This window comes from Klebsiella sp. WP4-W18-ESBL-05, assembly GCF_014169075.1.
GTDB lineage: Bacteria > Pseudomonadota > Gammaproteobacteria > Enterobacterales > Enterobacteriaceae > Kluyvera > Kluyvera ascorbata_B.
Genome location: NZ_AP022057.1, coordinates 4,170,220 through 4,227,890 on the forward strand (window position 1 = coordinate 4,170,220; position 57,671 = coordinate 4,227,890).

Annotated in this window: 50 protein-coding genes and 1 riboswitch (2 of these 51 only partly in view); of the genes, 26 read left to right on the forward strand and 24 right to left on the reverse strand. The window is 57.3% G+C overall.

Annotated elements, in window-relative coordinates; all coding sequences use genetic code 11:
• From H7R58_RS20030 to leuO, 8 genes are all read right to left on the reverse strand, one after another.
• On the reverse strand, positions 1–1,098 hold the 5' portion of the coding sequence (locus H7R58_RS20030) for a peptidoglycan glycosyltransferase FtsI (protein ID WP_106925394.1). It extends 669 nt beyond the left edge of the window; the window shows 1,098 of its 1,767 coding nt (coding positions 1–1,098); it begins with the start codon at positions 1,096–1,098; its stop codon lies beyond the left edge, outside the window.
• Between the two features lie 15 nt (positions 1,099–1,113).
• Positions 1,114–1,479 carry a cell division protein FtsL gene (gene ftsL / locus H7R58_RS20035; RefSeq protein ID WP_035893020.1) on the reverse strand — a complete coding sequence of 122 codons (366 nt, stop codon included), beginning with the start codon at positions 1,477–1,479 and terminating at the stop codon, positions 1,114–1,116.
• A complete protein-coding gene (gene rsmH / locus H7R58_RS20040) occupies positions 1,476–2,417 on the reverse strand; it encodes a 16S rRNA (cytosine(1402)-N(4))-methyltransferase RsmH (protein WP_182929469.1) in 942 nt (313 codons plus the stop codon). Before rsmH ends, ftsL begins: the two co-directional genes overlap by 4 nt.
• A gap of 2 nt (positions 2,418–2,419) precedes the next feature.
• Positions 2,420–2,878 (reverse strand): division/cell wall cluster transcriptional repressor MraZ, encoded by a 459-nt coding sequence (gene mraZ / locus H7R58_RS20045; RefSeq protein ID WP_106925390.1) that lies wholly within the window; start codon positions 2,876–2,878, stop codon positions 2,420–2,422.
• A gap of 599 nt (positions 2,879–3,477) precedes the next feature.
• On the reverse strand, positions 3,478–4,482 hold the full coding sequence (gene cra / locus H7R58_RS20050; protein WP_106925388.1) for a catabolite repressor/activator: 1,005 nt from the start codon (positions 4,480–4,482) through the stop codon (positions 3,478–3,480).
• A gap of 146 nt (positions 4,483–4,628) precedes the next feature.
• Positions 4,629–5,120, reverse strand: a complete 492-nt coding sequence (ilvN, locus tag H7R58_RS20055; protein WP_035893016.1) for an acetolactate synthase small subunit — start codon at positions 5,118–5,120, stop codon at positions 4,629–4,631.
• Between the two features lie 2 nt (positions 5,121–5,122).
• Positions 5,123–6,847, reverse strand: a complete 1,725-nt coding sequence (gene ilvI, locus H7R58_RS20060) for an acetolactate synthase 3 large subunit (RefSeq protein WP_182930668.1) — start codon at positions 6,845–6,847, stop codon at positions 5,123–5,125.
• A 387-nt stretch (positions 6,848–7,234) separates the two neighbouring features.
• Positions 7,235–8,206 carry a transcriptional regulator LeuO gene (leuO, locus tag H7R58_RS20065; protein ID WP_106925385.1) on the reverse strand — a complete coding sequence of 324 codons (972 nt, stop codon included), beginning with the start codon at positions 8,204–8,206 and terminating at the stop codon, positions 7,235–7,237.
• A gap of 603 nt (positions 8,207–8,809) precedes the next feature.
• On the opposite strand from leuO, the gene leuL reads away from it, so the two are divergent.
• The 5 genes from leuL to leuD all read left to right on the forward strand — a co-directional run bounded on the left by leuL (position 8,810) and on the right by leuD (position 13,671).
• Complete coding sequence (gene leuL / locus H7R58_RS20070) at positions 8,810–8,896, forward strand: leu operon leader peptide (protein ID WP_106925637.1); 87 nt, start codon at positions 8,810–8,812, stop codon at positions 8,894–8,896.
• A gap of 91 nt (positions 8,897–8,987) precedes the next feature.
• A complete protein-coding gene (gene leuA, locus H7R58_RS20075; protein WP_106925383.1) occupies positions 8,988–10,559 on the forward strand; it encodes a 2-isopropylmalate synthase in 1,572 nt (523 codons plus the stop codon).
• Entirely contained in the window at positions 10,559–11,650 is a 1,092-nt protein-coding gene (leuB, locus tag H7R58_RS20080) for a 3-isopropylmalate dehydrogenase (RefSeq protein WP_182929471.1), read from the forward strand. The genes leuA and leuB overlap by 1 nt, the downstream gene beginning before the upstream one ends.
• Positions 11,651–11,652: 2 nt before the next feature.
• Positions 11,653–13,053, forward strand: a complete 1,401-nt coding sequence (gene leuC, locus H7R58_RS20085; protein ID WP_106925379.1) for a 3-isopropylmalate dehydratase large subunit — start codon at positions 11,653–11,655, stop codon at positions 13,051–13,053.
• A gap of 12 nt (positions 13,054–13,065) precedes the next feature.
• Positions 13,066–13,671 (forward strand): 3-isopropylmalate dehydratase small subunit, encoded by a 606-nt coding sequence (gene leuD / locus H7R58_RS20090; protein ID WP_106925377.1) that lies wholly within the window; start codon positions 13,066–13,068, stop codon positions 13,669–13,671.
• A 46-nt stretch (positions 13,672–13,717) separates the two neighbouring features.
• On the opposite strand, the gene idnR is transcribed toward leuD, so the two are convergent.
• From idnR to sgrT, 5 genes are all read right to left on the reverse strand, one after another.
• Positions 13,718–14,710 (reverse strand): DNA-binding transcriptional regulator IdnR, encoded by a 993-nt coding sequence (idnR, locus tag H7R58_RS20095; protein WP_182929472.1) that lies wholly within the window; start codon positions 14,708–14,710, stop codon positions 13,718–13,720.
• An 81-nt stretch (positions 14,711–14,791) separates the two neighbouring features.
• Complete coding sequence (locus tag H7R58_RS20100) at positions 14,792–16,075, reverse strand: MFS transporter (RefSeq protein ID WP_182929473.1); 1,284 nt, start codon at positions 16,073–16,075, stop codon at positions 14,792–14,794.
• A 58-nt stretch (positions 16,076–16,133) separates the two neighbouring features.
• On the reverse strand, positions 16,134–16,898 hold the full coding sequence (gene idnO / locus H7R58_RS20105; RefSeq protein WP_106925373.1) for a gluconate 5-dehydrogenase: 765 nt from the start codon (positions 16,896–16,898) through the stop codon (positions 16,134–16,136).
• 246 nt (positions 16,899–17,144) lie between these two features.
• On the reverse strand, positions 17,145–18,323 hold the full coding sequence (locus H7R58_RS20110) for a sugar efflux transporter (protein ID WP_106925371.1): 1,179 nt from the start codon (positions 18,321–18,323) through the stop codon (positions 17,145–17,147).
• A gap of 90 nt (positions 18,324–18,413) precedes the next feature.
• Positions 18,414–18,566, reverse strand: coding sequence for a glucose uptake inhibitor SgrT (sgrT, locus tag H7R58_RS20115; protein WP_106925369.1), 153 nt, complete (start codon positions 18,564–18,566; stop codon positions 18,414–18,416).
• A gap of 87 nt (positions 18,567–18,653) precedes the next feature.
• Here sgrT and sgrR point away from each other — a divergent pair, with 87 nt between their 5' ends.
• The 4 genes from sgrR to thiQ all read left to right on the forward strand — a co-directional run bounded on the left by sgrR (position 18,654) and on the right by thiQ (position 23,725).
• Positions 18,654–20,309 (forward strand): HTH-type transcriptional regulator SgrR, encoded by a 1,656-nt coding sequence (gene sgrR, locus H7R58_RS20120; RefSeq protein WP_182929474.1) that lies wholly within the window; start codon positions 18,654–18,656, stop codon positions 20,307–20,309.
• 35 nt (positions 20,310–20,344) lie between these two features.
• Positions 20,345–20,443: riboswitch (TPP riboswitch) on the forward strand.
• 30 nt (positions 20,444–20,473) lie between these two features.
• Positions 20,474–21,457, forward strand: a complete 984-nt coding sequence (gene thiB / locus H7R58_RS20125) for a thiamine ABC transporter substrate binding subunit (protein WP_182929475.1) — start codon at positions 20,474–20,476, stop codon at positions 21,455–21,457.
• A complete protein-coding gene (gene thiP, locus H7R58_RS20130) occupies positions 21,433–23,043 on the forward strand; it encodes a thiamine/thiamine pyrophosphate ABC transporter permease ThiP (protein ID WP_182929476.1) in 1,611 nt (536 codons plus the stop codon). The genes thiB and thiP overlap by 25 nt, the downstream gene beginning before the upstream one ends.
• Complete coding sequence (gene thiQ / locus H7R58_RS20135) at positions 23,027–23,725, forward strand: thiamine ABC transporter ATP-binding protein ThiQ (RefSeq protein ID WP_182929477.1); 699 nt, start codon at positions 23,027–23,029, stop codon at positions 23,723–23,725. The genes thiP and thiQ overlap by 17 nt, the downstream gene beginning before the upstream one ends.
• A gap of 91 nt (positions 23,726–23,816) precedes the next feature.
• Here the strand turns inward: thiQ and H7R58_RS20140 are convergent, their stop codons facing one another.
• Together H7R58_RS20140 and araC are read right to left on the reverse strand one after the other, a co-directional pair.
• Positions 23,817–24,584, reverse strand: a complete 768-nt coding sequence (locus H7R58_RS20140) for a DedA family protein (RefSeq protein WP_106925361.1) — start codon at positions 24,582–24,584, stop codon at positions 23,817–23,819.
• Positions 24,585–24,713: 129 nt separating this feature from the next.
• Positions 24,714–25,559 (reverse strand): arabinose operon transcriptional regulator AraC, encoded by an 846-nt coding sequence (gene araC, locus H7R58_RS20145; protein ID WP_106925359.1) that lies wholly within the window; start codon positions 25,557–25,559, stop codon positions 24,714–24,716.
• A gap of 327 nt (positions 25,560–25,886) precedes the next feature.
• Here araC and araB point away from each other — a divergent pair, with 327 nt between their 5' ends.
• The 6 genes from araB (at position 25,887) to rluA (ending at position 36,141) form a co-directional block, all read left to right on the forward strand.
• Entirely contained in the window at positions 25,887–27,593 is a 1,707-nt protein-coding gene (araB, locus tag H7R58_RS20150; RefSeq protein WP_182934517.1) for a ribulokinase, read from the forward strand.
• A gap of 11 nt (positions 27,594–27,604) precedes the next feature.
• On the forward strand, positions 27,605–29,107 hold the full coding sequence (gene araA, locus H7R58_RS20155; protein ID WP_182929478.1) for an L-arabinose isomerase: 1,503 nt from the start codon (positions 27,605–27,607) through the stop codon (positions 29,105–29,107).
• Positions 29,108–29,216: 109 nt separating this feature from the next.
• A complete protein-coding gene (gene araD, locus H7R58_RS20160; RefSeq protein WP_106925353.1) occupies positions 29,217–29,912 on the forward strand; it encodes an L-ribulose-5-phosphate 4-epimerase in 696 nt (231 codons plus the stop codon).
• A gap of 150 nt (positions 29,913–30,062) precedes the next feature.
• The gene (polB, locus tag H7R58_RS20165) at positions 30,063–32,432 is read left to right on the forward strand and encodes a DNA polymerase II (protein ID WP_181357974.1); all 2,370 of its coding nucleotides are present in this window, start codon (positions 30,063–30,065) and stop codon (positions 32,430–32,432) included.
• Positions 32,433–32,562: 130 nt separating this feature from the next.
• Positions 32,563–35,469 (forward strand): RNA polymerase-associated protein RapA, encoded by a 2,907-nt coding sequence (rapA, locus tag H7R58_RS20170; RefSeq protein ID WP_106925351.1) that lies wholly within the window; start codon positions 32,563–32,565, stop codon positions 35,467–35,469.
• Positions 35,470–35,481: 12 nt separating this feature from the next.
• Positions 35,482–36,141, forward strand: a complete 660-nt coding sequence (gene rluA, locus H7R58_RS20175) for a bifunctional tRNA pseudouridine(32) synthase/23S rRNA pseudouridine(746) synthase RluA (RefSeq protein WP_106925349.1) — start codon at positions 35,482–35,484, stop codon at positions 36,139–36,141.
• Positions 36,142–36,244: 103 nt separating this feature from the next.
• On the opposite strand, the gene djlA is transcribed toward rluA, so the two are convergent.
• Positions 36,245–37,069, reverse strand: a complete 825-nt coding sequence (gene djlA, locus H7R58_RS20180) for a co-chaperone DjlA (RefSeq protein WP_106925347.1) — start codon at positions 37,067–37,069, stop codon at positions 36,245–36,247.
• A gap of 183 nt (positions 37,070–37,252) precedes the next feature.
• Here djlA and lptD point away from each other — a divergent pair, with 183 nt between their 5' ends.
• Genes lptD through apaH form a run of 6 tightly spaced genes read left to right on the forward strand, consistent with a single transcriptional unit; the run spans position 37,253 to position 43,991 of the window.
• Positions 37,253–39,616, forward strand: a complete 2,364-nt coding sequence (lptD, locus tag H7R58_RS20185) for an LPS assembly protein LptD (RefSeq protein ID WP_182929479.1) — start codon at positions 37,253–37,255, stop codon at positions 39,614–39,616.
• A gap of 53 nt (positions 39,617–39,669) precedes the next feature.
• Complete coding sequence (gene surA, locus H7R58_RS20190; RefSeq protein ID WP_106925342.1) at positions 39,670–40,956, forward strand: peptidylprolyl isomerase SurA; 1,287 nt, start codon at positions 39,670–39,672, stop codon at positions 40,954–40,956.
• Positions 40,956–41,945 (forward strand): 4-hydroxythreonine-4-phosphate dehydrogenase PdxA, encoded by a 990-nt coding sequence (gene pdxA / locus H7R58_RS20195; RefSeq protein ID WP_106925340.1) that lies wholly within the window; start codon positions 40,956–40,958, stop codon positions 41,943–41,945. Before surA ends, pdxA begins: the two co-directional genes overlap by 1 nt.
• Positions 41,938–42,759 (forward strand): 16S rRNA (adenine(1518)-N(6)/adenine(1519)-N(6))-dimethyltransferase RsmA, encoded by an 822-nt coding sequence (gene rsmA / locus H7R58_RS20200; protein WP_106925338.1) that lies wholly within the window; start codon positions 41,938–41,940, stop codon positions 42,757–42,759. The genes pdxA and rsmA overlap by 8 nt, the downstream gene beginning before the upstream one ends.
• 3 nt (positions 42,760–42,762) lie before the next feature.
• Positions 42,763–43,140 (forward strand): Co2+/Mg2+ efflux protein ApaG, encoded by a 378-nt coding sequence (gene apaG, locus H7R58_RS20205; protein WP_106925336.1) that lies wholly within the window; start codon positions 42,763–42,765, stop codon positions 43,138–43,140.
• 2 nt (positions 43,141–43,142) lie between these two features.
• Positions 43,143–43,991, forward strand: a complete 849-nt coding sequence (gene apaH / locus H7R58_RS20210) for a bis(5'-nucleosyl)-tetraphosphatase (symmetrical) ApaH (RefSeq protein ID WP_182929480.1) — start codon at positions 43,143–43,145, stop codon at positions 43,989–43,991.
• 103 nt (positions 43,992–44,094) lie between these two features.
• On the opposite strand, the gene folA is transcribed toward apaH, so the two are convergent.
• The 4 genes from folA to H7R58_RS20230 all read right to left on the reverse strand — a co-directional run bounded on the left by folA (position 44,095) and on the right by H7R58_RS20230 (position 47,553).
• Complete coding sequence (folA, locus tag H7R58_RS20215) at positions 44,095–44,574, reverse strand: type 3 dihydrofolate reductase (RefSeq protein ID WP_182934518.1); 480 nt, start codon at positions 44,572–44,574, stop codon at positions 44,095–44,097.
• Positions 44,575–44,729: 155 nt separating this feature from the next.
• A complete protein-coding gene (gene kefC, locus H7R58_RS20220) occupies positions 44,730–46,598 on the reverse strand; it encodes a glutathione-regulated potassium-efflux system protein KefC (protein WP_106925330.1) in 1,869 nt (622 codons plus the stop codon).
• Positions 46,591–47,124: a glutathione-regulated potassium-efflux system oxidoreductase KefF gene (gene kefF, locus H7R58_RS20225; RefSeq protein WP_106925328.1), complete on the reverse strand. Its 534-nt coding sequence runs from the start codon at positions 47,122–47,124 to the stop codon at positions 46,591–46,593. Before kefF ends, kefC begins: the two co-directional genes overlap by 8 nt.
• Before the next feature lie 195 nt (positions 47,125–47,319).
• Positions 47,320–47,553, reverse strand: a complete 234-nt coding sequence (locus H7R58_RS20230; RefSeq protein ID WP_106925629.1) for a YgdI/YgdR family lipoprotein — start codon at positions 47,551–47,553, stop codon at positions 47,320–47,322.
• 199 nt (positions 47,554–47,752) lie between these two features.
• On the opposite strand from H7R58_RS20230, the gene H7R58_RS20235 reads away from it, so the two are divergent.
• Positions 47,753–48,616 (forward strand): MurR/RpiR family transcriptional regulator, encoded by an 864-nt coding sequence (locus tag H7R58_RS20235; protein WP_182929482.1) that lies wholly within the window; start codon positions 47,753–47,755, stop codon positions 48,614–48,616.
• 127 nt (positions 48,617–48,743) lie between these two features.
• On the opposite strand, the gene H7R58_RS20240 is transcribed toward H7R58_RS20235, so the two are convergent.
• Together H7R58_RS20240 and H7R58_RS20245 are read right to left on the reverse strand one after the other, a co-directional pair.
• Complete coding sequence (locus tag H7R58_RS20240; protein WP_035896012.1) at positions 48,744–49,139, reverse strand: RidA family protein; 396 nt, start codon at positions 49,137–49,139, stop codon at positions 48,744–48,746.
• Positions 49,139–50,596: an N-acyl-D-amino-acid deacylase family protein gene (locus tag H7R58_RS20245; protein ID WP_106925324.1), complete on the reverse strand. Its 1,458-nt coding sequence runs from the start codon at positions 50,594–50,596 to the stop codon at positions 49,139–49,141. Before H7R58_RS20245 ends, H7R58_RS20240 begins: the two co-directional genes overlap by 1 nt.
• 202 nt (positions 50,597–50,798) lie before the next feature.
• Between H7R58_RS20245 and H7R58_RS20250 the strand changes: the two genes are divergently transcribed.
• Positions 50,799–52,019, forward strand: coding sequence for an amino acid deaminase (locus H7R58_RS20250; protein WP_182929483.1), 1,221 nt, complete (start codon positions 50,799–50,801; stop codon positions 52,017–52,019).
• Between the two features lie 58 nt (positions 52,020–52,077).
• On the opposite strand, the gene H7R58_RS20255 is transcribed toward H7R58_RS20250, so the two are convergent.
• The gene (locus H7R58_RS20255) at positions 52,078–53,157 is read right to left on the reverse strand and encodes a MurR/RpiR family transcriptional regulator (RefSeq protein ID WP_182929484.1); all 1,080 of its coding nucleotides are present in this window, start codon (positions 53,155–53,157) and stop codon (positions 52,078–52,080) included.
• 271 nt (positions 53,158–53,428) lie between these two features.
• Here H7R58_RS20255 and H7R58_RS20260 point away from each other — a divergent pair, with 271 nt between their 5' ends.
• Genes H7R58_RS20260 through celB form a run of 3 tightly spaced genes read left to right on the forward strand, consistent with a single transcriptional unit; the run spans position 53,429 to position 56,454 of the window.
• Positions 53,429–53,734, forward strand: a complete 306-nt coding sequence (locus H7R58_RS20260) for a PTS sugar transporter subunit IIB (protein WP_106925318.1) — start codon at positions 53,429–53,431, stop codon at positions 53,732–53,734.
• Positions 53,735–53,750: 16 nt separating this feature from the next.
• The gene (locus H7R58_RS20265; RefSeq protein WP_182934519.1) at positions 53,751–55,055 is read left to right on the forward strand and encodes a 6-phospho-beta-glucosidase; all 1,305 of its coding nucleotides are present in this window, start codon (positions 53,751–53,753) and stop codon (positions 55,053–55,055) included.
• A gap of 49 nt (positions 55,056–55,104) precedes the next feature.
• The gene (celB, locus tag H7R58_RS20270; RefSeq protein WP_227674121.1) at positions 55,105–56,454 is read left to right on the forward strand and encodes a PTS cellobiose transporter subunit IIC; all 1,350 of its coding nucleotides are present in this window, start codon (positions 55,105–55,107) and stop codon (positions 56,452–56,454) included.
• Between the two features lie 60 nt (positions 56,455–56,514).
• Here the strand turns inward: celB and carB are convergent, their stop codons facing one another.
• Positions 56,515–57,671 carry the end of a carbamoyl-phosphate synthase large subunit gene (gene carB, locus H7R58_RS20275; protein WP_182929488.1) on the reverse strand. Its footprint extends 2,068 nt past the window's final position, so only the last 1,157 of its 3,225 coding nucleotides appear in the window; the start codon falls outside the window, past its right edge — the gene reads right to left on this strand; its stop codon occupies positions 56,515–56,517.

Genomic DNA, 57,671 nt, shown 5'->3' on the forward strand with positions numbered 1-57,671 from the left:
CTTGGAAACACCGACGTTACTCGACTTCTGTAGTACCCCGGTCAGGGTCAATTCGCTGTAGCGCGCCACGTCTTTGATTTCGTGGCCGTTAATTCGGTAGGGAATGGTATTCAGCACGGTATTTTCGCGCACCACGCCGCGTTGTAGCGCGGTCATCACCACCATCGGTTTCACCGTCGAACCCGGTTCAAACACGTCGGTGATCGCCCGGTTACGCATGGTGTCTTTGGCCGTGCCGGTAAAGTTGTTCGGGTTGTAGGACGGGCTGTTGGCCATCGCCAGCACTTCACCGGTGCTTACGTCGACCAGCACGGCGCTGCCGGATTCCGCTTTGTTAAACGCCACGGCGTTGTTCAGTTCACGGTAGACCAGCGCCTGCAGACGTTCATCAATGCTCAGCGCCAGGTTGTGCGCCGCCTGGCTGTCGGTGGAGGAGATATCTTCAATCACCCGGCCATAGCGGTCCTTACGCACGATGCGCTCGCCCGGCTGGCCGGTTAACCACTTGTCGAAGCTTTTCTCAACCCCTTCAATCCCCTGGCTGTCAACGTTAGTAAAGCCAATAAGGTGAGCAGTCACTTCCCCTGACGGGTAGTAACGACGGGACTCTTCGCGCAGATAAATCCCCGGCAGCTTAAGTTTTTTGATGTAGTCAGCCATATCAGGGTTAACCTGACGGGCCAGGTAGATAAAACGCATGCGCGGGTTGGTGTTAATGCGGTTTGCCAGCTGATCGAGCGGCATGTTCAGCGCATCGGCCAGCGCCTTCCAGCGGTTGTTGAGCACCACGCCGCCCGCATCGTGCAGCTCTTTCGGGTCGGCCCAGATGGCTTTCACCGGCACGCTCACCGCCAGCGGACGGCCAGAGCGATCGGTAATCATCCCGCGCGAAGTTGACACCTGCTGAACGCGTAAGGAACGCATGTCGCCTTCGCGTACCAGCTTATCAGGCGCAATAATTTGCAACCAGGCCGCGCGCCCGAGCAGAAACGCGAGCGCCATAAAAATACAGCCGCAGAGCAACGCAAAACGCCAACTGATAAAGTTGGCCTGTTCTTCCTGACGTTTTGGCTTAAGCGTTTTTGCCGCCGGTTTCATGCGTTGCAATAATCCTTATTTCTGAACAACAATGTTTTCTTTTGATGGATCAACATGTTGCATCTGCAACTTTTCTGTAGCGATACGTTCGACGCGGCTATGATCGCCGAGAGCATTCTCTTCGAGGATCAGGTTGCGCCATTCGATGTCCAACGCATCACGCTCCAGCACCAACTGTTCTCGTTGGGCCGTTAACAGGCGAGTATGGTGCGCCGTCGTCACCACCGTCACCGCCGTAACAATAATGCAAATGAACAGACAGAGTGGCAGTTTCCCAAACTGCAAAAGGTCGTCGCGAATAACGCCAGGCAAGGCATGACGTTCGCCATTTCCTAACGACCCGGTGACTTTGCTTAGGGCCTCTGTCACTCTGCCGATCATGCGTTCGTCCTCTCTGCAATACGCAGAACTGAACTACGAGCGCGTGGGTTCTCAGCCACTTCTTCTTCGCCCGGCATCAACTTGCCTAACGCTCGTAAATGACGGCCACCCAGTTTCTTGAGTTGCTCTTCGGTCATCGGGATCCCCGCCGGAACCTGCGGACCGCGGCTCTGTTCGCGCATAAAGCGTTTCACAATGCGGTCTTCCAGCGAGTGGAAGCTGATGATCGACAGCCGGCCACCCGGGGCCAGCACGCCAAGCGAGCTTTTTAGCGCCAGCTCTATCTCCTCCAGCTCACTGTTCACCCAAATGCGCACCGCCTGGAAGGTACGGGTTGCGGGGTGTTTGAATTTGTCTTTTACCGGCATGGCGGCGGAAATCACTTCCGCCAGCTCTTTGGTGCGGGTCATCGGCTCAACGCGGTTGCGTTCAACGATGGCTCGGGCAATACGTTTACCAAAGCGCTCTTCACCAAAGGTTTTAATCACCCAGGCGATATCCGCCTCTTCTGCCGTTTGCAGCCATTCGGCGGCAGACTGACCGCGAGTCGGGTCCATACGCATGTCCAGCGGGCCATCGCGCATAAACGAAAAGCCGCGCTCAGCGTCATCCAGCTGCGGTGAAGAAACGCCAAGATCGAGAAGGATACCGTCGATCTTGCCAACGAGATCGCGCTCGGCGACGTAGTCCGCCAGCGCAGAGAAAGGACCATGAACGATGGAAAAGCGAGGGTCATCGATGGTCTTTGCCACCGCGATCGCCTCGGGATCGCGATCGATCGCGATCAGGCGCCCCTGCTCGCCAAGCTGCGAGAGGATCAGACGCGAGTGTCCGCCGCGGCCAAAGGTGCCATCAATATAGATACCATCCGGGCGAATATTCAGGCCGTTAACCGCCTCGTCCAGCAGTACCGTAGTGTGTTTAAAATTTTCCATCATATTTATAAGGACAAATCCTGCAATCGCTCCGACAGCGCCCCTGAAGCAGATTGCTCAGCGTCGATATCTTCCTTGACCCGTTGATACCAGGCCGTCTCATCCCACAGTTCAAACTTGTTAAACTGCCCGACCAGCATCACTTCTTTGGTCAATCCGGCGTGCTGCCGTAAAACCGGCGCGATCAATAACCGCCCGGCGCTATCCATCTGACATTCACTGGCATGCCCTAACAGCAGCCGCTGCACGCGGCGCTCAACCGGGTTCATGCTCGACAAACGCGATAGCTTTTGCTCGATAATTTCCCATTCGGGCAGAGGATAAAGCAGCAGGCAGGGGTGATGGATGTCAATGGTACAAACCATTTGACCGGTAGCGCTCTCGATCAGCAGGTCCCGATATCGGACAGGGACGGCTAAACGCCCTTTGCTGTCGAGATTGACTAACGTTGCCCCTCGGAACATGCCAGCCTCACCCCTTATTACCACTTTAACCCACAAATTCCCACTCAAAGGAGTTTACGGAGCAGAGGAAAAGCTTGTCAAGCCAGCATGAATGCCAACAGAGCCCAAAATACCGCTATTTAAGGCCGACAATAGCTCTGATTAAAAATTATCCAACAGACGAGGCAAATTAACGTCATGAATACCCGCAAGAAAAATACAAAGGGATTCACATCACGTTAACGCGACTAAATATCATCAAAAGAATATATAAAGTGTCAGTTTGCGACGCGAGCGGCATTTTAGGACATTCTGCGGCCCGTTAACAGTCCCCCGTGGCGCGCCCCGGAGAGGAATTCAAGCCCGACAGCTCGCCCATTCTGGTAGGGGGCTAAAGAAGTGTTTGTTATTTCGGCAATCCGCAGTGCGAATGTAACAAAATAATTCACAAATAATATATTTTTACTTTGTGTTCACAATAATAAACGGGAAAGGGAAACGAAATGAGCGTTATTAAATAGAAAGCTAATCAAAATGAGGAATTATCTGAATATCCACACCAGAATAATGTTTTAGGCGATAAAGGCGACTTTTTTTGGCCGCCCCTATCGCGAGGAAGATTATCGACGACTCAGACTACCGCGACGGTAGAGATTACGACGAATACGGCTCAGACCCGGTTTTGGCTTACGCGGCTCGTCCAGGCTTGCCAGCACAATCTCCAGTACGCGCTCGGCAACGTCGCGGTGGCGCTGAGCCACGGCCAGCACCGGGCACTGCAGGAAATCGAGCAATTCGTTATCGCCGAAGGTGGCGATCGCCAGATCGGTCGGCAGCTTGCCTTCACGGCGCAGCGTAACGTCCATTACGCCCTGCAGCAGCGCAAACGATGTGGTAAACAGCGCCTGCGGCATCGGGTGCGTTTCCAGCCATTTCTCAAACAGCTGCGCTGCGGCTTCGCGCTCATAGCTGTTGGCGTACAGGAAGTGCACTTCGCGCGGATCGTCTTTCCAGGCCGTACGGAAGCCTTGTTCACGCAGGTAGCTAACCGACAGCTCCGGCAGTGCGCCAAGGTAAAGCACGGTTTCCGCCGGGAAGGTACGCAGTTCGGCAGCCAGCATTTCTGCATCGTCCTGGTCAGCCCCCACGACGCTGGTGAAATGTTCGCGGTCCAGCGCACGGTCCAGCGCGACAATCGGGAACGAATCGTTAGCCCAACGCTGATAGAACGGATGCTCCGGCGGTAACGAGGTAGAAACAATGATCGCGTCCACCTGGCGCTGCAGCAGATGCTCAATGCAGCGCATTTCGTTATCCGGCTGATCTTCGGAACAGGCAATCAGCAGCTGGTAACCACGCTGGCGGGCCTGACGTTCGAGGTAGTTGGCGATGCGGGTATAGCTGGTATTTTCCAGATCCGGGATAACAAGCCCGATAGAACGCGTGCGTCCTGCACGCAGCCCGGCGGCAACCGCGTTGGGATGGTAGTTATGCTCGCGCACGACGGCCATCACTTTCTCAACAGTTTTGTCGCTAACGCGGTACTGCTTCGCTTTGCCGTTAATCACATAGCTGGCGGTGGTTCGGGAAACACCGGCAAGCCGGGCGATTTCATCCAGTTTCACAATTGCCCCTTGCTTTATAAGTATAATCCGTAACATCTAAACGCAGAATGATCCGATCGGCAATAGCTTTTGTTCCCACTTATTGCTGATTTCGCAAAAAAAAGCCCGACGTCTGGCCGGGCTACGATAAAGCGATGAGATCCAGGCTAGCGCATAATCTTGTCGCCGCGCGACAGACCGACCACCCCGGAGCGGGCAACCTCAACAATTCTGGCGACATCGCGCAGCGACGCGAGGAACGCATCCAGCTTATCGCTGGTGCCCGCCAGCTGGACGGTATACAGCGACGGCGTGACGTCGATGATCTGCCCGCGGAAGATTTCCGTGTTGCGTTTCACCTCGTCGCGGCCGTAGCCGCTGGCCTGCACTTTCACCAGCATGATTTCGCGCTCAACGTGCGCCCCCTGCCCCAGCTCGTTAACCCGCAGCACGTCCACCAGCTTATGCAGCTGCTTTTCGATCTGTTCGATGGTCTTCTCATCGCCAACCGTCTGAATGGTCATTCGCGACAGCGTCGGGTCGTCGGTCGGCGCCACGGTCAGGCTCTCAATGTTGTAGCCGCGTTGAGAGAAAAGCCCAATGACGCGCGACAGCGCGCCGGACTCGTTTTCCAGCAGTACAGATAATATCCGGCGCATAATCAGGTTCTCTCCGTTTTGCTCAACCACATCTCGTCCATTGCCCCACCGCGAATATGCATGGGGTAGACGTGCTCGCTACCGTCGACGGCGACGTCAACGAACACCAGTCGTTTATTGCGCACATGTTCCAGCGCCTCGCTCAGCTTGCTTTCCAGCTCATCCGGGCGAGTAATGCGGATACCCACGTGGCCATAGGCTTCCGCCAGGCGGACAAAGTCCGGCAGCGACTGCATATAAGATTGGGAGTGGCGGCCAGAATAAATCATGTCCTGCCATTGCTTGACCATCCCCAGATAACCGTTGTTCAGGTTCAGCACCAGCACCGGCAGTTGATACTGCTGTGCGGTCGACAGCTCCTGGATGTTCATCTGAATACTGCCGTCGCCGGTAACGCAAACCACCGTTTCCTCAGGAAACGCCATTTTGACGCCCAGCGCAGCGGGCAGGCCAAAGCCCATGGTGCCCAGACCACCGGAGTTGATCCAGCGGCGTGGTTTATCAAACGGATAGTACAGCGCGGCGAACATCTGATGCTGGCCAACGTCGGAGGTCACATAAGCATCGCCGTGGGTCAGCCTCCAGATGGCCTCAATGACCGCCTGCGGCTTAATCTGTTCACTTTTTTCGTCATACTTCAGGCACTGGCGGGCGCGCCACTGTTCAATCTGCTGCCACCAGTCGCGAATATCATCCAACGGCTGCGCGGCGCTTTCTTGATCCAGCAGCTCCAGCATTTGATCGAGCACCAGCCCCGCGTCGCCCACGATCGGAATGTCCGCCGGAACGGTTTTCGAGATCGACGTTGGATCGATATCAATATGCAGCACCGTCGCATCCGGGCAGTACTTCGCCAGATTATTGGTCGTGCGATCGTCAAAGCGCACGCCGACGGCAAAGATGACGTCGGAATGGTGCATGGTCATATTGGCTTCATAAGTACCGTGCATCCCTAGCATCCCCAGCGCCTGGCGATGCGTCGCCGGGAAGCCACCTAGCCCCATCAGCGATGAGGTGACGGGAAGATTCAGCTTTTCAATCAGCGTGCGCAGCTGCGCGTGGCACTCGGCGTTCACCACGCCACCGCCGACATAAACGACCGGTTTTTTCGCGGCAATCAGGGTCTGTAACGCACGCTTAATCTGCCCCTTATGCCCCGTGGTGGTCGGGTTATAAGAACGCATGCTGACCGTATCCGGCCAGACGTACGGCAGTTTGTTCGCCGGGCTAAGAATATCTTTCGGCAGATCCACCACCACCGGTCCGGGGCGGCCGCTGGCCGCTAGCCAGAACGCTTTCTTCAGTACGCCGGGAATATCCTCAGTCTGTTTCACCAGAAAGCTGTGCTTCACGACCGGCCGGGAGATCCCCACCATGTCGCACTCCTGGAAGGCATCGTAGCCAATCAGCGAGGTCGCGACCTGACCGGAGATCACCACCAGAGGAATGGAATCCATATAAGCGGTCGCAATCCCGGTAATGGCGTTGGTCGCCCCCGGGCCCGAGGTCACCAGCACGACGCCAACCTCACCGGTCGCACGCGCCAGCCCGTCAGCCATATGTACCGCCGCCTGCTCGTGGCGGACCAGTACGTGGTCAATGCCGCCGACCGTATGCAGCGCATCATATATATCGAGGACCGCGCCCCCCGGATAGCCAAACACCTGCTTTACGCCCTGATCGATTAACGATCGGACGACCATCTCGGCTCCTGACAACATCTCCATGATTTGCCTCCCGGCTTTTTTCTTGATGACCGGGGACGTCATTGTCCCGGCGGTCATGCGTCGGCGGCGCGTCTGCCATCCATCGACGCTGAATTGGGTCATGACTTAACATAACCGCTCGCCACCAGGCAGGCAATTCACCCATCCCGCGTAGATACCATCATGAAAAGAGAAAAAATAAAGCGAAAAGGGAAAATGATGGAGGAATACTTCAACGATAAGAAAAGGAGAGCGTAGATACTCGGGTGAACGCAGCCATTACAGCAAAAGCTGCATTTTTCACTTTCTCACCGCCGACGGCGACAGCTAACAACAGAATAAAATTTTAATTTTACGTGAACATACAAAACAAACAGGATGCATATGCATCCTGTTTATGCCGCCATCTTATTGCTGCCGACAGGCGTTAACCAGCAGCTCTTCCATCCACTGATGGCCCTTATCGCGCCCCGCCGCTTCATGCCAGGAAAGGTAACAGGTACGGCTATTTAGCTTCATCGGCAGCGGTAATACCTGCAGGCCAATCTGTTCAGCAAATTCGTCTGCCAGGCGACGTGGCGCAATCGCCACCAGATGAGTTTGAGAAACCACGTTTAATACGCTAATCAGCGCCATCCCCTGATAAGCAATGCGGCTTTGTTTATCAAGGGTGTCATACCACGGCTGGCTAAAAGAGGCATAACGATCCAGTGAAACCACCGCATGTTCCTCTTGATACAGCACCTCCTCCGAAACCGGGCCATTAATACGCGGATGTTTTTTACTGGCGACCATCACCATTTCATCATTGAATAACGGCACGCAGGCGAATTCCGGACGACGAAACTCTTCATAGCCAAGAACAAACTCAATTTCCTGATAGCGCAGCTGATGTTCTGTATTTTGATTTAAGGATGACTTAAACACCATGTGAATATGTGGGGCGACTTCATTCACTTTATTCAAAATAATAGAGGTCAGATAATTATCCAGCGGACTACAGACGCAGAGATTAAATACGCGTTCACTGCTTAGCGGTTCAAAACCGGAACCCGGTAGCTCATTTTGCACCAGCTGAAGCGCCTGACGAATCGAGCCAAACAGCTGAAATGCACGGGCGGTGGGCTGAATGCCGCGACCGTAGCGAACGAACAGCTCATCATTAAACATCACCTTCAACCGCGCCACGGCGTTGCTGACCGCGGGTTGCGACATCCCCAGCATATGAGCCGCGCGGGTAATATTTTGCTCCTGCATAACCGCATCAAATACGGTCAGTAAATTTAAATCCACCAACCGTAGCTGCGGTTTGTTCCCTTCATTTGCGGTCACACGCGGCTTCTCCGGCGCGCTAATAACGCTCTCAGACTCCAGTGTCATACAAAACTCCCTTTGCAGAATCGCAGTAATATATTGAGGCTATATGATTTACCATGCATATAAAATCCAAAAAAGAGAAATAAATAAAAATAGGAATATATAAAGATGCAGAAGATTGACTTTCCCTAAGAAAAGCCAACCTTAATTTATATCACCAAGCTAATGACTGATAGTTTACTCATAGATTACATAAATAGACAACAGCCGAAAAAGTACACAATGAATTAAGTTTTATTAAATTGTTCCATTCTTACCATGAATAACATTAACAATTTCGCATCAGAAATAGTGATACTACATTTACCTGACCGACGGTTAAAATACATAAATCCAGTATTATCATATCGATAGCATTAACGCTTAATCATGACAAAGTCATGATCGATTACGATGAATCATGTTCATATGCGTCAAAATATTAAAATCATGAATTCCGACATAAGACAATCCGCTATAAAATGAGACATTCATCAGCACAATTAGCTAATTTCACCGTCTCGCTTAACGACCTTCTTTACCGCCTTTTCCGTCTTCAGGGTTGACATCAGAAAGCATATCCAGTACCACTAAAAGCATATCGAATTCATCTGGAGAATGATGACCATGTTCCGCACCACTCGCTTCAACGGCCTACTACTACTAAACGCCTTTTCTGTGCGCGGTAGGCTGGTGTGCGACGTTCAGCGTTAGTCATCATCAGTAGAACTCTAAACCCGCGCCATTGCGCGGGTTTTTTTATGCTCGTAGCAAGGCGCTCCCAAGTTAACCAAGGACCTAAACCATGAGCCAGCAAGTCATTATTTTCGATACGACCTTACGTGATGGTGAACAGGCATTACAGGCGAGCCTGAGCGTGAAAGAGAAGCTGCAGATTGCCTTTGCCCTCGAGCGTATGGGCGTTGACGTAATGGAAGTTGGGTTTCCGGTCTCTTCTCCGGGCGATTTCGAATCCGTACAGACCATCGCCCGCAACATTAAAAACAGCCGCGTCTGCGCGCTGGCACGCTGCGTAGAGCAGGATATCGACGTTGCCGCCGAGTCATTAAAAGTCGCTGAAGCGTTCCGTATTCATACTTTTATTGCGACGTCACCCATGCACATCGCCACCAAACTGCGCAGCACGCTGGACGAGGTGATCGAACGCGCGGTCTATATGGTGAAACGGGCGCGTAACTATACTGACGACGTCGAATTCTCCTGTGAAGATGCCGGGCGTACCCCAATCGATCAGCTGGCGCGCGTGGTTGAAGCGGCGATTAACGCGGGCGCTACCACCATCAATATTCCAGACACCGTTGGCTATACCCTGCCGTTCGAGTTCTCCAACATCATTACCGGCCTGTATGAACGCGTTCCAAACATTGATAAAGCGATTATCTCCGTTCACACCCACGATGATTTAGGGATGGCGGTCGGCAACTCGCTGGCAGCCGTTCACGCCGGCGCGCGTCAGGTTGAAGGCGCAATGAACGGCATCGGCGAACGTGCGGGTAACTGCTCGCTGGAAGAAGTCATCATGGCGATTAAGGTGCGCAAAGACATCATGAACGTGCACACCGCCATCAACCACAACGAAATCTGGCGTACCAGCCAGACCGTCAGCCAGATCTGCAACATGCCGATCCCGGCCAACAAAGCTATCGTCGGTACCGGCGCATTCGCCCACTCTTCCGGTATCCACCAGGATGGCGTGCTGAAGAACCGCGAAAACTACGAAATCATGACCCCGGAGTCCATCGGCCTGAACCAGGTTCAGCTGAACCTGACCTCCCGCTCCGGCCGCGCGGCGGTGAAACACCGTATGGAAGAGATGGGCTACAAAGATACCGACTACAACATGGACCACCTGTACGACGCGTTCCTGAAGCTGGCAGACAAAAAAGGCCAGGTCTTCGACTACGACCTGGAAGCGCTGGCATTCATCAACAAGCAGCAGGAAGAGCCGGAACATTTCCGCCTGGACTACTTCAGCGTGCAGTCTGGTTCCAGCGATATCGCCACCGCGTCCGTGAAGCTGGCCTGCGGTGAAGAAACTAAGGCCGAAGCGGCGAATGGTAACGGTCCGGTTGATGCCATCTACCAGGCGATTAACCGCATCACCGGCTATGACGTCGAGCTGGTCAAATACGATCTGAACGCCAAAGGCCAGGGCAAAGACGCGCTGGGTCAGGTCGATATCGTGGTCACCCACAATGGCCGCCGCTTCCACGGCGTTGGCCTGGCAACGGATATCGTCGAGTCCTCCGCCAAAGCGATGGTGCACGTGCTGAACAACATCTGGCGCGCCGCTGAAGTCGAAAAAGAATTGCAACGCAAAATTAAGAATAACGAGAACAACAAGGAAACCGTGTAATGTCGAAGAATTACCATATTGCTGTGTTACCAGGTGACGGTATTGGCCCTGAAGTCATGACACAGGCATTGAAAGTACTGGAAGCCGTGCGTCAACGTTTTGATATTCGCATTACCACCAGCCACTACGACGTGGGCGGCATCGCGATTGACCGCCACGGTGAACCGCTGCCGCAGGCAACGGTAGACGGCTGCGACCAGGCCGACGCCATTCTGTTTGGCTCCGTCGGTGGCCCGAAATGGGAAAACCTGCCGCCAAACCAGCAGCCAGAGCGCGGCGCGCTGCTGCCGCTGCGTAAACACTTCAAGCTGTTCAGCAACCTGCGTCCAGCGAAGCTGTACCAGGGGCTGGAAGAGTTCTGCCCGCTGCGCGCCGATATCGCCGCTAACGGCTTCGATATCCTGTGCGTCCGCGAACTGACCGGCGGTATCTACTTCGGTCAGCCGAAGGGCCGTGAAGGCAGCGGTCAGCACGAAAAAGCGTTTGATACCGAGGTGTATCACCGCTTTGAGATTGAACGTATTGCCCGTATTGCGTTTGAATCTGCACGCAAACGTCGTCACAAAGTGACCTCCATTGATAAATCTAACGTACTGCAGTCATCCATTCTGTGGCGCGAAATCGTCAGCGAAATCGGCAAAGAGTATGCCGACGTTGAGCTGGCACATATGTATATCGACAACGCCACCATGCAGCTGATTAAAGACCCGTCACAGTTCGACGTGGTGCTGTGCTCTAACCTGTTCGGCGACATTCTCTCCGATGAGTGCGCGATGATCACCGGCTCCATGGGCATGCTGCCCTCTGCCAGCCTGAACGAAGAAGGCTTTGGTCTGTACGAACCTGCTGGCGGCTCCGCGCCGGACATCGCCGGTAAAAATATTGCGAACCCCATCGCACAGATCCTGTCGCTGGCGCTGCTGCTGCGCTACAGCCTGGATGCCAACGATGCCGCTACCGCTATTGAAAGCGCCATCAACCGCGCGCTGGAAGAAGGCGTACGTACCGGTGACTTAGCCCGCGGCGGCGCGGCGGTCAGTACAGATGAAATGGGCGATATCATTGCCCGCTACGTTGCCGAAGGGGTGTAATCATGGCGAAGACCTTATACGAGAAGTTGTTTGATGCTCACGTGGTTTACGAAGCGCCGAACGAGACGCCGCTGCTGTACATCGACCGTCACCTGGTGCACGAGGTGACCTCGCCGCAGGCGTTTGACGGCCTGCGCGCGCACAACCGTCCGGTGCGTCAGCCGGGCAAAACCTTCGCCACCATGGATCACAACGTCTCTACGCAGACCAAAGACATCAACGCCTCCGGCGAGATGGCGCGTATCCAGATGCAGGAGCTGATTAAGAACTGCAACGAATTCGGCGTCGAGCTGTATGACCTGAACCACCCGTATCAGGGCATCGTGCACGTCATGGGGCCGGAGCAAGGCGTGACCCTGCCTGGCATGACCATCGTCTGCGGAGACTCCCACACCGCCACCCACGGCGCATTTGGCGCGCTGGCGTTCGGTATTGGTACCTCCGAAGTCGAACACGTGTTGGCAACCCAGACCCTGAAGCAGGGCCGCGCCAAAACGATGAAGATTGAAGTAAACGGCAAAGCGGCACCGGGCATCACCGCTAAAGACATCGTGCTGGCAATTATCGGTAAAACCGGCAGCGCGGGCGGTACCGGTCACGTGGTCGAATTCTGCGGCCAGGCGATTCGCGATCTGAGCATGGAAGGTCGTATGACCCTGTGCAACATGGCAATTGAGCTGGGTGCAAAAGCGGGCCTGGTCGCACCGGACGACACTACGTTTAACTATGTTGAAGGTCGCCTGCATGCGCCGAAAGGCAAAGATTTCGACGATGCGGTCGCCTACTGGAAAACCCTGAAAACCGATGATGGTGCCACGTTCGACAGCGTTGTGACCCTGCAAGCCGAAGACATCGCACCGCAGGTCACCTGGGGCACCAACCCGGGTCAGGTCATTTCCGTCAATGACAACATTCCGGATCCGGCCTCTTTCAACGATCCGGTTGAGCGCGCCAGCGCCGAGAAAGCGTTAGCCTATATGGGCCTGAAACCGGGGATCCCGCTGACCGACGTCGCGATCGATAAAGTGTTTATCGGATCGTGCACCAACTCGCGTATCGAAGATTTACGCGCGGCAGCGGAAATCGCCAAAGGCCGTAAAGTTGCCCCTGGCGTACAGGCGCTGGTCGTGCCTGGCTCCGGCCCGGTGAAAGCGCAGGCGGAAGCGGAAGGTCTGGATAAGATCTTTATCGAAGCCGGTTTTGAATGGCGTCTGCCGGGCTGCTCCATGTGCCTGGCGATGAACAACGACCGTCTGAACCCGGGCGAGCGCTGTGCCTCTACCAGCAACCGTAACTTTGAAGGCCGTCAGGGCCGCGGCGGTCGTACTCATCTGGTCAGCCCGGCTATGGCCGCAGCGGCCGCGGTTACCGGTCATTTCGCCGACATTCGTAGCTTGAAATAAGGAAACACCATCATGGCTGAAAAATTTACCCAACATACGGGACTGGTGGTGCCGCTGGATGCCGCGAACGTCGATACCGATGCCATCATTCCAAAGCAGTTTTTGCAGAAAGTGACCCGCACCGGTTTTGGCGCGCACCTGTTCAACGACTGGCGCTTCCTCGACGACAAAGGCGAGCAGCCGAACCCAGAGTTCGTGCTGAACTTCCCTGAGTTCAAAGGTGCTTCCATTCTGCTGGCGCGCGAAAACTTCGGCTGCGGTTCCTCACGCGAACACGCACCGTGGGCGCTGACCGACTACGGTTTTAAAGTGGTGATTGCCCCAAGCTTCGCCGATATTTTCTACGGCAACAGCTTCAACAACCAGCTGCTGCCGGTCACGCTGAGCGACGCGCAGGTCGACGAACTGTTTGCGCTGGTGCAGGCCAACCCGGGCATTAAATTTGAAGTGGATCTGGAAGCGCAGGTGGTGAAAGCGGGCGATAAGTCCTACAGCTTTAAAATCGACGACTTCCGCCGCCACTGCATGCTGAACGGTCTGGACAGCATCGGCCTGACCTTACAGCATGAAGACGCCATTTCGGCCTACGAGAATAAGCAGCCTGCATTTATGCAGTAATCGCCTTTGGCTGGTCATCGGACGGTGACCGGCCATTCTTTCCTGTTTACAGCGTGTCGCCGTAGTAAATCTGGTAGCCAAGATTGACGCTGCCCGGCGCATCCTTCCCGCCAAGACGTTTAATCAAAATATCCGCTGCCGTTTTACCCATCTCAAAACGCGGGGTAATCACGCTGGCCATTTTTTGCAACCGCGCGCGGCCAATCTCCAGCCCGTGGAAACCGGCAATCGCCATTTTTCCCGGCACGTCGTACTGCTGCGCCTGACACTCCAGCAGTACGCCAACCGCAAGATCATCGTTGGTGCAAAAAATCGCATCCGTGTCCGGCTTTTCAGCCATTGCCTGTTGGAACATCTTGCGCCCCAACGCCACCGAGGAGATGGTTTTTGGCGCCAGGTGATACGCCTCCAGCCCCTGCGCAGCCAGCGCATTCTCGGTACCGCGGTAACGACTCAAATCGCGAGGGTCGTCCATTGACCCAAAGAACGCAATGTGACGTTTTCCACTGTCGATAAACGCCTGGGTCATCTCGAAGGCCGCTTTTTCGTTATCGAAACCGACCTGTATATCCAGATACTGCCCGCTGATATCCATCAGTTCCGCCACCGGAATACCGCTGGCGCGCACGTACTGAACCATCCTGTCGGTATGCAATTTTCCGGTGAGGATCAGGCCGTCGATGTTGTAAGAAAGCAGGTTCAGCACCTCCCGTTCTTCGCGTTCTGCATCATATTCATAGTTCGCGATCAGCGTCTGGTACTGGCATGCTGAGGTCACCGACTCTATGCCCGCGAGCACATCAGCAAAAATCTGGTTACGAAAAGAAGGGATCAGCACGCCGATGGTTTTACTGCGCGCATTGAGCAATATTTCCGGCGCACGATTGGGGATGTAGTTGTTCTCTTCCATCACTTTCGAAATCAATTCGCGGCTACGCTGCGACACCTGATTCGGGTCGCGTAGATAACGGCTGACCGTCATCTTATTCAGCCCGGCAAGCGCAGCGATATCCTGTAATGTCATCCGATTGTTTTTCATGAGGTTCTCTACGACCAACAGCCCAATATGCTCGCAGAGAACCTTATCACAGCCAGTTAGCGACTGCACTCCTCGCTCAACTTAATGCGCGGCCATTTCACCTGACGGTGCGGTGACGGCATTCTGCGCGCGAACGCAGTACATCAGCACGACCGATGCCAGCAGGGCAATCGCCATAAACGTGTAGGAAACGCCCGGCCCACCGGTTACGCCGTTGAGGTAGCCCACCAGCCACGCGCCGAGGAAGGCACCCAACGCGCCGAAGCTATTAATCATCCCCATCGACACGCCGGACACATTGCGCGGCAGCAGCTCGGGGATCAGCGCAAAGAACGGCCCGTAAGGCGCGTACATACAGGCAGCGGCAACGACCAGCAGCGCGTAAGAGAGCCAGAAGGACTGGTTGCCCAGCATCCACGAGGCAAAGAACGCAATAGCAGCAATCAGCAGCAGCGGCCAGATAAACAGCTTACGATTCTGAAACTTATCGGATAGCCAGGAAACGGTTAGCATCAGACAGATAGCTGCCAGGTACGGTACCGCCGCCAGCCAACCCACCGCCACAATGTCCATCCGCGCGGCATTTTTCAGGATTGACGGCATCCACATCATGAAGCCATATACGCCAATGCTCCACAGCGCATGCACCGCACAGAGCATAATGACGCTACGTGAGCGCATGGCTTCACCGTAGTTACGCATCGGCTTGATATCGCGCTGTTCGCGGTCCATCGCCTGCTGTAACGCCCGTTTTTCCTCCTCGCTTAACCAACCCGCATCAGCCGGTTTATCGCGCACCAGAATCACCCAGCAGAATGCCCAAATGACCGCAGGAATACCTTCAATGATAAACATTTCGCGCCAGCCCCAGGCTTCAATCAGATAGCCGGAGACAATCGACATCCACAGGACCGTGACCGGGTTACCGAGAATCAAAAAGGTGTTGGCGCGTGAACGCTCCGTTTTAGTAAACCAGTTGCTAATATAAATCAGCATCGCGGGCATCACCGCCGCTTCGACTATCCCGAGAATAAAGCGGATCGCCATCAGCGTCGGAATATTGCTCACAAAACCGGTTGCCGCGGCGCAAAATCCCCAGAGGATCAGGCTGCAAAAAATCATTTTACGGACGCTATATTTAACGGCATACATGGCGCCAGGCACCTGGAAAAAGAAATATCCCAGGAAAAAGAGCGCGCCAATCAGCGAGGCCGTGCCTTGGGTGATCCCTAAATCGTGTTCGATACCGGCGGCAGCGGCAAAGCCGTAATTCGCGCGATCGAGGTAGGCTAAGCTGTAGGTAATAAAAATAATCGGCATTAAATACCACCAGCGGCGCGCCGGCAGTTTTGCGAGCATATTCATACTCACTCCTCGGATTATCATTAAAGGATGAGGTCGTTTCCCGCGGCCTCGTTAGCGATCAAACCGCGGCCAGCATGCCGCCATCGACAAACAGAAGGTGTCCATTCACAAAGTCAGAGGCCGGGGCAGCCAGATAAACGGCTGCACCAATCAGCTCTTCCGGCTTGCCCCAGCGGGCGGCAGGCGTGCGCTGGAATAACCAGGCAGAGAAAGCATCATCGTTTACCAATGCGGTGGTCATTTCAGTCGCAAAATAGCCGGGGGCGATGCCGTTGACCTGAATATTGTATTCCGCCAGCTCTACGCACATTCCGCGGGTTAACATTTTGACCGCGCCTTTTGAGGCGGCATACGGCGTGATCGTTTTGCGCCCAAGTTCGCTTTGCATCGAGCAGATGTTAATAATCTTGCCGCGGCGGCGTTGCACCATATAGCGAGAAACCTGCTGTGAAACCAGAAAGACCGATTTCTGGTTCACATCGATAATTTTGTCCCATTCCGCTTCCGGAAACTCGGTAAAGGGATAGCGGCGCTGAATACCCGCGTTGTTAATTAAGATATCAATGGCCCCCACCTCCTTTTCGATTTGCGCAATGGCGCGCTCCACCGCCTCTCCCTGCGTGACGTCAAAACCGTAGCCAACGGCGCGATACCCCTGCGCCACCAGCTTGTCAGCCGCCGCCTGCGCGCGTTCGCGGGTGATGTCGTTAATCACAATTTCAGCCCCGTGCGCCGCCAGGCCACTGGCCAGCAGGTTACCGATCCCCTGCGCGGAGCCGGTAATCAGCGCACGTTTGCCGCTAAGATCGAATAGATTTTTCATGAAAAAACTCCTTTTTTAATAACTGTTACGCGTAACTGTATACGCGTAACAGTAGAAAATAGAAGATCCAGGAAGGAGAAAATGATCGTTATGTGATCAGGTTTGCATTTGCGTGCAAGATGAAAAAAAGAAGGGTTGGGCTGATACGCATTGCGTCACCAGACCGTCAAAGCATTGTGCCGGATGGCGGCGTAAGCGCCTTATCCGGCCAACAAAACGCAAGCGCCGGGGCCGCCCCGGCACACGTTAAACGTCTTTCACCCGCGCGGTCATCGCCAGCGTCACCAGCGAGATCCCCGCGATCGCCCAATACACCGAAAAGTGGCCAAAGTTTTGCGCCAGCGCGCCCTGTACAATCCCGGCAAGAATAACCCCGGTAGAGATACTGTTGGTAAACAGCGTGGTGGCCGCACCGGCGCGCCCCGGCATCAGATCCTGGAACCACAGCATGCCAATCCCGGCGACAATGCCGATAAAGACGGCGTTAAACAGCTGTAATATCAGCAGCGCGGTATGGCTGTGGAAGAAGATAAGCCCGACGTAGAACAGCACACCGGCGGCTACCGCAGTGACCATCATCCGGCGCTTACCGAAGTGCTTCACGTAGTAGCCCGCAATGATCATCGCCGGAATCTCCAGACCCGCGGCCGTCCCCATCAGGATGCCCGCCAGGCTATCCGGCAAGCCAAGATCGCTGCTGATCCACAACGGCATGTCGATGATATACATGGTATTGCACGTCCACATCAGCGTGGAGGCAATAAACAGAATACGTACGTTGCTGTCCTTCCAGCCGCCTGTGGGCTTCTCCAGCACGTCGGCGGGCTGCTCCACCCGCGCCACCGAAGGCAGCGTGAGCGCAATCAGCATCAGGCTAATGGCAAAAATCACCGCCGCAATAGAAAACATGGCCGTAAAGCCGTAGTTCAGCGCCAGCATAAAGGCCAGCGGCGGGCCAATCACCCACGCCAGCGATAGCTGCGCGCGCATGACCGAGCTGAACATCACCACTTCGCGCGCCGAGCTGTCCGCATATTCGCGCGCCAGCGCAAACAGCTGCGGCATCGCGGCGTTCGCCATTGAGGCCAGCATCACGCCGCAGGTAATCAACGTCAAATAATGGCGATTGAAAGCGAACAACAGCGCGTTGCCGACGGCCATCAGGCAGCAAAACATGATCAGCTTGCGCCGATCGCCCCGGCTGTCGGATCGCCTTGCCAGCGCCAGGCTAACAACGATCCCAGCGATGGCGTTAACGGTGTAAAACAGCCCAACCCAGAACGGCGGCACCCCCACTTCACGACTGAGAAACAGGCTCAGCGTCGGCGCCTGTAGCGCCCCCGCAACGCCCATCATAAATGCCACCAGCATAAAAGCGGCGTACACACCGTTGAGACGTCGTCCCATCGTCATTAACCAGAGCATGAGAAATCCTTTAAGCACGCGAGAAAGAATAAAAAAAAGCCAGCAGATGATACCTGCTGGCAAATACTCAGTCACACATGATTAGGCGAATTAATGTTCAGAGGTCGGTTTCGTAACTTCCCACTGCATCAGCGCGTTCAGAACGTCAAGCCGCTGCGCCGTCGCCTGGCGGGCCAGCCAGGAAATACTCTGCGTCGCGGCAAAATAGCGCTGGTAGAACTGATGGATGGTAGACCCCTTCATAGACACCTCCTCGCTTCATCGAAATCCATTATTGGCCTAATATAGGGATTAATAAATTGCTGAGTTTTTATCAGGAGTTCCCCTTTTATGCCTTCAGGTCGATTACAACAGCAGTTCATCCGTTTATGGCAGTGCTGCGAAGGCAAATCGCAGGAGACAACGCTCAACGATCTCGCCGCGCTGCTGAACTGTTCGCGCCGCCATATGCGCACACTCTTAAATACCATGGAAGCGCGCGGCTGGCTGACGTGGGAGGCGGAGGCCGGACGCGGCAAGCGTTCCAGACTCACGTTCCTTTATACCGGGCTGGCATTACAGCAACAGCGCGCGGAAGATCTTCTGGAACAGGATCGGATCGATCAGCTGGTGCAGTTGGTCGGAGACAAAGCGGCGGTCCGTCAGATGCTGGTGTCTCATCTGGGCCGTAGTTTCCGCCAGGGGCGGCACATTTTACGGGTTCTTTACTATCGCCCGATGCATAATCTGCTACCCGGTACCGCGCTGCGCCGCTCGGAAACCCACATCGCCCGTCAGATTTTCAATGCGTTAACCCGCGTAAATGAGGCAAATGGGGAACTGGAAGCCGATATTGCTCACCATTGGCAGGAAATTACCCCCCTGCACTGGCGTTTTTATGTGCGCCCCGGCATTCACTTCCATCACGGGCGTGAACTGGAGATGGAGGATGTGATCGCCTCTCTGGAGCGCAGCATGACGCTACCGCTGTTTTCCAACATCACGCGCATCCACTCCCCTACCGCCTGGGTGCTGGATGTCCACCTGGCCGAAGCCGACCGCTGGCTGCCGTGGCTATTAAGCCAGGTGTCGGCGATGATCCTGCCGCGCGAATGGCAAACGCTGGCCAATTTCTCGCGGATGCCGGTCGGCACCGGGCCGTACGCGGTCGCACGTAACAATCTTAACCAGCTGAAGATCCTCGCCTTTGATGATTATTTTGGCTTCCGGGCGCTGATTGATGAAGTGAACGTCTGGGTGCTTCAGGAAATCAGCGAAGAGCCAAACGGCGGCCTGACGCTGGAAGGTTCCACCGAGAGCGAAAAAGCGGTCGAAAGCCGCCTTGAGGAAGGCTGCTATTATCTGCTGTTCGACGCCCGCAGCCCGCTCGGCAATAACCCGGCGGTGCGCCAGTGGCTCAGCCATGTCTTTCATCCCAATAATCTGCTTTATCGGGCAGGAGAGCAGCACCAGAGCCATTGGTTCCCGGCCTACGGCCTGTTACCGCGCTGGCACCATGCGCGCAGTCGCCCCTGCGAAAAACCCGCCGGGCTGGAATCGGTGACCCTCACCTATTACCGCGAACACGTTGAGCACCGCACCATCAGCCTGATTATGGCGGCGCTGCTGGCCGAACATCAGGTCAAACTTAACATTCAGGAGGTGGATTACGACGAATGGCACCGCGGCGAAGGGGTCAGCGACATCTGGCTCAACAGCGCTAACTTTACGCTGCCGCTCGATTTTTCACTGTTTGCCTATTTGTATGAAGTCCCGCTGATCCGCCACTGCATCCCGATTGACTGGGAACAGGACGCACGACGCTGGCGAGCGGGCAACCTGCCACAGGCCGACTGGTGCCAGCAGCTGTTGGCCAATCAGCGCATGGTACCGCTGATCCACCACTGGCTGATGCTCCAGGGCCAGCGCAGTATGCGCGGCGTACGCATGAATACCCTGGGCTGGTTTGACTTTAAATCCGCCTGGTTTGCGCCGCCGAATCCATAGGGCTTTTGATTTATTCACGTAATCATTACAATGTGCCGTTCTCAACGGGGTGCTGCGCCAGATGCGTGGCTGAGAGATACCCGTCGAACCTGATCCGGATAATCCCGGCGAAGGGATTTGAGGCTAACTCAAAATCCTTTGCCACCCATTTACTGAGGTGCAAAGTGCTCAAGAAATTCCTCCCCCTGTTAGTGCTGGTTGCCGTACCGGCGTTCGCAAAACCGGTCCTGACGGTCTACACCTATGACTCTTTTGCCGCCGATTGGGGCCCCGGCCCGGCGGTGAAAAAAGCCTTTGAGGCCGACTGTCACTGCGAGCTGAAGTTCGTGGCGCTGGAAGATGGCGTTTCGCTGCTTAACCGTCTGCGAATGGAAGGCAAAAACAGCAAAGCGGACGTGGTGCTGGGGCTGGATAACAACCTGCTGCAGGCGGCCACCGACACCAAACTGTTCGCCAAAAGCAACGTTCCGGCGAGCGCGGTGACGGTTCCCGGTGGCTGGAACAACGACACCTTCGTGCCGTTCGACTATGGCTACTTCGCCTTCGTCTACGACAAAAACAAGCTGAAAAACCCGCCGAAGAGCCTGAAAGAACTGGTGGAAAGCGACCAGAAGTGGCGCGTTATCTACCAGGACCCGCGCACCAGTACGCCCGGCTTAGGTCTGCTGCTGTGGATACAAAAAGTCTACGGCGACAAAGCGCCGGAAGCCTGGCACAAGCTGGCGGCGAAGACCGTCACCGTCACCAAGGGCTGGAGCGAAGCCTACGGCCTGTTCCTGAAAGGGGAAAGCGACCTGGTGCTCAGCTATACCACCTCGCCGGCCTACCATATTATCGAAGAGAAGAAAGATAATTATGCGGCGGCGCCGTTTGCCGAAGGCCACTATTTGCAGGTTGAGGTGGCAGCCAAAACCGCAGCCAGCAAACAACAAAAGCTGGCAGATGAATTCCTGAACTTTATGGTTTCGCCAGGCTTCCAGAACACCGTCGCCACCGGTAACTGGATGTACCCGGTGACTCAGGTCGCCCTGCCGGAAGGCTTTAACGGTCTGGTCAAACCGCAGACCGCGCTCGAATTCACGCCGCAGCAGGTCGCCAGCGAACGCCAGAACTGGATTAATACATGGCTCCGCGCCGCCAGCCGCTAATTCCGGGCTGGCTCTACCCGGGCCTCGCGGCCACCGCGCTGATGGTGGCCGTCGCCCTGGCGGCCTTTCTGGCGCTGTGGCTCAACGCCCCGGAAACCTCATGGTCTACGCTGCTCGGCGATAGCTACCTGTGGCACGTCGTGCGCTTCTCATTCTGGCAGGCGTTTCTCTCGGCGCTGTTGTCGGTGCTGCCCGCTATTTTTCTCGCCCGCGCCCTGTACCGACGGCGTTTTCCCGGCCGCCAGCTGCTGCTGCGGCTGTGCGCAATGACGCTCATTCTCCCGGTGCTGGTCGCGGTGTTTGGTATCCTCAGCGTTTACGGCCGCCAGGGCTGGCTGTCGCAGCTGTTCGCCTGGCTCGGCTGGCAGTGGCAATTTTCCCCTTACGGCCTACAGGGCATTCTGCTGGCGCACGTCTTTTTCAATATGCCCATGGCCACCCGCCTGCTGCTACAAGCGCTGGAGCAGATCCCCGGCGAGCAACGCCAGCTGGCCGCCCAACTGGGCATGCGCGGCTATGCCTTCTTTCGCTACGTGGAATGGCCGTGGATGCGTCGGCAAATACTGCCCATTGCCACGCTGATTTTCATGCTCTGCTTTGCCAGCTTCGCCACCGTGCTGTCGCTGGGCGGCGGCCCTTCCGCTACCACCATTGAGCTGGCCATCTACCAGGCGCTGAGTTTTGACTACGACCCGGCGCGCGCGGCCATGCTGGCATTAATTCAAATGACCTGCTGCCTGACGCTGGTGTTATTGAGTCAGAGAATGAGCCGGACAATCGCCGTTGGCGCTAGCCAGATCCAAGGCTGGCGGGACCCGGACGATCGCTGGCATAGCCGCATTACCGACGGCGTGCTCATCGCCTTCACGCTGCTGCTGATGCTGCCGCCGCTGCTGGCGGTGGTCGTCGATGGCCTTCAACCCTCGATGCTGAATGTTTTCGCCCAGCCGATCCTGTGGCATGCCATCGGCACCTCGCTGCGGATCGCGCTCGCCGCCGGGCTGCTGTGCGTGGTACTCACCATGATGCTGCTGTGGAGCAGCCGCGAGCTGCGGGCGCGTAACCAAGCGCTCGCTGGTCAGGCCATGGAGCTCAGCGGCATGCTGATCCTCGCTATGCCGGGCATCGTGCTGGCGACCGGCTTCTTCCTGTTACTCAATAATACCGTCGGCCTGCCCGACGCCGCCGACGGGATCGTGATTTTCACCAACGCGCTGATGGCGGTTCCCTACGCGCTCAAGGTGCTTGAAACACCAATGCGCGACATCACCGCCCGCTACAGCGTGCTGTGCGCTTCATTAGGTCTGTCCGGCATTCACCGCCTGCGGATCGTTGAGCTACGCGCGCTCAAACGCCCTTTAGCGCAGGCGCTGGCCTTTGCCTGCGTACTGTCGATTGGCGATTTCGGCGTGGTGGCGCTGTTTGGTAATGACAATTTCCGCACGCTGCCGTTTTATCTCTATCAGCAGATTGGCGCCTACCGCAGCCAGGACGGCGCGGCGACCGCGCTGATTCTGCTGCTGCTGTGTTTCCTGCTGTTTACCCTTATTGAAAAATTACCCGGACGCCATGCTAAAACTGAATGATGTCACCTGGCTGTACCAGCATCTGCCGATGCGCTTTAGTGCCACCATTGCGCAGGGCGAAAAAGTGGCGGTGCTGGGCCCGAGCGGCGCGGGGAAATCCACGTTGCTCAACCTGATTGCGGGTTTTCTGACGCCTGCCAGCGGCACCATCATGCTGGAAGGTCGCGACCATACCCACTCCCCGCCGTCGCAGCGGCCGGTATCGATGCTGTTTCAGGAAAACAACCTGTTCAGCCATCTGACGGTAGGCCAGAACATCAGTCTGGGAATGAGCCCACGCCTCAGGCTCAGCGCCGACCAGCAGCGCCGAATGCAGACCATTGCCGGGCAAATGGGGATTGCATCCATGCTGGACAGGCTGCCGGGCGAACTCTCTGGCGGCCAGCGCCAGCGCGCGGCGCTGGCCCGCTGTCTGGTACGCGAGCAGCCGATTCTGCTGCTGGACGAACCGTTCTCTGCGCTCGATCCGGCGCTGCGCCAGGAAATGCTGCAGCTGGTGGATGACGTCTGCCAGCGCCAGAATCTGACGCTGCTGATGGTATCGCATAGCATTGAAGACGCGGCGCGGATTGCGACGCGCGCGATAGTCGTCGCGGAGGGGCGGATTGCCTGGGACGGGGAAACGCAGGCATTGCTAAGCGGTAAAGTGGAGGCTTCTGCGTTGTTGGGCATCGGGAGTTGATGCTCTGCCGGATGGCGGCTGCGCCTTATCCGGCCTACGGCTCGGATTTGTAGGCCGGATAAGGCGCAGCCGCCATCCGGCAAAATAACGCCTACACCCCCACCACCTTGCGCAGTATATCGATATACACCGGCATCAGCGGATGACGAATCGCGCTGACCAGCGCCACCACGCCAACGCCCAGCATCAACGGAGCCAGCATCAGCAAGCGCTGGCGCGTCAGCAGCGCGCTCAGGCGATCGTGGTTCTCTTTGGCGCTGCGCCACAGCCGCCAGCTTAGCCAGGCCCCCAGCCACAGCAACAGCGCTGCCGCCAGCAGCAACCACTTAAAGCTGGCGCTGTTCTCATCGGCCGGAATATCGATTGCCGCACCGGCAAGGATCCCCGGCAGGAAATACAGCGGCGGCCACAGCAGGCAGCCAATAATATTCGGCGGGATAAACTTGGCGACCGGCAGATCGAGCATCCCGGCCACCATCGGGACCACCGGACGCGTCGGCCCAATGAAGCGCCCAATCAGAATGGTAAACATGCTGTGCTGGTGCAGCGCATGTTCGGTTTTATCGAGCAGCGCTTTATTTTTCTTCATAAAGGACCAGCGGTGCAGCGGCTTCTTAAAGCGCCAGCCCAGCCAGAAAGAGATCCAGTCGCCCAGCAGGCAGCCGATAATGCCCACCAGCCATGCCTGCCAGAAATTCACTTCGCCGCTGCCAATAAGCGCGCCAAGCCCCGCCATCATTACGGTACCCGGCAGAATAAGCCCCACTAACGCCAGTGATTCCAGAAACGCCACCAGCGCCACCGCAATCAGCGAGTAGGTCGTGGACTGCGTAATAAAATGTTCCAGAAATGCTTGCATAGAGTGCCCGGTTTGAAAACGAAGCGGGGATTTTCCAGAGCACCCAGCGCATCGTCAAGCCTTCAATTGTCTATAGAGTTTACTGGCAAAGACAAAAGCCGACACAGCGCATTTCCTTTTCTTTACTTTTTATTCACACCCGGCGCGAAATTCGCTGGGGCTGGCACCGGTACATTTTTTAAAGACCCGGGAAAAATAGAGTTGATCTTCAAAGCCCACGTTACGCCCCACGGTGGCAATGGGCATACGGGTGGTGCTCAGCAGCAGCTTGGCCTGGCTGATGCGCTGATCCTCACGCCAACTCAGTACGCTCACGCCCAACTGCTGGCGGAACAAATGCGACAGCCGGGATGGCGACAGGCAAACGTGCTGCGCGACGCTGGCAATATCAAACTGGCTATCGGCAAGGTGATCGCTGATGTACTGACAGGCATCGCGCACGCGGTTATCCATCGGGGGGTGCAGCGATTCGTTGATCGCTTCCATCCGCCGCAGCAATAGCTGCTCCAGCAGGTTAATCGCCAGCAGCTCAGAGTAACGCCCCACGCCCTGACCGGCTTCAATAATCTTGCCAAATAGCTCGGCAACCTCAGCCTGGTGCGCTTCATCCGGACGATAAAAACCGGTTTGCGCCACGATAGCAGGCCAGTTAAGCCACTCGTGCCAGTAGGCGCGAGGACGGAAGTAAACCCACTGGTGATACCACTCGCTGGCGTCGGGATGACGGCCATAGTGGTGAATTTCGCCCGGCGGAAACAGCAGCATGTCCCCCTGACGGCAGACGAACTGTTTCCCCTGATTTTCAATCACCCCTTCTCCACGTACCGTCAGATTGAGAATGAAACCTTTCATTCCCAGCGGGCGGTCGATGAAAAAGTCGAGATAGCCGCCGGCTTCAATCGGCGTAAGCCCCGCCACCAGGTGGGCGTTAAAGGAATAACCAGGCAGCAGGGGATCGTTTTGCATTTCAGCCATTTCTGCTCGCTCTCATTGATATCTGAAGAAACCAATTATCCATATTCGGCTTTTTATCGGTACGGCCGCCGCACGCCATCAATAACAGAACCAGCGCCGCTGTCAACCCCGTTATTTCAAGGCACTTACGGAATATAGCCCGGCTTACAGCCACAACAGAAGTGTCTATAAAGACGACAGAAAAGTCCACATTGATTATTTGCACGGCGTCACACTTTGAGAGGTCACAGCAAGATCATCCATAAGATTAGCGGTTCCGGCCTGACGTTTTTTTTCGCGGATATCTACTGTTTCTCTATCACGTTTTCTTTGAGATGGAGTAACACGATGGCAATCGCAATTGGCCTCGATTTTGGCAGTGACTCGGTCCGCGCCCTGGCGGTGGATTGCGCGACGGGCGAGGAGATCGCTACCCACGTCGAGTGGTATCCGCGCTGGCAGGAAGGGCGTTTCTGCGACGCGCCAAATAACCGTTTTCGCCACCACCCGCGCGACTATATCGAATCCATGGAAGCCGCACTGAAGGGCGCGCTGACCGCGCTTTCCAGCGCGCAGCGCGCGGACGTCGTCGGTATCGGCGTCGACAGCACCGGCTCGACCCCGGCACCGATTGATGCCGACGGCAACGTTCTGGCGCTGAAAGAAGAATTCGCCGACAACCCGAACGCTATGTTCGTGCTGTGGAAAGACCACACCGCGGTTGAAGAAGCCGAAGCCATCACCCGCCTGTGCCATCAGCCGGGCAAAGAAGATTACTCCCGCTACATCGGCGGCATTTATTCCAGCGAATGGTTCTGGGCCAAGATCCTTCACATCACCCGCGCAGACCGAGCGGTGGCGAAGGCTGCCGCTTCATGGGTAGAGCTGTGCGACTGGATTCCGGCGCTGCTTTCCGGCACCACCCGTCCAGAGGATATTCGCCGCGGGCGCTGCAGCGCCGGGCATAAATCTCTGTGGCACGAAAGCTGGGGTGGCCTACCGCCAGCCGCGTTCTTTGACGAACTGGACCCCATTCTCAACCAGCACCTGCCGCATCCGCTGTTTACTGAAACCTGGACTGCCGACGTGCCGGTGGGCACGCTGACCGCTGAATGGGCGCAGCGCCTGGGCCTGTCCACGCAGGTCACCATCTCCGGCGGCGCATTTGACTGCCATATGGGGGCGGTTGGCGCGGGCGCGCAGCCTAATGCGCTGGTGAAAGTCATTGGCACCTCAACCTGCGACATCCTGATTGCCGATAAAGCAAGCGTGGGCAGCCGCACGGTAAAAGGCATCTGCGGCCAGGTCGATGGCAGCGTCGTGCCGAATTTCATCGGGATGGAAGCGGGCCAGTCCGCGTTTGGCGATATCTACGCCTGGTTTGGCCGCGTGCTCGGCTGGCCGCTAGAACAGCTTGCCGCGCAGCATCCGGAACTGAAAGCACAAATCAAGGCCAGCCAGAAACAGCTGCTGCCCGCGCTGACGGAAGCCTGGGCCGCCAACCCATCGCTGGATCATCTGCCGGTGGTGCTGGACTGGTTTAACGGCCGCCGCACGCCGAATGCGAACCAGCGCCTGAAAGGCGTCATTACCGATCTCAACCTCGCGACCGACGCGCCGGCGCTGTTTGGCGGCCTGATTGCCGCCACCGCCTTCGGTGCGCGCGCCATTATGGAGTGCTTCACCGAGCAGGGAATTCCCGTTAACAACGTCATGGCCCTGGGCGGTATCGCGCGTAAAAACCGCGTCATCATGCAGGCCTGCTGCGATGTTCTGAACCGTCCACTGCAAATTGTCGCCTCCGATCAGTGCTGTGCGCTGGGGGCCGCTATTTTTGCCGCCGTCGCTGCGGGCGTTTACGGTGATATTCCTGCCGCGCAGCAGCATATGGCCAGCCGCGTCGAACACACCTTACAGCCGCGTCCGGCGCAGGCGCAGCGCTTTGAAGAGCTCTACCAGCGCTACCTGCAGTGGGCCGTGACGGCCGAACAACACTATCTCCCTGCCGCGCCATCGGAAAAAACCGCCGCTGGCCGCGCCGCTCTGACTCATTAAAGGATACGAACATGACCGTTTTTGATAATTACGAAGTATGGTTTGTCATTGGTAGCCAGCACCTGTATGGGCCAGAAACGCTGCGTCAGGTGACGCAAAACGCCGAACACGTGGTCAATGCCTTAAACGCCGAAGCGAAGCTGCCGTGTAAACTGGTGCTGAAACCGCTGGGCACGCGCCCGGACGAAATCACCGCAATCTGTCGCGACGCGAACTACGACCAGAAGTGCGCCGGGATGGTCGTCTGGCTGCATACCTTCTCTCCGGCGAAGATGTGGATCAACGGCCTCACTCAGCTCAATAAACCGCTGCTGCAGTTCCATACGCAGTTCAACGCCTCCCTGCCGTGGGACAGCATCGATATGGACTTTATGAACCTGAACCAGACCGCGCACGGCGGCCGCGAGTTCGGCTTCATCGGCGCGCGTATGCGCCAGCAGCACAGCGTGGTCACCGGCCACTGGCAGGACAAACACGCGCAGGAACGCATTGGTTCCTGGATGCGTCAGGCAGTATCCAAACAGGATACCCGCCAGTTGAAAGTGTGCCGCTTCGGCGACAATATGCGTGAAGTCGCGGTGACCGACGGCGATAAAGTCGCCGCGCAGATCAAGTTCGGTTTCTCCGTCAACACCTGGGCCGTCGGCGACCTGGTGCAGGTGGTTAACGCGGTGACCGACGGTGAAATCAGCGCACTGGTCGACGAATACGAGAGCAGCTATCGCTTTACGCCGGCCACTCAGATCCACGGCGATAAACGCCAGAACGTGCTGGACGCTGCGCGTATTGAGCTGGGCATGAAGCGCTTCCTCGAAGAGGGCGGCTTCCACGCCTTTACCACCACTTTTGAAGATTTGCACGGCCTGAAACAGCTGCCGGGTCTCGCCGTGCAGCGCCTGATGCAGCAAGGTTACGGCTTTGCTGGCGAAGGCGACTGGAAAACCGCCGCCCTGCTTCGCATTATGAAAGTGATGTCGACCGGTCTACAGGGCGGCACCTCATTTATGGAAGATTACACCTACCACTTTAACGGCGGTAACGATCTGGTCCTCGGCTCGCACATGCTGGAAGTGTGCCCGTCGATTGCCGTCGAAGAAAAACCGCTGCTCGACGTTCAGCACCTCGGCATCGGCGGCAAAGCCGATCCTGCGCGCCTGATCTTCAATACCCAGACCGGTCCGGCGGTTGTCGCCAGCCTGATCGATCTCGGCGATCGCTATCGCCTGCTGGTCAATACCATCGAAACCGTGAAAACCCCGCATGACCTGCCGAAACTGCCGGTCGCCAATGCGCTGTGGAAAGCACACCCGAATCTGGAAACCGCGTCTGAAGCGTGGATCATCGCCGGCGGCGCGCACCACACGGTGTTCAGCCATGCGCTGACGCTGGACGATATGCGCCAGTTTGCCGAGCTGCAGGATATCGAAATTGCCGTCATCGATAACGACACACGCCTGCCGGCATTCAAGGACGCGCTGCGCTGGAACGAAGTGTATTACGGGTTTAAACGCTAAGCCACTTTCCCCTCACCCTAACCTTCTCCCCCAGGAAGAGGGCCGGGGTGAGGGAAATCCAGTTTGTAGGCCGGATAAGCGAAGCGCCATCCGGCACTCAGGAGTTAACATGTTAGAAGATCTTAAACGCCAGGTACTGGAAGCCAATCTGGCACTCCCCAAACACAATCTGGTCACCCTGACCTGGGGCAACGTCAGCGCCGTCGACCGCGAGCGCGGCGTGATGGTGATTAAGCCGTCCGGCGTCGACTACAGCGCCATGACCGCTAACGATATGGTGGTGGTCAGCCTCGACACCGGCGAGGTGGTTGAAGGAACGAAAAAGCCCTCTTCCGATACTCCCACCCATCGCCTGCTGTATCAGGCATTCCCGACGCTGGGCGGCATCGTGCACACCCACTCGCGCCACGCCACCATCTGGGCACAGGCGGGGCAGTCCATCCCCGCCACCGGCACCACCCACGCCGACTACTTCTACGGCCCGGTGCCCTGCACCCGTCTGATGACCGATGCTGAAATCAACGGCGAGTATGAATGGGAAACCGGCGCGGTGATCGTCGAAACGTTCCGCGAAAAAGGGATCGATCCGGCGCAAATGCCCGGCGTGCTGGTGCACTCTCACGGCCCGTTTGCATGGGGAAAAAATGCTGAGGACGCGGTGCACAACGCCATCGTGCTGGAAGAAATTGCCTATATGGGTATTTTCTGCCGCCAGCTGGCGCCGCAGCTTCCAGACATGCAGCAGACGCTGCTCGATAAACACTACCTGCGCAAACACGGCGCCAAAGCCTATTACGGGCAGTAGGCCTGATAAGCGAAGCGCCATCAGGCGGAACGATGCACATGCCGGATGGCGGCGTAGCGCCTTATCCGGCCTGCGCTCTCGCGCAACACCTGTATAAAACACCAGCTTCTTTATCCAAACCAGGCTATAATCAAGCCTGGTTTTTTGTCGATGAGAACGCGCGTGACGCAGCCACAATCCGGTTTTCTGTTAACCCGTCACTGGCGGGACACGCCTCTGGGCACCGAGCTAACCTTCTGGTTGGCGACCGATGGCGGCCCGCTGTCGGTTACCTTGCCACCGCAGGAATCGGTAGCATTTATCCCCGAAGCCCAGCGCGCGCAGGTTGAACGGTTGCTTCAGGGCGAAAGCGGCCTGCGCCTTGCCCCACTCGCGCTCAAAGATTTTCACCGCCAGCCGGTTTTCGGCCTCTACTGCCGCGGCCATCGCCAGCTGATGAAACTGGAAAAAGTGCTGCGTGAAAACGGCATCACCGTTTACGAAGCCGATATTCGTCCACCGGAACGTTTCCTGATGGAGCGGTTTATCACCGCGCCGGTGTGGGTGGAAGGGGAACCCACCGCCGCAGGGCTTCGCAACGCGCGCATGAAGCCTAACCCCGACTATCGTCCGCCGCTAAAATGGGTGTCGCTGGATATCGAAACCAGCCGCCACGGCGAACTGTACTGCATTGGTCTGGAAGGCTGCGGCCAGCGCACCGTCTATATGCTCGGCACCCCACCCGAGCAGACGCCGCAGGTCGATTTTCACCTGGAGTACGTCGCCAGCCGACCGCTGCTGCTGGAAAAACTCAATGCCTGGTTCGCCGAGCACGACCCGGACGTGCTGATCGGCTGGAACGTGGTGCAGTTCGACCTGCGCGTGCTGCAAAAAAGCGCCGAGCGCTACCGGGTACCGCTGCGGCTTGGGCGCGGCGGCAGCGAGCTGGAGTGGCGCGAGCACGGTTTCAAGAACGGTATATTCTTCGCTCAGGCCGCCGGGCGGCTCATTATCGACGGCATTGAAGCGCTTAAGTCCGCCTTCTGGAACTTCACCTCGTTTTCGCTGGAGAACGTCGCCCGCGAGCTGCTGGGCGAAGGTAAGGCGATTGACAATCCATGGGACAGGATGGATGAAATTGACCGCCGTTTCGCCGAAGATAAGCCCGCGCTGGCCACCTATAACCTCAAAGACTGTGAGCTGGTCACCCGCATCTTCCACAAAACCGAAATCATGCCGTTCTTACTGGAACGCGCCACGGTCAACGGTCTGGCGGTTGACCGCCACGGCGGCTCGGTAGCGGCCTTCAGCCATCTCTATTTTCCGCGCATGCATCGTCTGGGCTACGTGGCACCCAACCTCGGCGAAGTCCCGCCGCAGGCCAGCCCCGGCGGCTACGTCATGGACTCCCGCCCCGGGCTGTACGACTCCGTTCTGGTACTCGACTACAAAAGCCTGTATCCATCGATCATCCGCTCTTTCCTGATCGATCCGGTCGGCCTGATTGAAGGGATGGCGCACCCGGATGCGGTGCACAGCACTGAAGGCTTCCTCGACGCCTGGTTCTCACGCGAGAAACACTGTCTGCCGGGGATCGTCAGCCAGATCTGGCACGCCCGCGACGAAGCCAAGCGCCATAAAAACAAACCGCTGTCGCAGGCGCTAAAGATTATCATGAACGCCTTTTATGGCGTGCTCGGCACCAGCGCCTGCCGCTTTTTCGATCCTCGTCTGGCGTCATCGATCACCATGCGTGGCCATGCGATCATGCGTCAGACCAAAGCGTTGATTGAATCGCAAGGCTACGACGTGATTTACGGCGATACCGACTCCACCTTCGTCTGGCTTAAACGCGCCCACGGTGAAGAAGAGGCCGCGACGATTGGCCGTGAGCTGGTGGCGTTTGTCAACCAGTGGTGGGCCGATGAACTGCAAAAAAGCGGCCTGACCAGCGCGCTGGAGCTGGAGTTTGAAACCCACTTCTGCCGCTTCCTGATGCCGACCATTCGCGGTGCCGATACCGGCAGCAAGAAGCGCTATGCCGGGATGATTCAGGACGGTGACGAGCAGCGAATGCTCTATAAAGGGCTGGAGACCGTACGCACCGACTGGACGCCGCTGGCGCAGCAGTTCCAGCAGGCGCTGTATCTGCGCATCTTCCGCAACGAACCCTATCGGGATTTCATCCTCGAAACCATTGATAAGCTGATGGCCGGCGAGCTGGACGAACAGCTGGTGTATCGTAAGCAGCTGCGCCGCCCGCTGGCGGAGTACCAGCGCAACGTGCCGCCGCACGTGCGCGCCGCGCGGCTGGCCGATGAACAGAACGTGCGGTTAGGGCGTCCGCAACAGTACCAGCAGCGCGGCAGCATCCGCTACGTCTGGACCACCAACGGCCCGGAGCCGCTGGCGTATCAGCAGTCGCCGCTGGATTACGACCACTATCTCACCAAACAACTGGCCCCCGTCGCCGAAGGAATTCTCCCCTTTGTCGACGATGATTTTGCTACAATAGTGACGGGGCAACTGGGGTTGTTTTGACAGGTGACTAACGTCCCGCCATCCAGTACCATAGCGCCCTTTCCATTCCTGGACCAAATTCACTCGCCGCCTCCTCTCAGGTGGTGGCTGAATATTGCCTGCAATTTATTAAAGATAGAGCCGAACACATATGCCTTTTACACTTGGTCAACGCTGGATCAGCGATACAGAAAGCGAACTGGGACTTGGTACTGTTGTTGCAATGGATGCACGCACCGTCACCCTGCTCTTTCCGGCAACCGGAGAGAACCGTCTGTACGCCCGAAGCGACTCCCCCGTGACCCGCGTCATGTTCAATCCCGGCGACACGATCACAAGCCATGAAGGCTGGCAGTTGCTCGTTGATGAAGTTAAAGAAGAAAATGGACTGTTGGCCTATATCGGTACGCGCCAGGACACCGAAGAAGCCAACGTCATGCTGCGCGAAGTGCTGCTCGACAGCAAGCTGGTGTTCAGCAAGCCGCAGGACCGCCTGTTTGCCGGGCAAATCGACCGTATGGACCGCTTTGCTCTGCGCTACCGCGCGCGGAAATACCAGAGCGAACAATACCGTATGCCGTGGAGCGGCCTGCGCGGCCAGCGCACCAGCCTGATTCCGCACCAGCTCAACATCGCACACGACGTTGGCCGCCGCCACGCGCCGCGCGTCCTGCTGGCGGACGAAGTCGGCTTGGGCAAAACCATTGAAGCCGGGATGATTCTACACCAGCAGTTGCTCTCCGGCGCCGCGCAGCGCGTGCTGATTATCGTTCCGGAAACCCTTCAGCATCAGTGGCTGGTTGAGATGCTGCGCCGCTTCAACCTGCGCTTCGCCCTGTTCGATGACGAGCGCTACGCCGAAGCCCAGCACGACGCCTACAACCCGTTTGAAACCGAACAGCTGGTGATCTGCTCGCTGGACTTCGTGCGCCGCAACAAGCAGCGTCTGGAGCACCTGTGCGACGCCGAATGGGATCTGATGGTGGTCGATGAAGCTCACCACCTGGTATGGAGCGAAGACGCGCCAAGCCGCGAATACCTGGCCATTGAAGAGCTGGCCGAGCGCGTGCCTGGCGTGCTGCTGCTGACCGCGACGCCTGAGCAGTTGGGAATGGAAAGCCACTTCGCGCGTTTACGCCTGCTTGACCCGAATCGCTTCCACGACTTCGAGCAGTTCGTTGAAGAACAGAAAAACTACCGCCCGGTCGCCGACGCCGTCGCGCTGCTGCTGGCGGGCAACAAGCTGAGCAATGAAGAGCTGAACATGCTCGGCGAGCTGATTGGCGAGCAGGATATCGAAGCGCTGCTGCAAACCGCCAACAGCGATCGCGAAGGCTCCGAAGCCGCGCGTCAGGAACTTATCAGCATGCTGATGGACCGCCACGGCACCAGCCGCGTGCTGTTCCGTAACACCCGTAACGGCGTGAAGGGCTTCCCGAAACGCGAGCTGCACACCATTAAGCTGCCGCTGCCGGCGCAGTATCAAACCGCCATTAAGGTATCCGGCATTATGGGTGCCCGTAAGAGCGCCGAAGAGCGCGCCCGCGATATGCTCTATCCGGAACAGATTTATCAAGAATTTGAAGGCGATACCGGTACCTGGTGGAACTTCGACCCACGCGTTGAGTGGCTGATGGGCTACCTGACCAGCCACCGCTCGCAGAAAGTGCTGGTGATCTGCGCCAAAGCCGCCACCGCGCTACAGCTGGAGCAGGTGCTGCGCGAGCGTGAAGGCATCCGCGCCGCCGTGTTCCACGAAGGCATGTCCATTATTGAACGCGACCGCGCCGCCGCCTGGTTTGGTGAAGAAGACAGCGGCGCGCAGGTGCTGCTGTGCTCGGAAATCGGCTCCGAAGGGCGTAACTTCCAGTTCGCCAGCAACCTGGTGATGTTTGACCTGCCGTTCAACCCGGACCTGCTGGAGCAGCGAATTGGCCGTCTTGACCGTATTGGCCAGGCGCACGATATTCAGATCCACGTGCCTTACTTAGAAAAAACCGCGCAGTCCGTGCTGGTGCGCTGGTACCACGAAGGCCTGGACGCGTTCGAACACACCTGCCCGACCGGCCGTACCATCTACGACAGCGTCCACGACCAGCTGATTACCTATCTGGCCGCGCCGGAAACCACCGACGGTTTTGACGATCTGATTAAAGCCAGCCGCGAGCAGCACGACACGCTGAAGGCGCAGCTGGAGCAGGGCCGCGACCGTCTGTTGGAAATCCACTCCAACGGCGGCGAAAAAGCGCAGAAGCTGGCAGAAAGCATTGAAGAGCAGGATGACGATACCAACCTGATCGCCTTCGCCATGAACCTGTTCGATATCGTCGGTATTAACCAGGACGATCGCGGCGAAAACCTGATCGTACTGACGCCGTCCGACCATATGCTGGTGCCGGACTTCCCGGGTCTGCCGGAAGACGGCTGTACCGTGACCTTTGAGCGTGACGTCGCGCTGTCCCGTGAAGATGCGCAGTTCCTGACCTGGGAACATCCGCTGATTCACAATGGTCTGGATCTGATCCTTTCCGGCGACACCGGCAGCAGCACCCTTTCGCTGCTGAAAAACAAGGCGCTGCCGGTCGGTACGCTGCTGCTGGAGCTGATTTACGTGGTTGAAGCCAACGCCCCGAAACAGCTGCAGCTCAACCGCTTCCTGCCGCCGACGCCGGTGCGTATGCTGCTGGATAAGAACGGCACCAACCTTGCCGCCCAGGTCGAGTTTGAGACCTTCAACCGCCAGCTCAGCGCGGTGAATCGCCACACCGGCAGCAAGCTGGTGAACGCGGTGCAGCAGGACGTACACGCCATTCTGCAAAAAGGTGAAACGCAGATTGAGAAAGCGGCGCAGGCGCTGATTGCCGCCGCACGCGAAGAGGCCGACGAGAAGCTCAGCGCCGAGCTGTCGCGTCTGGAAGCGCTGAAAGCGGTGAACCCGAACATCCGCGACGACGAGCTTTCCGCCATTGAAAGCAACCGTCAGCAGGTGATGGAAAGCCTGTCACAAGCGGGCTGGCGTCTGGACGCGCTGCGTCTTATCGTCGTCACTCACCAGTAACAGGAGCCCGTCATGGGAATGGAAAACTACCATCCGCCGCAGGATCCGTGGCTGGTTATCCTCTATCAGGATGAGCACATCATGGTGGTCAACAAGCCAAGCGGCCTGTTGTCCGTACCGGGTCGTCTTGAGGAGCATAAAGACAGCATCATGACCCGCGTGCAGCGCGACTATCCCCAGGCGGAGTCCGTACACCGCCTGGATATGGCGACCAGCGGCGTGATTGTAGTGGCCCTGACCAAAGCCGCGGAACGGGAGCTCAAGCGCCAGTTCCGCGAACGCGAGCCGAAAAAACAGTACGTGGCCCGCGTGTGGGGGCATCCGCAACCTGCGGAGGGGCTGGTGGATTTACCGCTGATTTGTGACTGGCCGAACCGGCCAAAGCAGAAAGTGTGTTATGAAACCGGCAAGGCCGCGCAAACGGAATATGAAGTGCTGGAATATGCGGCGGATAACACGGCGCGGGTGAAGCTTAAACCGATTACCGGACGCTCGCACCAGCTACGCGTGCATATGCTGGCGCTGGGCCACCCGATTCTCGGCGACCGCTTTTATGCGCACGATGAAGCGCTGGCGATGGCGTCGCGTTTGCAGTTGCATGCGGAGACGTTGACCATTACCCACCCGCAGTTTGGTAATAGCATGACGTTTAAGGCGCCGGTGGATTTTTAAGACCGCGCGCGATAGTGCCGGGGGCGCTGCGCTTGCCCGGCCTACCACATCCTGTAGGCCGGATAAGATGCGTAAGCATCGCCATCCGGCAAATCACAACATCTTACTTAAACCCTTTCTGCTCTTTAATCAGCTCGTACGCTTTCTGAATTTCCTGCGCTTTTTGCTTCGCCATCTCCATCATCTCCGGCGGCAGCCCTTTCGCCACCAGCTTATCCGGGTGATGTTCGCTCATTAATTTACGGTATGCGCGTTTGATGGTTGTCGCGTCATCGCCTGGCTTCACGCCCAGCACGTTGCAGGCATCTTCCAGCGTTGGCCCGCGCTGTGCCTGCTGCCAGCCGCCGCCGTGACCGCCCTGCGACTGCTGCTGATAGCCGCCGCCAAACTGCGCGCCGCCCTGCATCATGCGCAGGAACTGATCGAACTGGGCACGGGAGATACCCAGCTCTTCGGCAATCACGTACAGCACATCGCGCTCGTTCGGGTGCAGAGAACCGTCGGCAAACGCCGCCTGAATCTGAATTTCAAGAAACATCCGAATCAGATCGGAACGCCCGAAGCAGACGCTGCGGAACTGACGCATCTTCTCGCGCAGCGGGTAGCTGTCCGCCTTGCCGACGCGGAACGCCTGCTGCGCCGCCGTGCGCGACTCGCCGTGCAGATTCATCCGGTCCATAAACAGACTGGCGATATGAATATCCGCTTCCGTCACGCGCCCTTTCGATTTGGTCAGGTGGCCCATCACTTCAAACGTGGTCGCAAAAAACAGCGACTGACGTTGCTGTTGGTTGGCAAACCAGTTCACGCGACGGCTGCGTGCCTTGTCAAACATGTGGCCTACGAGCAGCCCGAGGACGACGCCCCAGAAGCCGCCGCCCATCATCAGGGCAACCGCCACACCAATCACTTTTCCCCAATACTGCATATACTCCCCAAATCGTCATGCCAGCGGCTAAAATATGCATTATCATACCTGTCATTCAATGCCATGCATAACACCTCTGGCGAGAACGGGCAGGATAAAACTAGCGTCATAACGATGAGTACGTTAGTCTCTGACCGTTTGCATGCCGCAATGCTATAGATGACGGAACAACAAATACAACGTATGAAAAAACGTATTCCCACTCTCCTCGCGACCATGATCGCCAGCGCCTTGTACAGTCAGCAAGGAATGGCAGCCGATCTCGCCTCACAATGTATGCTTGGCGTGCCGAGTTACGATCGCCCATTGGTCAGCGGCCCGGCTAACGAACAGCCCGTCACGATTACGGCCGATCACGCCGACGGCAACTACCCGGATAACGCCGTCTTTAAAGGCAATGTCGATATTAATCAGGGTAACAGCCGCCTGCAGGCGGATGAAGTTCAGCTGCATCAAAAGCAGCCTGAGGGCGTCGCCGTACCGGTGCGCACCGTCGATGCGCTTGGCAACGTCCACTATGACGATAATCAGGTGATTCTGAAAGGCCCCAAAGCGTGGTCAAACCTGAATACCAAAGATACCAACGTCTGGGAAGGTGACTACCAGATGGTCGGCCGCCAGGGCCGCGGCACCGCTGACGTCATGAAACAGCGCGGCGAAAACCGTTACACCATTCTCGAAAACGGCACCTTCACCTCCTGTCTGCCGGGCTCCAACACCTGGAGCGTCGTCGGTAGCGAGGTTATCCACGACCGCGAAGAACAGGTTGCGGAAATCTGGAATGCCCGCTTCAAAATTGGCCCGGTACCGGTGTTCTACAGCCCGTATCTGCAGCTGCCGGTCGGCGATAAGCGCCGTTCAGGCTTCCTGATCCCGAACGCCAAATACGGCAGCTCCAACGGCTTCGAATTCACGCTGCCGTACTACTGGAACATCGCGCCAAACATGGACGCCACCATCACGCCGCACTATATGGATAAGCGCGGCGGCGTCATGTGGGAAAACGAATTCCGCTATCTGACTCAGGCGGGTACCGGCCTGTTCGAGCTGGACTATCTGCCTTCCGACAGCGTCTACTCTAACGATCACCCGACGGACGATAACAGCCGCCGTTGGCTGTTCTACTGGCGTCATGCCGGGGTAATGGATCAGGTGTGGCGTTTCAACGCCGACTACACAAAAGTCAGCGACCCGGACTACTTTAACGACTTTGACTCCAAATACGGCTCCAGTACCGACGGCTACGCCACGCAGAAGCTGAGCGTAGGCTACGCGGTGCAGAACTTCGATGCCACCGTGTCAACCAAGCAGTTCCAGGTCTTCGACCGCAGCAACAGCAACTCTTATTCCGCAGAACCGCAGCTGGACGTTAACGTCTACCAGAACGACGTGGGGCCGTTTGATACCCACCTCTACGCGCAGGCGGTGAAATTCGTTAACAGCAACGGCAGCCTGCCGGAAGCGACGCGCGTTCACCTCGAGCCATCGATCAATCTGCCGCTGGGCAACCGCTGGGGCAGCCTGAACACCGAAGCCAAGCTGCTGGCCACGCACTACAACCAGACCAATATCGACGACTACAATAGCGACAGCAGCCATAACCAGCTGGCGAGCTCCGTCAGCCGCACCATGCCGCAGCTGAAAGTCGACGGTAAGATGGTGTTCGAGCGCGATATGGTGCTGAGCCCGGGCTACACCCAGACGCTGGAACCGCGCGTTCAGTATCTGTACGTCCCGTATCGTGACCAGAGCAAAATCAACAACTACGACTCCACGCTGCTGCAGTCTGACTACTCCGGCCTGTTCCGCGATCGCACCTACAGCGGCCTCGACCGTATTGCCTCTGCAAACCAGATCACGACCGGCGTCACATCGCGCATTTATGATGACGCCGCCGTTGAACGTTTTAACGTTTCTGTTGGTCAAATCTACTATTTCACCGAGTCTCGCACCGGTGATGACAACATTAACTGGGAGAAAGACAACAAAACCGGCTCACTGGTATGGGCAGGCGACACCTACTGGCGCATCAGCAACAAGTGGGGCCTGCGCGGCGGTATTCAGTACGATACGCGTCTGAACAACATCGCCACCAGCAGCTCGGCCATTGAGTATCGCCAGGACGACGAACGTCTGGTACAGCTGACCTATCGCTATGCCAGCCCGGAATATATTCAGGCGACGCTGCCGACCTACTCCACCGCCGAGCAGTACCGTAACGGTATCTCGCAGGTGGGGGCGACGGCCAGCTGGCCAATCGTCGATCGCTGGTCCGTTGTCGGTGCCTATTACTTTGACACCAACACGCATAATCCGGCCGATCAGATGCTGGGCGTGCAGTACAACTCCTGCTGCTACGCCATCCGCGTGGGCTATGAGCGTAAACTCAACGGTTGGGATTACAACAATGGCGGCACCGGCGGGCAGTCCAAGTATGACAACTCCATCGGCTTCAGTATTGAGCTGCGTGGTCTGAGCTCTAACTACGGTCTGGGCACCCAGCAGATGCTGCGTTCCAACATTATGCCGTACCAAAGCTCACTGTAAGGTAACGAGTTAGACACATCATCCGCATTGCGGTTAATTGAAATGGAAAAAGTATGAAGAACTGGAAAACGCTGCTTCTCGGTATCGCCTTAGTTGCGAATACCAGCTTCGCTGCCCCGCAGGTTGTCGATAAAGTAGCAGCCGTCGTAAATAATGGCGTTGTCCTCGAGAGCGACGTCGATGGCCTTATGCAGTCCGTTAAGATGAACTCTGGCCAGGCTGGCCAGCAGCTGCCGGATGATGCGACCCTTCGTCACCAGATCCTGGAACGTCTGATCATGGATCAGATTATCCTGCAGATGGGGCAAAAAATGGGCGTCAAAATCTCCGACGAGCAGCTCGATCAGGCTATCGCCAACATCGCTAAACAGAACAACATGACGCTGGATCAAATGCGCAGCCGTCTGGCCTACGATGGGATGAACTACAACACCTACCGTAACCAGATCCGTAAAGAGATGCTGATCTCCGAAGTGCGTAATAACGAAGTGCGTCGCCGCATCACCGTGCTGCCGCAGGAAGTGGACGCGCTGGCAAACCAGATTGGCACCCAGAACGACGCCAGCACCGAGCTGAACCTCAGCCACATCCTGGTGCCGCTGCCGGAAAACCCGACCTCCGATCAGGTGAATGAAGCGCAGAGCCAGGCTGAATCCATCGTCGACCAGGCCCGTAAAGGCGCCGACTTCGGCAAACTGGCTATCACCTATTCCGCTGACCAGCAGGCGCTGAAAGGCGGCCAGATGGGCTGGGGGCGTATTCAGGAGCTGCCGGCTATCTTTGCCCAGGCGCTGAGCACGGCGAAAAAAGGCGATATCGTCGGGCCGATCCGTTCCGGCGTAGGCTTCCACATTCTGAAAATCAACGACATGCGCGGCCAGTCTCAGAGCATTTCTGTGACCGAAACCCACGCTCGCCACATTCTGCTCAAGCCGTCGCCGGTCATGACCGACGATCAGGCCCGCGCGAAGCTGGAACAGGTTGCAGCGGATATCCGCAGCGGCAAAACCACCTTCGAGAAAGCGGCGCGTGAGCTGTCTCAGGATCCAGGTTCTGCGAACCAGGGCGGTGACTTAGGCTGGGCGACGCCGGACATCTACGATCCGACATTCCGCGATGCGCTGATGAAGCTGAACAAGGGCCAGATTAGCGCCCCGATTCACTCCTCCTTTGGCTGGCACCTGATTCAGCTGCTGGATACGCGCAACGTTGACCGTACCGATGCGGCGCAGAAAGACCGCGCTTATCGTATGCTGATGAACCGTAAGTTCTCTGAAGAAGCGGCTACCTGGATGCAGGAACAGCGCGCCAGCGCCTACGTGAAAATTCTGAGCAACTAATGACTCAACACCGTGTCGTTATCACTCCCGGCGAACCCGCCGGGATTGGTCCGGATCTCGTGATCCAACTGGCCCAGCGCGATTGGCCGCTTGAACTGGTCGTCTGCGCTGATGCCAGCCTGCTTACCGAGCGGGCGAAACTTCTTGGTCTTCCCCTCACGCTTCTCCCCTACGTTTCCGAACAGCCAGCGCAGCCGCAACGTGCCGGTACGCTAACGCTGCTGCCCGTTGCGCTCAACGCGCCGGTCACACCTGGCCTGTTAAACGTGGAGAACGGGCGCTACGTCGTTGAGACGCTGGCGCGCGCCTGCGACGGCTGTCTGAGCGGTGAATTTGCCGCACTGGTCACCGGGCCGGTGCACAAAGGCATTATTAACGACGCCGGCATTCCATTTACCGGGCATACCGAATTCTTTGAAGAACGTTCGGGCGCGGCAAAAGTGGTGATGATGCTGGCAACGGAAGAACTGCGCGTGGCGCTGGCGACAACGCACCTGCCGCTGAAGGCGGTCAGCGATGCCATTACGCCGGATCTGCTGCGAGAAGTGATTACCATTCTGCACGATGATTTGCAGAACAAGTTCGGCCTTGCCGAACCGCACGTCCTGGTCTGCGGCCTGAACCCCCACGCGGGCGAAGGCGGCCATATGGGCACGGAAGAGATCGATACGCTTATTCCCGTACTGGAAGAAATGCGGAAAAAGGGCATGAACCTCAGCGGGCCGCTGCCTGCCGACACCCTTTTTCAGCCGAAGTATCTTGACCATGCCGATGCGGTGCTGGCAATGTACCACGATCAGGGCCTTCCCGTGCTAAAATACCAGGGCTTTGGCCGCGGCGTGAACATTACGCTCGGTTTACCCTTTATTCGTACCTCCGTTGACCACGGCACCGCCCTTGAACTGGCGGGGCTTGGCAAAGCGGACGTCGGCAGTTTTATTACGGCGCTTAACCTCGCCATCAAAATGATTGTTAACTCTAATGAATAATCGAGTCCATCAGGGCCACTTAGCCCGTAAACGCTTCGGGCAAAACTTTCTCAACGATCAATTCGTGATCGACAGCATCGTTGCGGCCATTAACCCGCAAAAAGGCCAGGCCATGGTTGAAATCGGCCCGGGTCTTGCCGCGCTGACCGAACCGGTTGGCGAACGCCTGGACGAACTGACCGTGATCGAGCTTGACCGCGATCTGGCCGCACGTCTGAAAACGCACCCGTTCCTGGGGCCAAAGCTGACGATTTATCAGCAGGACGCCATGACCATGAACTTCGGCGAGCTTTCCCAGACGCTGGGTCAGCCGCTGCGCGTGTTCGGCAACCTGCCGTACAACATCTCTACGCCGCTGATGTTCCATCTGTTTAGCTATACTAATGCCATTGCAGACATGCACTTCATGCTGCAAAAAGAGGTGGTTAACCGTCTGGTTGCCGGGCCGAACAGTAAAGCCTATGGCCGTCTGAGCGTCATGGCGCAGTATTACTGTAACGTGATCCCGGTTCTTGAAGTGCCGCCGAGCGCTTTCACGCCGCCGCCTAAAGTGGATTCCGCCGTCGTACGCCTGGTGCCGCACAGCACGCCACCGTACCCGGTGAAAGACGTCCGCGTCCTGAGTCGAATTACGACCGAAGCGTTCAACCAGCGTCGTAAGACCGTCCGCAACAGCCTTGGCAACCTGTTCAGCGTTGAGGTGTTGACGGAACTGGGCATCGACCCGGCGATGCGGGCAGAAAATATCTCTGTTGCGCAGTACTGCCGGATGGCCAACTATCTGTCAGAAAATGCGCCCTCGAAGGAGAGCTAAACCATGATTAATTCGCCACGAGTTTGCGTCCAGGTACAGAGCGTCTACATTGAGACGCACTCCCAGCCGGAAGAAGAGCGTTACGTCTTCGCCTACACGGTCACCATTCGCAATCTCGGGCGAAGCGCGGTTCAGCTTCTGGGCCGTTACTGGCTCATCACCAACGGTAACGGCCGCGAAACCGAAGTGCAGGGCGAGGGTGTGGTTGGCGTACAGCCGCACATCGAGCCCGGCGAAGAATATCAGTACACCAGCGGCGCCGTACTGGAAACCCCATTGGGCACCATGCAGGGTCACTACGACATGGTCGATGTCGACGGCGTACCGTTCTCCATCGACATTCCCGTTTTCCGTCTCTTTGTTCCCACGCTGATTCATTAATCATGTCTACATACCTTATTGGCGACGTTCACGGTTGCTACGATGAATTGATCGCTCTTTTACAGCAGGTGGCGTTTACGCCGGGCAAAGATACGCTGTGGCTCTCGGGCGACCTGGTTGCTCGCGGTCCCGGCTCGCTGGAGGTGCTGCGCTACGTCAGATCGCTGGGCGATAGCGTCAAAGTGGTGCTGGGAAACCATGACCTGCATCTGCTGGCGGTGTTTGCCGGCATCAGCCGCAATAAGCCCAAAGACCGCCTGAGCCCGCTGCTGGAAGCACCGGACGCCGACGATCTGCTTAACTGGCTGCGTCGCCAGCCGCTGATGCAGGTGGATGAAGAGAAAAAGCTGGTGATGGCCCATGCGGGCGTCACTCCACAGTGGGATATCGAAACGGCAAAACAGTGCGCACGCGACGTCGAAGCCGTGCTGTCGAGCGACTCCTACCCCTTCTTTCTTGACGCCATGTACGGCGACATGCCGAATAACTGGTCGCGCGAGCTGAGCGGCCTGGCGCGTCTGCGCTTTATTACTAACGCCTTCACCCGCATGCGCTACTGTTTCCCGAACGGCCAGCTGGATATGTACAGCAAAGAGTCGCCGGAAAACGTGCCCGCCCCGCTGAAGCCCTGGTTTATGCTGCCGGGGCCGATTACCGACGAGTACAGCGTGGCGTTTGGCCACTGGGCTTCGCTGGAAGGGAAAGGTACGCCGGAAAATATCTACGCGCTGGATACCGGCTGCTGCTGGGGTGGCGATCTCACCTGCCTGCGCTGGGAAGACAAAACGTATTTTGTACAGCCGTCGAACCGTAAACTGGCCCCGGGCGAGAGCGAGGCGGTGGCTTCGTAGTTTGGTGCATACCCATTGAAAAATAAAAAACGCCGGCGTTTCACCCGGCGTTTTTTATTTTAGTGGCCCGGCCAGGCAAAGCGCCGCCGGGAAAGGCTCGGTCTTAGCGCCGCTCAAGCACCTCAAAGCAGTAGCTATGAGAATTCTGCTCGTCGGCATCGTGGAACTCGCTGAACACCGACTCCCACTGATCCGGATCGTAATCCGGGAAATGGGTGTCGCCTTCCACTTCCGCATCAATATGCGTCAGGTACAGCTTCTGCGCCTTCGGCAGGAACTGTTCGTATACGCGGCCACCGCCAATCACCATAATCTCTTCCGCGTCACCGCAGGCGGCAATCGCTTCATCAACCGATTTCACCCACTGCACGCGATCGTCTGTACCGGGCTGGCTGCTGATAACAATGTTCTTACGCCCCGGCAGCGGGCGACCGATGGATTCCCAGGTCAGACGGCCCATAACGACAGGTTTGTTTAACGTATTGCGTTTAAACCAAGCCAGATCGGCCGGCAGGTCCCATGGCATGGCGTTTTCCATACCGATGACGCGATCGACCGCAAGCGCAGCAATCAGACTGATCATTGAGTGTATCCCAGATGCGAAAAAAATTGTCGCCACTATACGGAAAGCTTAATCTTTCGTCGACTGGCAGCCAGGTAAAGAATAAGAAAATTTTCAGATTTGCTGGCAAGTCCACGAAGGCAAAGTGGACAGCCAGCATTACACCTACGAAGCCGTTACAGCGTCGGCTTTACTTCCGGCTCATCTTCAGGGTTGCCGCTGTGCTTCCCTTCTTCCGTGCCCTGCCAGCCGTGACGCTGAATGACCGACAAATGGTTGCGATCTTCGTTGATGATTTCAGTCAACATGGCGCTGGTGCGCTTAAACGCCGCCGCCCGCGAGGAGGCATCAATCTCGGCCATCTCCACCATTTCTTCCATCAGCTGAATATTAAAGCGGCGGAACAGATCGGCACGCTCGCGCGCTTCATATGCCCCCAGCCCCAGCGACTCCAGCGCCTGACGCCCGGACTTCAGCGCCGCTTCGAAGGTTTCACGCTCCGGTGCGCTGACGCCGGCCTGACGCAGCTTGATATAGTGCTCAACGTCACGGGCGCGGGCGATAAGGGTCAGGTTCGGGAAATGCTCTTTCACCAGCTCGGTCAGCGCCAGGCTGGCCTGCGGATCGTCAATGGCGTTAATCAGCACCTCAGCTTTTTCCGCCCCGGCGGATTCCAGCAGATCGGCTCGCGTGGCATCGCCATAAAACACCTTCATGTCGAATTTACGCAGCGTGTCGACGTGATCCGGGTCGTGGTCGAGGACCACCATTTTCACACCGCTGGACAGCAGCAGACGCCCGGCAATCTGACCGAAGCGGCCAAAGCCGGCAATAATCACCCGCGGCTGTTCTTCATCAATTTCATCCGCTTCCCGCGCGTCGCCGGTGCTGGCGCGTTTTTCCAGCCGCGTCAGCAGTACCAGCAGCACCGGCGTTACCGCCATCGATAGCGCTACCGCCAGCGTCAGCGCCTTCGCCCAATCAGCATCCAGCACGTTCGCCATCTGCGCCGCACCAAAGACCACGAAGGCAAATTCACTGCCCTGCCCCAGCAGCGCCGCAAACCACAGACGCTGCGAGCGCGGTACCTGGAGTGGTTTGGCAATCAGCCACAGCAGCACCGATTTAATCACCAGGAAGCCCACCAGCAGCGTGATGATACGCAGCGGGTGATGAATGAGGGTGCCAAAATCGATCGACATCCCGACGCCGATAAAGAACAGCCCCAGCAGCAGCCCTTTAAACGGCTCAATATCGCTTTCCAGCGCATGGCGGTACTCAGAGCTCGCCAGCAGCACGCCGGCCAGAAATGCCCCCATCGCCATCGAAAGACCAACTTCTTCCAGCAGCAAACCGAAGCCAAACACCAGGAACAGGGCCACGGCGCTGAACACTTCGCGCAGACCCGAGCGCGCAACAAAGCGCAGCAGCGGGCGCGTCACATAGCGTCCTAACACCACCACCAACACCAACGCACCGGCCACTTTCAGCGCTGAAAACGCAAACGCGCCGAGGGTCGTCGAGCCGCCGCTGCTGGCCAGCAACGGAATCATGGCCACCAGCGGAATGGCCGCAATATCCTGGAACAACAGCACCGCGAACGCACTGCGCCCGACCTGGGTCACCGTCAGATTACGTTCATTCATCGCCTGCATGGCGATAGCGGTCGAAGAGAGCGCCAGCGTCATGCCAATCAGCTCCGCCACCTGCCAGCGCAGGCCGAGGAAAATGCAGAACACGCCAATCAGCGCCCCGCACAGCACCATTTGCAGCAGTCCGCCGCCAAATACCGAGACGCGCAGCTTCCATAGCCGCTGCGGGTCCAGCTCCAGGCCAATGACGAACAGCATCAGCACCACGCCAATTTCGGCGAAATGCAGAATGGCTTCCGCATCGGTCACCAGACGCAGCCCCCACGGGCCGATAATGCAGCCCGCGATCAGGTAACCGAGCACCGAACCCAACCCCAAACGTACGGCAATCGGCACAATCAGCGCCGCCGATCCCAGGTAGATCAGCGCCTGTATGAGCGTATGGCTATCCATTGTTATGCTCCTCCTGCCAGGCCAAAAGCCGTTGTTTATAGTGACGCGCCTTCGCCTGCAGCGTCTCTTCATCGCAGATAAACGTGCAGTGCACGGCAAACGGCGGCAGCCATTTCATGCCGCAGTAAACGGCGGTAGCCTCCAGCGGCTGACCCAGCACGTCAAAGCCCGGATGTGAACCAATTTCGAAGTGGCTTTCGCCACCGCCGGTCGTTACCGCCCACATCATGTCTTTTCCGTGCAGCGCGGTACCGCCGTGCCCGTAGGCCCAGCCGTGCGCCAGCACTTTATCCAGCCACAGCTTGAGCAGCGGCGGCGTGCTGTACCACTGCATCGGATGTTGCAGAATGACCAGATCGGCACGAGACAGCGCCTCCTGTTCAGCGACAACGTCGATATTAAAATCGGGATAGAGGTGATAAAGAGAGCGAATTTCCACACCGTCGAGCGTCCGCACCTGCTCTAGCATCCGCTTATTCGCATGCGAGTGATGCGGATAAGGGTGCGCATAAACAATCAGAATCATAATTAGCCTGTCTTACTGCATTATTTTATTGCTGAGTTTAGACAGTTAATGAGGACACTTACAGGATCTCTTAACACAACCGCATGAAATAGGGGGCGAGCGCCCCCTTGAAGAGATTAGCGACACATCGTGCGCCGCAATAAGCGTTATACGTTGGCCCCGCGCGGCACCGCGCCGCGAGGCCACGAATAACGTTTAGTTATCCAGCTCGTTCATCGACTGAACCTGGTCACGGTTGATCTGTTCAGTCTTTCCGCTTTCGGCATTTTTGTACGACACCAGGCCAGTGTCCTCATCTACCTGCGGTTTACCATCGGTTACGATAGTCTTGCCATCGGTGGTTTTCAGCGCCTGGTTGGATGAACACCCGGCAACGGTAAAGAGTGCGCCGGCGGTCAGAATTGCTACGGTCATTCGCTTATAGTTCATCATGTTTCCCTCCTGCTTTGCAGCCAAAATTGGTTATCATTCTAACTATTTTAGGTTAGCGGTCAGAACCCGGAAGCGAAACCAGAAAGCTCCGAAGCATTACCGGCACCCTTTCACCGCCGTTTTGTGTGAGGCAGATTGTCCGCAGCGTGGGGTTTCTATGGTACAAAGTACCGCTATTTATTTTCAGGGGCCAACCATGTCCGTTTCGATCGACATCATTTCCTGTATTACCGACCGTTTTGTTGAGCTGACCGCCACCGAAAAACGCATCGCGCAGTTCATTCTTGATGACGTGCAGGCCGCCACCACGCTGCCCATTGCTGAAATGGCGCGACAGACCGAAACCAGCCAGGCCTCCATCACCCGCTTTGCCCGGGCGATTGGCTGCAAAGACGTGCGCGAGCTGAAGGTCAAGCTTGCCCAGTCGCTGGCGGTGGGGCAGCGTTTTATTCTCGACGTGCCCGATCTGGAGGGTGTTCAGGGGATCTATGAAACGATCATTAACGTGCTGGAGATCAACCGCCGAGCGCTTAATCCCGAGACGTTAAAACGCGCCGTCGAATGGTTAAGCGGTGCCCGACAGATCCTCGCGATCGGCATGGGTGGCGGTTCGACCATCTGCGCGCAGGAGGTACAGTTCCGCCTGTTCCGTCTGGGTCTACCGGTGGTAAGCCAGAGCGACGGGCTGCTGGTGAGGATGATGTGCTCAGCGGTGTCGCCAAACGATGTGGTGCTGGCGTTGTCGCTCGGCGGCTATACGCAGGAAGTGGTGGAGAGCGCGGCGATTGCGCGTCAGTACGGTGCGAAGGTGATTGCCATTACCCCGGAAGCCACACCGCTTGCCGAGAACGCCGATTTGGTCCTGCCGCTGATCGTGCGGGAGAACGACTACATCTTTAAGCCCAGCACCTCGCGCTACGCGATGCTGGCGATGGTTGACGTGCTGGCGACGGAATTGGCGGTGGTGAATAAGGCAGAGACGAAAAACCGTCTGCGGCGGATTAAGCTGGCGCTGGATAGCCATCGGGGCGGAGCTGACCGACAGCCGTTGGGGGATTAGCGCGGGTTTTTTCCCCTCACCCTAACCCTCTCCCCGGAGGGGCGAGGGGACCGAATGTGCGGTCTTTCCCCCTCTCCCTTCCAGGGAGAGGGCCGGGGTGAGGGTACAACCCGCACCACCCCACAAGTTACTTCACCCGTTCCGCGTTGTAACAGGTCAAATCCACCTCAACCTTACAATCCACCACCAAATCCGCCACGCAGCACACGCGTGCCGGTGGGTGATCGGCAAAGAACTCACGGAATACCTTGTTAAAGGACTGGAAGTAACGCGCGTCGGTCAGATACACCTTCACATGCACCACGTCTGCCAGGCTGTATCCCGCGTCCTGCATAATATCCACGCAATTCTGAATCGCCAACCGCGACTGCTCGACAATGCCGCCCTCCACCACTTCACCATCCTTCATCGGCGTTTGCCCGGACACATACAGCCAGCCTCCGGCCTCAACGGCCTTGGCAAACGGCAGAGACTGCCCGCCGGTGCCGGTGCTGCCGCCGACGCCATAACGTTTAATGCTCATTATTGCTGCTCCTTAATTTTTCCGGCTGACCGGCGTAAGAATCGCCCGGCGCGACCGATAATGTTGTGATTCTGCCCATAGCTCATCACCCCGTTGACCATCACCGCATCGATACCGGCGGCGGGCTGCTGTGGGTCGCTGAAGCTTGCGACATCGCGGATAGTTTCTGGGTCAAAAAGCACCAGATCGGCAAAATAGCCGCGCTTGATGAGCCCGCGGTCGGTGAGCTGAAAACGCGCCGCCGACAGGCCGGTCATCTTGTGCACCGCGACGGTAAGCGGGAACAGTTTTTCATCGCGGCTGTAGTGTCCCAGCACGCGTGGGAACGCACCCCACAGGCGAGGATGCGGCATCGGGTCATTCGGTAAGCCGTCCGAACCCACCATGGTCAATGGATAGCGCAGCACCCGCTGCACGTCCTGCTCGTCCATGTTGTAGTAAATCGCGCCAGCAGGCATCAGCCGCTTGCCCGCCTCTTCCAGCGTAAGCGACCAGCTTTGCGCAATCTGCTTTAAGGTCTGCCCGGCCATCTCCGGGTGCGGCGTCGACCAGGTGATAACGATGTCAAAATCGGCGGTAATCTGCTTCATATCCAGCGTCGATGAACTGGCGGAATACGGATAGCAGTCGCAGGAAACGTCCTGCTGCTGACGGACGTTATCGAACAGCGCCAGGGTTTCCATGGTGCGCCCCCAGTTATTCGCCCCCGCGCATTTGTGGTGCGAGACCACCACCGGCACCTTACCGTGGCGGCCAATCCGGAACGCTTCATCAAGCGCGTCGAGAATGGGCTCAAACTCCGAGCGAAGATGGGTGGTATAAATCCCATTTTCCGCCGCCAGCTCTTCCGCCAGCGCCATCACCTCTTCGGTCGTCGACTGGAAGGCTGTGGCATAGGCTAGCCCGGTGCTGAGCCCTAAAGCGCCCTCCTGTAATGCCAACCGTAGCTGCCTGCGCATAGCTTGAATTTCTTGATGGTTAGCCGGACGAAACAGCGAGTCCATCTGGTTATTACGCAGCGCTGTATGACCGACCAGCGTGCCAACGTTCACCGCCGGACGCGCCTGCATAACCGCGTCGGCGTAAGCGTTAACCGTCGGGTAGATAAACTGTTCCGCATTGCCCAATAGGTTCATCGGATCCGGTACGTCACCTGCGATCGTCGCGCTCGCGGCGCTGATCCCGCAGTTACCGACGATCACCGTAGTCACGCCCTGGCTGATTTTGGGCAGGTACTCCGGCATGCGGATAACGTTAATGTCGTCGTGGGTGTGAACATCGATAAACCCTGGTGCCAGCACGCGCCCCGTGCCGTCAATCTCATGCTGCGCCTGCCCGTCGATAGCGGGCGCGATCTCCACAATGCGATCGCCCTTGATGGCCACATCACCGCGATACTGCGGGCCGCCGCTACCGTCGATAACCGTGACGTTCCTGAACAGATAATCGAACTGCATTTCTTCTCTACCCCTGTCGTTCCCTGCCTTGAATTTGACCATTTACAAGCGCTGAAAACAGTGAAAGACTACGCAAAATATGCATTAATTAATGATACTTTTATTCATAAGAATCAATGAAAATAATAAAAACCATTTATTTACAACAAGATGAACAATCAAATATTCATGATATAAACTAAAAACCTGAAGGATTTATGTTATGAAATACCATAAAAGCCTCATCGTACCCCACAAATCCGCAACGCTTTTTACCCCAACAAACATCCTCAATGAAGACGTTTGCCTGCCCGCCGCGGTCATTAAAAAAACGGCGCTAACCAACAATATTCAGTGGATGCAGCACTACGCCGATACGCGCGGCGTCTCACTCGCCCCGCACGGTAAAACCACCATGACACCGTGGATCTTTTCACAGCAGCAACAAGCAGGGGCCTGGGCCATTGGCGTGGGCAGCGCCTGGCAGGCAAGCATTGCTGCGGCAAGCGGGATCCAACGCGTGCTGATGGTGAACCAGCTCGTCGGCAAGGCCAATATGGCGCTGATCGCTAGACTCAAGACGGAATACCCGGCGGTAGATTACCTGTGCTGCGTCGATAGCATCGATAACGCCCGTGCGCTCTCGGCGTTCTTCGCCGCACAAAACCAGACGCTGGATATTCTGCTGGAACTGGGCGTGCCGGGCGGCCGCTGTGGGTGTCGAACCGCAGAACAGGCGCTCACACTTGCCGAGCAGGTTGCCACTTTACCGGCGCTGCGTCTGCGCGGCCTTGAGCTGTATGAAGGCGTACTGCACGGCGATAACCCACAGCCGAAGGTGGAAGCGCTGCTGCGCGATGCCGCCGCGCTGGCCTGCCAGCTTGAGCGTTATGTAACGGGCGAGTTTATCCTCACTGGCGCGGGCTCCGTTTGGTATGACGTGGTGTGTAACGTCTGGCTTGCCGAGCCGAAACCGGCCAACTGCCGGGTGCTGATCCGCCCTGGCTGCTATATCACCCACGATGCGGGGATCTATCTGGAAGCGCAGAACGCGATCGTCGCGCGCGACCAGACGGCCTGCGACCTCGGCGGCGATCTGGTTTCTGCGCTGGAACTGGTGGCAATGGTGCAGTCGGCGCCGGAAAGCGGCCGGGCGATCGTCAATTTCGGCAAGCGCGACAGCGCGTTTGATGCCGGGTTACCGCAGCCGGTTGCCCATTATCGCGCGGGGAAATCAGTCGCATTGGCGGCGAACAGCATGGAAACCACCGGCATTATGGACCAGCACGCCATGCTGAAGCTGGCACCAGACGTTGACGTGAAGGTGGGGGATATTCTGGTGTTCAGCACTTCGCACCCTTGCCTGACGTTTGACAAATGGAAGGCGCTGCTGTTGGTTGATGACGCGTATAACGTGCTGGATACGTTAGAAACGGCATTCTGAGCCGCCCCGGCGTCGCTGCGCTCGACCGGGCTACAGGCCGGGCGCAACGATGCCGAAGTTACATCGAATCACAGATCAAATCGACAATCAGCAGCGACCCGTAACGCGCGTCGTTGAGCGGTAGCGTGACGTTTTGCTGATGGCTGAGCGCGCTCTCCTGCTGGCCAATCACGATGATATCCGCCCCTGCCCAGCGCGCCTGATGTACGGCGGCAATCAGCGCGCTGCCCGGCGGCGTACCGGCAAAGACCACCAGCACCTGCCCAGCGCCAAGCATCGAGGCGGTAATCCCCATTAACGCCGGATCCTGGCAGACGTTGGCCGGATACCCCTGCGTCAGCAGGCGATACTGCAACACGCTGGCGAACGGGTTATCGGCGGTGCTGGCGCTGAAAATATGCACCGCTTTCGCCTGTTTAAGCAGACTTGCCGCCTGCTCAACCGCCGCTGGCGATAGTTCGTGAAGCTGCGCGTTCAGCGAATACTGGATCTGGTTTAGCCGCTCGCGCCACGGCCCCGGCATATCGCCGCTGGCAACCGGGGCGCTGGCCTGCGCCAGCTTCATGCGCAAATCGCGAATATCGTCGCAGCCCGCGGCGCGGGCAAAGCGGGTAATGGTCGCCGGGCTGACCCCTGCCGCCGTCGCCAGTTGGTCGATGGTCGCCGAAGCCGCAAACGCCACGTCGCTGAGGATAGTCTGCGCCACGCGAGACTCCTGCTGGCTGAAGTCCTGTAGCCGTTGGCGGATCAGGCTCAGAATGTCATCGCTGCCGTCGCGACCGATGGAGTGCGAGAAGCGATCGAGGATCTCGCTGCCAATGCCGGCATTTTTCGCCAGCTTTTGCAGCGTACCGGTGTCCACCCACGCCGCGTCGCCGAGCATCGGCGCCGCCGTCGTTTTCAAACGATTCTCCTGCTGCTGATGGCGCACCTGGCCAATAAAGTCATTGAGGTCGGCACAGCCAATACTGCGCGAGAAATGCTGTAACGTCGCGGGACTCACGCCCGCCTTTGCCGCCAGCTCTTCAATACTTGCCTCAGGTATCTGGGCAAAATTATCGAGGAAAAAGCGCGCCAGCCGGGATTCCTGCGCAGGCAGGCCCGATAGCCCATTCACCAGCTGATAAACAATATCCATAACCAGAGAGTCCTAATGTCGGCAAATTCTGCTCGTTAAAAACATCATAATTTATTGAAATTATTTTTCAATTCATTCGATCAACAGACGCCGACGTCTTCGGTATATGAGTAACAAATATTCGTTTTGCTTACCTTGATCACACTTTCTCGCGGATAACATCCCGTAAAGCAATATTTTAACGCCGATCACACTCATGAAAATAATTTTCATACATGCTACGTAAAACGGCTAATGTGTGAAATATGTTTTCAAGTGAGGGAAAATTGTCATGAAAAAGATCATGTTGTGCTGCGCCGCCGGGATGTCCACCAGCATGCTGGTGCAAAAGATGCGCGCCGAAGCCGAAAAACGGGCGCTGGCGGTCGAGATCAACGCTTATCCGGTTGCCGAAATCGAAAGCATGCTGCCGCAGGCCGACGTGGTGCTGCTCGGCCCGCAGGTGCAGTTCGAACTCTCTCGCCTGCGTGAACTGTCTGCGCCATTGGGCAAGCCGGTCGAGGTGATCGACATGATGGATTACGGCACCATGCGCGGCGATCGCGTGCTCGATAAAGCGATCCAACTGATGGCCTGAGGCCTCGGAGAGAACAATGAAAATTACCGTGATTGGCGGGGGCAGCAGCTACACCCCGGAACTGGTTGAAGGATTAATAGCGCGTCATGCTTCCCTGCCAATGGCGGAGCTGGCGCTGGTTGATGTCGAAGCGGGTCGAGAAAAGGTCGAGATTATCGCCGCCCTCTCCCGCCGCATGCTCGACCGCAACGGTCTGGAGTCGGTGAAGGTATCGGTTCACTTCGATGCCGATGAAGCGATTACCGGCTCAAGCTTCGTGCTCACCCAACTGCGCGTAGGCCAGCTACCGGCCCGCGCCGCCGATGAGCGTCTGGGCTTAAGTCACAGGCTGCTGGGCCAGGAAACCACCGGCGTGGGTGGCTTCGCCAAAGCGCTGCGCACGATTCCCGTGATGCTGGATATCGCCAGACGCGTTGAACGCCTGGCGCCGAAGGCATGGATCATCAACTTCACCAATCCGGCGGGCATTGTGACGGAAGCGGTGTCACGCCACAGCAAAGCGAAGATTATCGGCCTGTGCAACGTGCCGGTCACTATGCATCACATGATTGCCGACATGCTGAAGCTGCCTTACGACGACGTCTCGCTGCGCTTTGCCGGCCTGAATCATATGGTTTGGGTGCATCAGGTGCTGGCCGCGGGTCGCGATGCGACCGACGAGGTTATCGAAATGCTATGCGACGGCGAGCAGCTGTCGATGAACAACATCAAGGCCATTCCGTGGCCACCGGAGCTACTGCGTGCGCTGCGCGCCATTCCCTGCCCGTATCACCGCTATTTCTGGCAGACTCGCACCATGCTGGAAGACGAGCTGGCGGATGCCGACAGCAAAGGCACCCGCGCCGAGCAGGTGATGAAGGTCGAAGCGTCGCTGTTCGAACTGTACGCCGACCCGCATCTGGACAAGAAACCAGAGGAGCTGAGCCAGCGCGGCGGTTCGTTCTACTCCGAAGTGGCGGTACAGCTTATTAACGCACTGCACAACAATCTTGGCATTGAGATGGTGGTGAACACCGCCAACAACGGTGCCATTCAAGGACTGCCGGACGACGCGGTGATAGAAACCAACTGCCTGATTGATGCGCTGGGCGCGCAACCGCTGGCCTTTGGCAAACTGCCGCCGCTGATGAACGGCCTGACCCAGCAGGTGAAGGATTTTGAGCGTCTGACCATTGATGCCGCCGTATATGGCGATAAGCAAAAAGCGCTGCTGGCGCTGGTCGCCAACCCGCTGGTCGCCGATGTGAATCTGGCGTCGGCGCTGGTCGATGAAGTACTCACCATCAATAAAGCGTGGCTGCCGCAGTTTAGCCAACAATAAATACAACAATAGCCCGGTCGGCAACGTCTGCGCCGGGCAGGGGGTGTCTGTGAATAAGTCGATAATAGATAAATACGTTTTACCGACCGCGCTCAAAATCGCCGGACAAAAACATGTGCTTTCGGTGCGTGACGGGATCATCCTGAACATGCCGTTTATGCTGATAGGCTCGTTTTTCCTGATCTTCGCCTATCTGCCGGTGCCGGGTTACGGCACGCTGATGACCGAGCTTTTCGGCCCAACGTGGCAGGAAAAAGTGCTCTATCCGGTGAAAGCGACCTACGACATCATGGCGCTGATCTCCAGCTTCGGTATCGCCTACCGCCTGGCAGAGAAGTACCGCACCCTCGATCCGCTGACCGCCGGGGCCGTCTCTCTGGTGGCCTTCGTGATGACCATTCCGCAGCACATCATGTTTACCCCTGCGGGCAGCGACGTGGCGCAGCTGGTGAAAGGCGTGATGCCGATGGGCCAGATTGGCAGCCAGGGGTTGTTCGTGGCTATCCTGATTGCCCTGCTCTCAACGGAAATCTACCGCTTCGTTAACGACCGCAACCTGGTCATCCGTATGCCGGAAGGCGTTCCACCGGCGGTGGCAAAATCCTTCCTCGCGCTGATCCCTGGCTTCTGCGTGCTGGCGGTGGTGCTGGCGCTGCGTCTGCTGGTAGAAGCAACGCCGTTTGGCGATATCAACACTATGATTACCGAGCTGGTCGGTATTCCGATGAGCCACGTCGGCGGCTCGCTGCCGGGGATGATTATTTCAGTGCTGCTGATTGGCATTCTGTGGATGCTCGGCCTGCACGGCGACACCATCGTGCTGGTGTTTATCCGCCCGGTCTGGCTCAGCAACATGTCTGAAAACCTGGAGGCGTTCCAGAACGGCCTGCCAATTCCCCACATTATCACCCAGCAGTTCTACGACCTGTGGATTGCGCCGGGCGGTACCGGGGCGCTGTTAGGGCTGGTTATCTTTATGATCCTGCGCAGCCGCAGCGTGCAGATGAAGCAGCTCGGTAAAATTGCCGCACCGGGCAGCCTGTTTAACATCAGCGAGCCGATGGTATTCGGTATTCCGATTGTGATGAACCCGTACCTGGTGGTGCCGTTTATCCTGACGCCGGTGGTGCTGGTGATTGTCTCCTACGTGGCGATGACCACCGGTTTAGTGGCCAAACCGGCCGGGATTGCGCTGCCGTTCACTACACCTATTGTGGTCAGTGGCTACCTGGCGACCGGCGGACATATCTCCGGTTCGGTGCTGCAAATCGTCAACCTCGGGATTTCGCTGGTGATGTATTACCCGTTCTTCCGCATCTGGGATAACCTGAAATTCCGTGAAGAACAGGCCAGTAAGTCGCAGCAGACCACCGCGGCGACGCCAGCAACGGAACAGTAACCAGGCTACAAAAACAAAAACGCCGGGCATCTGCCCGGCGTTTTATTTTATTGCTCGCACTTATTTTTTAATCTGTGCGTGCATTTCCTGTACGGAAGTGACTTTATCTTTCGCGTCCGCATTCAGCGCCATTGCCGTCGCGAAGCCGCCGTTCAGGGTAGTGTCGTAATGCACCTTGTACTGCAGCGCGCTGCGGCGAATCAGCTTGGAGTCTTCAATCGCCTGACGACCTGCGGTGGTGTTGATGATGTAGGTGTATTCGCCATTCTTGATACGGTCCTGAATGTGCGGACGACCTTCATGCACCTTGTTCACCAGGCGCGGGTTGATACCCGCTTCACCCAGTACAATCGCGGTACCGTGGGTTGCGTCCAGCTCGAAGCCCTGTTTCAGCAGCTTAGCGGCCAGGTCAACCACGCGCTCTTTGTCGCCTTCGCGAACGGAGAGCAGCGCACGGCCCTGTTTCTTCATGGTGGAGTTACTGCCGAGCTGTGCCTTAGCGAACGCTTCCGCGAAGGTACGACCCACGCCCATCACTTCCCCGGTAGAGCGCATTTCTGGCCCTAACAGCGGGTCAACGCCCGGGAATTTGTTGAACGGCAGCACCACTTCTTTCACCGAGTAGTACGGTGGGATGATTTCTTCGGTCACGCCCTGCTGCTTCAGGGTTTTCCCTGCCATCACGCGCGCCGCCACTTTCGCCAGCGGTACGCCGGTCGCTTTGGAGACGAACGGTACGGTACGCGCCGCACGCGGGTTGACTTCAATCAGGTAGACTTCGTTGTCTTTCACCGCGAACTGCACGTTCATCAGGCCGCGAACCTGCAGCTCGAAGGCCAGCTTCCGCACCTGCTCACGCATCACGTTCTGAATTTCCTGGCTCAGCGTGTAGGCTGGCAGGGAACACGCGGAGTCACCGGAGTGAACGCCAGCCTGCTCGATGTGCTCCATGATGCCGCCAATCAGCACCATTTCGCCGTCGCAGATAGCGTCGACGTCGACTTCAATCGCATCGTCCAGGAAGCGGTCCAGCAGCACCGGCGCGTCGTTGGAAACGCTGACGGCGGTCTGGAAGTAGCGCTTAAGGTCAGCTTCGTCGTAGACGATTTCCATCGCACGGCCGCCGAGAACGTAGGACGGACGCACCACCAGCGGGTAGCCAATCTCTTTTGCCTTCTCAACCGCTTGTTCAATCGCGGTCACGGTGGCGTTGGCTG

Excerpts from the sequence above, each read along its gene's own strand:
- ftsL (WP_035893020.1), bottom strand. The coding sequence starts at position 1,479 with ATGATCGGCAGAGTGACAGAGGCCCTAAGCAAAGTCACCGGGTCGTTA.
- rsmH (WP_182929469.1), bottom strand. The coding sequence starts at position 2,417 with ATGATGGAAAATTTTAAACACACTACGGTACTGCTGGACGAGGCGGTT.
- mraZ (WP_106925390.1), bottom strand. The coding sequence starts at position 2,878 with ATGTTCCGAGGGGCAACGTTAGTCAATCTCGACAGCAAAGGGCGTTTA.
- ilvN (WP_035893016.1), bottom strand. The coding sequence starts at position 5,120 with ATGCGCCGGATATTATCTGTACTGCTGGAAAACGAGTCCGGCGCGCTG.
- ilvI (WP_182930668.1), bottom strand. The coding sequence starts at position 6,847 with ATGGAGATGTTGTCAGGAGCCGAGATGGTCGTCCGATCGTTAATCGAT.
- leuO (WP_106925385.1), bottom strand. The coding sequence starts at position 8,206 with ATGACACTGGAGTCTGAGAGCGTTATTAGCGCGCCGGAGAAGCCGCGT.
- leuL (WP_106925637.1), top strand. The coding sequence starts at position 8,810 with ATGTTCCGCACCACTCGCTTCAACGGCCTACTACTACTAAACGCCTTT.
- leuA (WP_106925383.1), top strand. The coding sequence starts at position 8,988 with ATGAGCCAGCAAGTCATTATTTTCGATACGACCTTACGTGATGGTGAA.
- leuB (WP_182929471.1), top strand. The coding sequence starts at position 10,559 with ATGTCGAAGAATTACCATATTGCTGTGTTACCAGGTGACGGTATTGGC.
- leuC (WP_106925379.1), top strand. The coding sequence starts at position 11,653 with ATGGCGAAGACCTTATACGAGAAGTTGTTTGATGCTCACGTGGTTTAC.
- leuD (WP_106925377.1), top strand. The coding sequence starts at position 13,066 with ATGGCTGAAAAATTTACCCAACATACGGGACTGGTGGTGCCGCTGGAT.
- idnR (WP_182929472.1), bottom strand. The coding sequence starts at position 14,710 with ATGAAAAACAATCGGATGACATTACAGGATATCGCTGCGCTTGCCGGG.
- H7R58_RS20100 (WP_182929473.1), bottom strand. The coding sequence starts at position 16,075 with ATGAATATGCTCGCAAAACTGCCGGCGCGCCGCTGGTGGTATTTAATG.
- idnO (WP_106925373.1), bottom strand. The coding sequence starts at position 16,898 with ATGAAAAATCTATTCGATCTTAGCGGCAAACGTGCGCTGATTACCGGC.
- H7R58_RS20110 (WP_106925371.1), bottom strand. The coding sequence starts at position 18,323 with ATGCTCTGGTTAATGACGATGGGACGACGTCTCAACGGTGTGTACGCC.
- sgrT (WP_106925369.1), bottom strand. The coding sequence starts at position 18,566 with ATGAAGGGGTCTACCATCCATCAGTTCTACCAGCGCTATTTTGCCGCG.
- sgrR (WP_182929474.1), top strand. The coding sequence starts at position 18,654 with ATGCCTTCAGGTCGATTACAACAGCAGTTCATCCGTTTATGGCAGTGC.
- thiP (WP_182929476.1), top strand. The coding sequence starts at position 21,433 with ATGGCTCCGCGCCGCCAGCCGCTAATTCCGGGCTGGCTCTACCCGGGC.
- thiQ (WP_182929477.1), top strand. The coding sequence starts at position 23,027 with ATGCTAAAACTGAATGATGTCACCTGGCTGTACCAGCATCTGCCGATG.
- H7R58_RS20140 (WP_106925361.1), bottom strand. The coding sequence starts at position 24,584 with ATGCAAGCATTTCTGGAACATTTTATTACGCAGTCCACGACCTACTCG.
- araC (WP_106925359.1), bottom strand. The coding sequence starts at position 25,559 with ATGGCTGAAATGCAAAACGATCCCCTGCTGCCTGGTTATTCCTTTAAC.
- araB (WP_182934517.1), top strand. The coding sequence starts at position 25,887 with ATGGCAATCGCAATTGGCCTCGATTTTGGCAGTGACTCGGTCCGCGCC.
- araA (WP_182929478.1), top strand. The coding sequence starts at position 27,605 with ATGACCGTTTTTGATAATTACGAAGTATGGTTTGTCATTGGTAGCCAG.
- araD (WP_106925353.1), top strand. The coding sequence starts at position 29,217 with ATGTTAGAAGATCTTAAACGCCAGGTACTGGAAGCCAATCTGGCACTC.
- polB (WP_181357974.1), top strand. The coding sequence starts at position 30,063 with ATGAGAACGCGCGTGACGCAGCCACAATCCGGTTTTCTGTTAACCCGT.
- rapA (WP_106925351.1), top strand. The coding sequence starts at position 32,563 with ATGCCTTTTACACTTGGTCAACGCTGGATCAGCGATACAGAAAGCGAA.
- rluA (WP_106925349.1), top strand. The coding sequence starts at position 35,482 with ATGGGAATGGAAAACTACCATCCGCCGCAGGATCCGTGGCTGGTTATC.
- djlA (WP_106925347.1), bottom strand. The coding sequence starts at position 37,069 with ATGCAGTATTGGGGAAAAGTGATTGGTGTGGCGGTTGCCCTGATGATG.
- lptD (WP_182929479.1), top strand. The coding sequence starts at position 37,253 with ATGAAAAAACGTATTCCCACTCTCCTCGCGACCATGATCGCCAGCGCC.
- surA (WP_106925342.1), top strand. The coding sequence starts at position 39,670 with ATGAAGAACTGGAAAACGCTGCTTCTCGGTATCGCCTTAGTTGCGAAT.
- pdxA (WP_106925340.1), top strand. The coding sequence starts at position 40,956 with ATGACTCAACACCGTGTCGTTATCACTCCCGGCGAACCCGCCGGGATT.
- rsmA (WP_106925338.1), top strand. The coding sequence starts at position 41,938 with ATGAATAATCGAGTCCATCAGGGCCACTTAGCCCGTAAACGCTTCGGG.
- apaG (WP_106925336.1), top strand. The coding sequence starts at position 42,763 with ATGATTAATTCGCCACGAGTTTGCGTCCAGGTACAGAGCGTCTACATT.
- apaH (WP_182929480.1), top strand. The coding sequence starts at position 43,143 with ATGTCTACATACCTTATTGGCGACGTTCACGGTTGCTACGATGAATTG.
- folA (WP_182934518.1), bottom strand. The coding sequence starts at position 44,574 with ATGATCAGTCTGATTGCTGCGCTTGCGGTCGATCGCGTCATCGGTATG.
- kefC (WP_106925330.1), bottom strand. The coding sequence starts at position 46,598 with ATGGATAGCCATACGCTCATACAGGCGCTGATCTACCTGGGATCGGCG.
- kefF (WP_106925328.1), bottom strand. The coding sequence starts at position 47,124 with ATGATTCTGATTGTTTATGCGCACCCTTATCCGCATCACTCGCATGCG.
- H7R58_RS20230 (WP_106925629.1), bottom strand. The coding sequence starts at position 47,553 with ATGAACTATAAGCGAATGACCGTAGCAATTCTGACCGCCGGCGCACTC.
- H7R58_RS20235 (WP_182929482.1), top strand. The coding sequence starts at position 47,753 with ATGTCCGTTTCGATCGACATCATTTCCTGTATTACCGACCGTTTTGTT.
- H7R58_RS20240 (WP_035896012.1), bottom strand. The coding sequence starts at position 49,139 with ATGAGCATTAAACGTTATGGCGTCGGCGGCAGCACCGGCACCGGCGGG.
- H7R58_RS20245 (WP_106925324.1), bottom strand. The coding sequence starts at position 50,596 with ATGCAGTTCGATTATCTGTTCAGGAACGTCACGGTTATCGACGGTAGC.
- H7R58_RS20250 (WP_182929483.1), top strand. The coding sequence starts at position 50,799 with ATGAAATACCATAAAAGCCTCATCGTACCCCACAAATCCGCAACGCTT.
- H7R58_RS20255 (WP_182929484.1), bottom strand. The coding sequence starts at position 53,157 with ATGGATATTGTTTATCAGCTGGTGAATGGGCTATCGGGCCTGCCTGCG.
- H7R58_RS20260 (WP_106925318.1), top strand. The coding sequence starts at position 53,429 with ATGAAAAAGATCATGTTGTGCTGCGCCGCCGGGATGTCCACCAGCATG.
- H7R58_RS20265 (WP_182934519.1), top strand. The coding sequence starts at position 53,751 with ATGAAAATTACCGTGATTGGCGGGGGCAGCAGCTACACCCCGGAACTG.